The 55,313-nt window shown below is 64.2% G+C and carries 53 protein-coding genes and 2 tRNA genes; 35 read left to right on the plus strand and 20 right to left on the minus strand.

The genetic code is table 11. From position 1 onward, the window contains the following. From AAC645_RS17225 to AAC645_RS17260, 8 genes are all read right to left on the minus strand, one after another. Nucleotides 1-359, minus strand: a 359-nt coding sequence (locus AAC645_RS17225; RefSeq protein WP_459112810.1) for an oxidoreductase, incomplete at its 3' end; no start/stop codon positions are given. A 152-nt stretch (nt 360-511) separates the two neighbouring features. Then, a complete protein-coding gene (locus AAC645_RS17230; RefSeq protein ID WP_340317796.1) occupies nt 512-1,483 on the minus strand; it encodes a cytochrome P450 in 972 nt (323 codons plus the stop codon). Between the two features lie 533 nt (nt 1,484-2,016). Next, a complete protein-coding gene (locus AAC645_RS17235; protein ID WP_340317798.1) occupies nt 2,017-4,290 on the minus strand; it encodes a TonB-dependent receptor in 2,274 nt (757 codons plus the stop codon). Nucleotides 4,291-5,279: 989 nt separating this feature from the next. Then, nucleotides 5,280-5,795: a pyridoxamine 5'-phosphate oxidase family protein gene (locus tag AAC645_RS17240; protein WP_340317799.1), complete on the minus strand. Its 516-nt coding sequence runs from the start codon at nt 5,793-5,795 to the stop codon at nt 5,280-5,282. Nucleotides 5,796-6,005: 210 nt separating this feature from the next. Next, nucleotides 6,006-6,815 carry an SDR family NAD(P)-dependent oxidoreductase gene (locus AAC645_RS17245; protein ID WP_340317800.1) on the minus strand — a complete coding sequence of 270 codons (810 nt, stop codon included), beginning with the start codon at nt 6,813-6,815 and terminating at the stop codon, nt 6,006-6,008. A 107-nt stretch (nt 6,816-6,922) separates the two neighbouring features. Next, nucleotides 6,923-7,675, minus strand: coding sequence for an SDR family NAD(P)-dependent oxidoreductase (locus AAC645_RS17250; RefSeq protein ID WP_340317801.1), 753 nt, complete (start codon nt 7,673-7,675; stop codon nt 6,923-6,925). 307 nt (nt 7,676-7,982) lie between these two features. Next, nucleotides 7,983-8,654: a TetR/AcrR family transcriptional regulator gene (locus AAC645_RS17255; RefSeq protein ID WP_340317803.1), complete on the minus strand. Its 672-nt coding sequence runs from the start codon at nt 8,652-8,654 to the stop codon at nt 7,983-7,985. 434 nt (nt 8,655-9,088) lie between these two features. After that, nucleotides 9,089-9,179, minus strand: a tRNA-Ser gene (locus AAC645_RS17260). 78 nt (nt 9,180-9,257) lie between these two features. Here AAC645_RS17260 and AAC645_RS17265 point away from each other — a divergent pair. Then, nucleotides 9,258-10,145: a peptidylprolyl isomerase gene (locus AAC645_RS17265; RefSeq protein WP_340317805.1), complete on the plus strand. Its 888-nt coding sequence runs from the start codon at nt 9,258-9,260 to the stop codon at nt 10,143-10,145. Between the two features lie 89 nt (nt 10,146-10,234). Here AAC645_RS17265 and groL read toward each other — a convergent pair whose 3' ends face one another. Both groL and groES read right to left on the minus strand, forming a co-directional pair. Beyond that, nucleotides 10,235-11,887: a chaperonin GroEL gene (gene groL / locus AAC645_RS17270; protein WP_340317807.1), complete on the minus strand. Its 1,653-nt coding sequence runs from the start codon at nt 11,885-11,887 to the stop codon at nt 10,235-10,237. Nucleotides 11,888-12,028: 141 nt separating this feature from the next. Beyond that, on the minus strand, nt 12,029-12,316 hold the full coding sequence (groES, locus tag AAC645_RS17275) for a co-chaperone GroES (protein WP_340317808.1): 288 nt from the start codon (nt 12,314-12,316) through the stop codon (nt 12,029-12,031). Nucleotides 12,317-12,554: 238 nt separating this feature from the next. On the opposite strand from groES, the gene lnt reads away from it, so the two are divergent. The 4 genes from lnt (at nt 12,555) to trmB (ending at nt 17,025) form a co-directional block, all read left to right on the plus strand. After that, nucleotides 12,555-14,213, plus strand: a complete 1,659-nt coding sequence (gene lnt, locus AAC645_RS17280; protein WP_340317809.1) for an apolipoprotein N-acyltransferase — start codon at nt 12,555-12,557, stop codon at nt 14,211-14,213. An 84-nt stretch (nt 14,214-14,297) separates the two neighbouring features. After that, nucleotides 14,298-15,512, plus strand: coding sequence for a methionine adenosyltransferase (gene metK, locus AAC645_RS17285; RefSeq protein ID WP_340317811.1), 1,215 nt, complete (start codon nt 14,298-14,300; stop codon nt 15,510-15,512). Nucleotides 15,513-15,782: 270 nt separating this feature from the next. Next, nucleotides 15,783-16,352 carry a class I SAM-dependent methyltransferase gene (locus AAC645_RS17290; RefSeq protein WP_340317813.1) on the plus strand — a complete coding sequence of 190 codons (570 nt, stop codon included), beginning with the start codon at nt 15,783-15,785 and terminating at the stop codon, nt 16,350-16,352. Next, nucleotides 16,345-17,025 carry a tRNA (guanine(46)-N(7))-methyltransferase TrmB gene (gene trmB / locus AAC645_RS17295; RefSeq protein ID WP_340317815.1) on the plus strand — a complete coding sequence of 227 codons (681 nt, stop codon included), beginning with the start codon at nt 16,345-16,347 and terminating at the stop codon, nt 17,023-17,025. Before AAC645_RS17290 ends, trmB begins: the two co-directional genes overlap by 8 nt. Before the next feature lie 29 nt (nt 17,026-17,054). Here the strand turns inward: trmB and AAC645_RS17300 are convergent, their stop codons facing one another. After that, a complete protein-coding gene (locus AAC645_RS17300) occupies nt 17,055-18,032 on the minus strand; it encodes an alpha/beta hydrolase (RefSeq protein WP_340317817.1) in 978 nt (325 codons plus the stop codon). 368 nt (nt 18,033-18,400) lie between these two features. Between AAC645_RS17300 and AAC645_RS17305 the strand changes: the two genes are divergently transcribed. Beyond that, the gene (locus AAC645_RS17305; RefSeq protein ID WP_340317819.1) at nt 18,401-18,592 is read left to right on the plus strand and encodes a hypothetical protein; all 192 of its coding nucleotides are present in this window, start codon (nt 18,401-18,403) and stop codon (nt 18,590-18,592) included. Nucleotides 18,593-18,640: 48 nt separating this feature from the next. Next, nucleotides 18,641-18,714, plus strand: a tRNA-Gly gene (locus AAC645_RS17310). A gap of 489 nt (nt 18,715-19,203) precedes the next feature. On the opposite strand, the gene AAC645_RS17315 is transcribed toward AAC645_RS17310, so the two are convergent. The 3 genes from AAC645_RS17315 to AAC645_RS17325 all read right to left on the minus strand — a co-directional run bounded on the left by AAC645_RS17315 (nt 19,204) and on the right by AAC645_RS17325 (nt 24,041). Further along, nucleotides 19,204-21,072: an acetyl/propionyl/methylcrotonyl-CoA carboxylase subunit alpha gene (locus AAC645_RS17315; RefSeq protein ID WP_340317821.1), complete on the minus strand. Its 1,869-nt coding sequence runs from the start codon at nt 21,070-21,072 to the stop codon at nt 19,204-19,206. A gap of 94 nt (nt 21,073-21,166) precedes the next feature. Then, nucleotides 21,167-22,768, minus strand: a complete 1,602-nt coding sequence (locus AAC645_RS17320) for a carboxyl transferase domain-containing protein (RefSeq protein ID WP_340317823.1) — start codon at nt 22,766-22,768, stop codon at nt 21,167-21,169. Nucleotides 22,769-22,877: 109 nt separating this feature from the next. Then, a complete protein-coding gene (locus AAC645_RS17325; protein WP_340317825.1) occupies nt 22,878-24,041 on the minus strand; it encodes an acyl-CoA dehydrogenase family protein in 1,164 nt (387 codons plus the stop codon). Between the two features lie 90 nt (nt 24,042-24,131). On the opposite strand from AAC645_RS17325, the gene AAC645_RS17330 reads away from it, so the two are divergent. The 5 genes from AAC645_RS17330 to AAC645_RS17350 all read left to right on the plus strand — a co-directional run bounded on the left by AAC645_RS17330 (nt 24,132) and on the right by AAC645_RS17350 (nt 27,148). Continuing rightward, the gene (locus AAC645_RS17330) at nt 24,132-25,028 is read left to right on the plus strand and encodes a LysR family transcriptional regulator (protein ID WP_340317827.1); all 897 of its coding nucleotides are present in this window, start codon (nt 24,132-24,134) and stop codon (nt 25,026-25,028) included. Between the two features lie 72 nt (nt 25,029-25,100). Further along, the gene (locus AAC645_RS17335) at nt 25,101-25,454 is read left to right on the plus strand and encodes a DUF1428 domain-containing protein (protein ID WP_340317829.1); all 354 of its coding nucleotides are present in this window, start codon (nt 25,101-25,103) and stop codon (nt 25,452-25,454) included. A gap of 14 nt (nt 25,455-25,468) precedes the next feature. Then, nucleotides 25,469-25,819, plus strand: coding sequence for a GFA family protein (locus tag AAC645_RS17340; protein ID WP_340317831.1), 351 nt, complete (start codon nt 25,469-25,471; stop codon nt 25,817-25,819). After that, nucleotides 25,819-26,613, plus strand: a complete 795-nt coding sequence (locus AAC645_RS17345) for a DUF72 domain-containing protein (RefSeq protein WP_340317833.1) — start codon at nt 25,819-25,821, stop codon at nt 26,611-26,613. Before AAC645_RS17340 ends, AAC645_RS17345 begins: the two co-directional genes overlap by 1 nt. Nucleotides 26,614-26,812: 199 nt before the next feature. Continuing rightward, nucleotides 26,813-27,148 carry a UrcA family protein gene (locus AAC645_RS17350; protein WP_340317835.1) on the plus strand — a complete coding sequence of 112 codons (336 nt, stop codon included), beginning with the start codon at nt 26,813-26,815 and terminating at the stop codon, nt 27,146-27,148. A gap of 85 nt (nt 27,149-27,233) precedes the next feature. Here the strand turns inward: AAC645_RS17350 and AAC645_RS17355 are convergent, their stop codons facing one another. From AAC645_RS17355 to AAC645_RS17365, 3 genes are all read right to left on the minus strand, one after another. Then, on the minus strand, nt 27,234-28,268 hold the full coding sequence (locus AAC645_RS17355; protein WP_340317837.1) for an LLM class flavin-dependent oxidoreductase: 1,035 nt from the start codon (nt 28,266-28,268) through the stop codon (nt 27,234-27,236). Nucleotides 28,269-28,328: 60 nt separating this feature from the next. Further along, entirely contained in the window at nt 28,329-28,868 is a 540-nt protein-coding gene (locus AAC645_RS17360; RefSeq protein WP_340317839.1) for a peroxiredoxin, read from the minus strand. Between the two features lie 62 nt (nt 28,869-28,930). Continuing rightward, on the minus strand, nt 28,931-29,902 hold the full coding sequence (locus tag AAC645_RS17365; RefSeq protein WP_340317840.1) for a retroviral-like aspartic protease family protein: 972 nt from the start codon (nt 29,900-29,902) through the stop codon (nt 28,931-28,933). Between the two features lie 139 nt (nt 29,903-30,041). On the opposite strand from AAC645_RS17365, the gene AAC645_RS17370 reads away from it, so the two are divergent. The 12 genes from AAC645_RS17370 to AAC645_RS17425 all read left to right on the plus strand — a co-directional run bounded on the left by AAC645_RS17370 (nt 30,042) and on the right by AAC645_RS17425 (nt 43,129). Next, a complete protein-coding gene (locus tag AAC645_RS17370) occupies nt 30,042-30,383 on the plus strand; it encodes a hypothetical protein (protein ID WP_340317841.1) in 342 nt (113 codons plus the stop codon). A gap of 21 nt (nt 30,384-30,404) precedes the next feature. Continuing rightward, the gene (locus tag AAC645_RS17375) at nt 30,405-31,226 is read left to right on the plus strand and encodes an OmpA family protein (RefSeq protein WP_340317842.1); all 822 of its coding nucleotides are present in this window, start codon (nt 30,405-30,407) and stop codon (nt 31,224-31,226) included. A 165-nt stretch (nt 31,227-31,391) separates the two neighbouring features. Then, nucleotides 31,392-32,915 (plus strand): efflux transporter outer membrane subunit, encoded by a 1,524-nt coding sequence (locus AAC645_RS17380; protein ID WP_340317843.1) that lies wholly within the window; start codon nt 31,392-31,394, stop codon nt 32,913-32,915. Then, a complete protein-coding gene (locus AAC645_RS17385; RefSeq protein WP_340317844.1) occupies nt 32,915-34,333 on the plus strand; it encodes an efflux RND transporter periplasmic adaptor subunit in 1,419 nt (472 codons plus the stop codon). The genes AAC645_RS17380 and AAC645_RS17385 overlap by 1 nt, the downstream gene beginning before the upstream one ends. Further along, the gene (locus tag AAC645_RS17390) at nt 34,323-35,051 is read left to right on the plus strand and encodes an ABC transporter ATP-binding protein (protein ID WP_340317845.1); all 729 of its coding nucleotides are present in this window, start codon (nt 34,323-34,325) and stop codon (nt 35,049-35,051) included. The genes AAC645_RS17385 and AAC645_RS17390 overlap by 11 nt, the downstream gene beginning before the upstream one ends. 127 nt (nt 35,052-35,178) lie before the next feature. Beyond that, on the plus strand, nt 35,179-36,387 hold the full coding sequence (locus AAC645_RS17395) for an ABC transporter permease (RefSeq protein WP_340317846.1): 1,209 nt from the start codon (nt 35,179-35,181) through the stop codon (nt 36,385-36,387). Continuing rightward, on the plus strand, nt 36,384-37,061 hold the full coding sequence (locus AAC645_RS17400) for an EF-hand domain-containing protein (RefSeq protein ID WP_340317847.1): 678 nt from the start codon (nt 36,384-36,386) through the stop codon (nt 37,059-37,061). Before AAC645_RS17395 ends, AAC645_RS17400 begins: the two co-directional genes overlap by 4 nt. Next, nucleotides 37,058-37,762, plus strand: a complete 705-nt coding sequence (locus AAC645_RS17405) for a response regulator (protein ID WP_340317848.1) — start codon at nt 37,058-37,060, stop codon at nt 37,760-37,762. The genes AAC645_RS17400 and AAC645_RS17405 overlap by 4 nt, the downstream gene beginning before the upstream one ends. Before the next feature lie 8 nt (nt 37,763-37,770). Beyond that, the gene (locus tag AAC645_RS17410) at nt 37,771-39,204 is read left to right on the plus strand and encodes a HAMP domain-containing sensor histidine kinase (RefSeq protein ID WP_340317849.1); all 1,434 of its coding nucleotides are present in this window, start codon (nt 37,771-37,773) and stop codon (nt 39,202-39,204) included. A 186-nt stretch (nt 39,205-39,390) separates the two neighbouring features. Continuing rightward, a complete protein-coding gene (locus AAC645_RS17415; RefSeq protein ID WP_340317850.1) occupies nt 39,391-40,650 on the plus strand; it encodes a 3-methyl-2-oxobutanoate dehydrogenase (2-methylpropanoyl-transferring) subunit alpha in 1,260 nt (419 codons plus the stop codon). Nucleotides 40,651-40,804: 154 nt separating this feature from the next. Further along, nucleotides 40,805-41,809 carry an alpha-ketoacid dehydrogenase subunit beta gene (locus AAC645_RS17420; protein ID WP_340317865.1) on the plus strand — a complete coding sequence of 335 codons (1,005 nt, stop codon included), beginning with the start codon at nt 40,805-40,807 and terminating at the stop codon, nt 41,807-41,809. Nucleotides 41,810-41,815: 6 nt separating this feature from the next. Continuing rightward, nucleotides 41,816-43,129, plus strand: coding sequence for a dihydrolipoamide acetyltransferase family protein (locus AAC645_RS17425; protein ID WP_340317851.1), 1,314 nt, complete (start codon nt 41,816-41,818; stop codon nt 43,127-43,129). A gap of 39 nt (nt 43,130-43,168) precedes the next feature. On the opposite strand, the gene AAC645_RS17430 is transcribed toward AAC645_RS17425, so the two are convergent. Further along, a complete protein-coding gene (locus AAC645_RS17430) occupies nt 43,169-45,208 on the minus strand; it encodes a transglycosylase domain-containing protein (RefSeq protein ID WP_340317852.1) in 2,040 nt (679 codons plus the stop codon). 266 nt (nt 45,209-45,474) lie between these two features. Here AAC645_RS17430 and AAC645_RS17435 point away from each other — a divergent pair, with 266 nt between their 5' ends. The 11 genes from AAC645_RS17435 (at nt 45,475) to pal (ending at nt 53,461) form a co-directional block, all read left to right on the plus strand. Next, nucleotides 45,475-46,218: a YebC/PmpR family DNA-binding transcriptional regulator gene (locus AAC645_RS17435; RefSeq protein ID WP_340317853.1), complete on the plus strand. Its 744-nt coding sequence runs from the start codon at nt 45,475-45,477 to the stop codon at nt 46,216-46,218. A gap of 48 nt (nt 46,219-46,266) precedes the next feature. After that, nucleotides 46,267-46,665 carry an endonuclease domain-containing protein gene (locus AAC645_RS17440; RefSeq protein WP_340317854.1) on the plus strand — a complete coding sequence of 133 codons (399 nt, stop codon included), beginning with the start codon at nt 46,267-46,269 and terminating at the stop codon, nt 46,663-46,665. After that, complete coding sequence (gene ruvC, locus AAC645_RS17445; protein WP_340317855.1) at nt 46,662-47,159, plus strand: crossover junction endodeoxyribonuclease RuvC; 498 nt, start codon at nt 46,662-46,664, stop codon at nt 47,157-47,159. Before AAC645_RS17440 ends, ruvC begins: the two co-directional genes overlap by 4 nt. Continuing rightward, complete coding sequence (ruvA, locus tag AAC645_RS17450) at nt 47,156-47,758, plus strand: Holliday junction branch migration protein RuvA (RefSeq protein WP_340317856.1); 603 nt, start codon at nt 47,156-47,158, stop codon at nt 47,756-47,758. The genes ruvC and ruvA overlap by 4 nt, the downstream gene beginning before the upstream one ends. Nucleotides 47,759-47,889: 131 nt before the next feature. Next, entirely contained in the window at nt 47,890-48,924 is a 1,035-nt protein-coding gene (gene ruvB / locus AAC645_RS17455) for a Holliday junction branch migration DNA helicase RuvB (protein ID WP_340317857.1), read from the plus strand. Nucleotides 48,925-49,024: 100 nt separating this feature from the next. After that, nucleotides 49,025-49,468 carry a YbgC/FadM family acyl-CoA thioesterase gene (locus AAC645_RS17460; RefSeq protein WP_340317858.1) on the plus strand — a complete coding sequence of 148 codons (444 nt, stop codon included), beginning with the start codon at nt 49,025-49,027 and terminating at the stop codon, nt 49,466-49,468. 4 nt (nt 49,469-49,472) lie between these two features. Beyond that, nucleotides 49,473-50,171: a protein TolQ gene (gene tolQ / locus AAC645_RS17465; protein WP_340317859.1), complete on the plus strand. Its 699-nt coding sequence runs from the start codon at nt 49,473-49,475 to the stop codon at nt 50,169-50,171. Further along, entirely contained in the window at nt 50,171-50,665 is a 495-nt protein-coding gene (tolR, locus tag AAC645_RS17470) for a protein TolR (protein ID WP_340317860.1), read from the plus strand. Before tolQ ends, tolR begins: the two co-directional genes overlap by 1 nt. After that, nucleotides 50,665-51,474: a hypothetical protein gene (locus AAC645_RS17475; RefSeq protein WP_340317861.1), complete on the plus strand. Its 810-nt coding sequence runs from the start codon at nt 50,665-50,667 to the stop codon at nt 51,472-51,474. Before tolR ends, AAC645_RS17475 begins: the two co-directional genes overlap by 1 nt. Nucleotides 51,475-51,540: 66 nt before the next feature. Then, complete coding sequence (gene tolB, locus AAC645_RS17480; protein ID WP_340317862.1) at nt 51,541-52,863, plus strand: Tol-Pal system beta propeller repeat protein TolB; 1,323 nt, start codon at nt 51,541-51,543, stop codon at nt 52,861-52,863. Nucleotides 52,864-52,936: 73 nt separating this feature from the next. Next, entirely contained in the window at nt 52,937-53,461 is a 525-nt protein-coding gene (pal, locus tag AAC645_RS17485; protein ID WP_340317863.1) for a peptidoglycan-associated lipoprotein Pal, read from the plus strand. A 181-nt stretch (nt 53,462-53,642) separates the two neighbouring features. Here the strand turns inward: pal and AAC645_RS17490 are convergent, their stop codons facing one another. Both AAC645_RS17490 and AAC645_RS17495 read right to left on the minus strand, forming a co-directional pair. Then, nucleotides 53,643-54,092: a hypothetical protein gene (locus tag AAC645_RS17490; protein ID WP_340317866.1), complete on the minus strand. Its 450-nt coding sequence runs from the start codon at nt 54,090-54,092 to the stop codon at nt 53,643-53,645. A gap of 115 nt (nt 54,093-54,207) precedes the next feature. After that, entirely contained in the window at nt 54,208-55,164 is a 957-nt protein-coding gene (locus AAC645_RS17495) for an isoaspartyl peptidase/L-asparaginase family protein (RefSeq protein ID WP_340317864.1), read from the minus strand. Nucleotides 55,165-55,313 lie beyond the last annotated feature (149 nt).

Below are 55,313 nucleotides of genomic sequence, written 5' to 3' on the forward strand. Positions count from 1 at the left end.
GGAATGTCGGATGCGCTCCACGGCGGCGAGCCGTCGGGCCGACCAAATGCGGCGCCCGCATGCCAGAGTTGCTGAAACACGCGCGTACCGTGCTGTTTGACGCGATAAGCGAACATCCGCATCCCGTCCTCGATCTCGGGCTTGTAGATGTTCAGGCTATGCGGCGTCGACGGGTGAACCGAGCCAATCTCACTGATGATGAGGCCGACGCCGCCGCGCGCCCGCTCCTCATGATAGGCGACCAGCGCGTCATTCATCTCACCCCAGCCGATGCCTGTGCCATGCGCGGGACGGAACGTGCGGTTCTTGACCTCGATATTGCCAATCCGGATCGGCTTGTCGACATGGGTATAGGCCATCTTCTACTCTCCATTCATTCGCTGATTGGCAGCAAAGTCGCACGTCGATCCTAAGTATCGTGTACCGTTCAGCCTTTGTTGTCGCGTCCAGCAGATAGCTCACGACCTTTTCCGGCTAAGTCACCTTGTCACGCAAGGCTCCAAATTCCGCCCTATCGAGGGTCAAACGACATCCACAGCTGCTTCAGTCCATAGGGCGTATACCCTTCCAGCGGAACACGACTGTCATCGCCACGGTTAAACCGGAAGTTGGTCATGCGCTCGGTAAGCGCCTGGAAAGCCAACCGGAGTTCGCCGCGCGCAAGCTGATTGCCGATACACAGATGGATGCCTGCACCGAACGCCAGATGGCTGTTGGCGTTCGTCCGTCGCAAATCCACGTCGGCGGGGCAGCCGAACTGGGCCGGATCGCGATTGGCCGCTCCAAAACGAACCTCTACGATCGATCCAGCGGGGATCGCGGTATCGCCGATCTGGACATCTTCCAGAACCTTTCGCCACAGGCATTGCAACGGCGTGGCCGTGCGTAGCGCTTCCTCGGCCAGCATCTTCGCCAGGGCTGGCTCGGCCCGGACCGATTCCGCCACGTCGGGACGCTCGATCATGATTCGCATGCCCGACGCCAGCGTCGTCGTCGTCGTCTCATTGCCGGCGACGAGAATCTGGAGGATCAGGCTCTGCAGTTCACGATCATCGAGCTTTCGCCCGTCGGTGTCCAGATTCGCCAGCCGGCTGAGCAGCATGTCGTCGGGCGTGGTGCGAACGCGATCTATTTCGTGCGCCATATATTGTTGCATCTCGACCAGCGACCGCGCCAGGTCCATCTGCCGCTCCGGGGTGACGGGTCCCGTCGTCTCGACCGCCACATCCGACCAGCGCTTGAACTTTGCGCGATCTTCACGACGCACGCCCAGCTGCTCGGCGATAACATACATGGGCAGCGGCACCGCAAAATCTTCAAGGAGGTCGATTTCGTCGCGATGGACGAAACGATCGATTAGTTCGCCGATAATCTCGACAATCCGCGGCTCCAACGCCATGACCTTGGAAGGTGTGAAGACCTTGTCGACCAGCGTGCGATAGGTACGATGTTCGGGCTGGTCGTTGGACACGAGCGTGTCCATGGGCAGCCAGCCCTCTTTCTCGAAAAGATTATTGGCTTCCGGAGTCCAGCGGTCGCCGAGAAACCCCGTGCGATTGCTAAAAATCGCGGGGTTTAGCAACGTCCTTCGGACATCTTCGTAGCGGGTGAGGACGTAATGTCCCGTTTCCGGGTCATGGAAGACCGGCTGATCGTCTCGAAGCTTGTCGTATAGCGGAAACGGACATTTCTGAACTACCGGGTCTGCGAAAGTTGGTGGGGATATCATAACCTCACACCCTCCTTAATTCGTATCGCTAGGGGCTTGACAGATAAACAGGAGAAAAGCCGATGGCATGCTGCGCCAACGCCGAAGATCGGTGAATAAAAATTACGGTTGACCAGATAGTAGGCGGCAATTTTCCACCAGATTTCCGTGATTTCCCAAGTTCTCCCGTCCATTCCAGATTTCCTTCTTGAATGGGCGCGACATCATCAGCTCGCCCTCACGCCGCTGTGGATACCCAGAGCTACAGGTATCCACAGGTTCGGTGGCGAGTGGTCGTAGTGCAGTCTTTAGAACGTATACTCTGCACGCAGGCCATATGTGCGCGGCATTCCAGCATTATAATTTGTGCCAAAAGGCTGGAGGGTCTGCCGGGATGTGACGTATTTCTTGTCGAACAGGTTGTTGACGTAGAAGCCGATGCGGAGGCTTTTCCCGGGAGGGCTAACATAGCCCGACGCATTCGCGAGGAAGCGGCCATTGTCCCGATCGTGCCTCAGAGGCCCGCCCGCGCCGGGGTAGAAGTTGACCGAGGAGCGATACTGTCCAAGGGCTGAAAGCGATGCAGTCCACGATGCGATGGCGAATTCATAACCTGCGCTGAACGAGCCTGACCACTCGGGCGCCATCGGTGGCGTCGTGCCGGTAAGATCGAGCGGCGGGCACGCATATAGCGTCGCGCCTGGCGCAAAAGGATTCGACATGCCCGTGGGATCGAAGCAACTGAGTCCCGCAGCGTTCCTGAACGGCTTGTACCGTGCATGTTGCCAGCCGCCGCTGATCCCGATGTTCAGCCCGTCCAAAGGAACAATCTGCGCCTCAGCCTCAACGCCATAGTTTTCGACAGCACCTGCGTTCGACGTGATGGTCCCGCCCGTTCGAACATCGATGGTCTGACTTTGCTGGTCCCTGTTCTTATAATAAAACGCGGCAACGTTCAGGCGCAGCCGGTTGTCCAGCATCGATTGCTTGATTCCGACCTCGTGACTGGAGATCTTTTCAGGCTTGACCGGGTCAACCGGCCCCGTAAGCGATCCCGGATACCCGCCCGCTTTGAAGCCGCGGGTGAAACTGTAGTAGAGATTGGTCGGCCCGTTATCCCAGGCCAGCACGAAACGCGGCGTGAACGCACGCTGCGCGGTACTCAAACGGAAGGTGAAGCCGGTGGGCCCGAAAGGCGGCACGAAAGGGGCGAATCCATCGTTGACCGTGCCGACGTTCGCGCGCTTCTCATAGGTATAGCGCCCGCCGAGCGTTACCTTGAGTGCGTCGGTGATCTTGTAATAACCTTCCAGATACGCAGCGTAGGACCTTGTTGTCGAGATGTTCTCGAAGCCTGGTGCAGTGTCCGGGTTCAGGTCGCCCCCAAACGCCAGCCCTATAAATGCATTTCTGGAATGGCTCTTGTCGTTCAGGTAGCTCAAACCGAACAGATAGTCAAAAGGCCCGTCCAGCTTCGAGGTGACCTGGAGGTCCTGCGTATATGTCGTGCCCCCGTTGTCCGCTCCGACGTAATCGAACAGGGGCAATGGCGTCCAATCATTGTCGACAGAGCCATTGACTGTCTTCTGATGGCGGAATGTCGTGGTGCTCGACAACTCGAACGTGTCGAAGTCGAAATTCATCTTGAGGTCAGCGCCGTAGGCCTTGGTATGCGTAGGCGGATGATATATCTGAATTTCCTGGTCGTAGAAGCCGACTGAGGGACGAACAATGCCGGGCACGAGGATGCAGGCATAGCAAGTCGAGTGATCGGGCGACAAAGACTGTGTTTCAGGCAAGGTATTTCGGATATCGTAATACTGCCCCCCGAGAACGATGTCGGCGTTTCCGGGATGCCAGCGCAGCTTCGCCCTTACGTTGTAATTTCGTTCCCAACCGTTGTCTTTGCCTGTGGTCAGGTTGTGGATGTAGCCATCATTATGTTTGAAGCCACCGGTGACACGCAAGGCAAGATCCTGGGCCAGCGGCATGTTGATCATCCCGTTTATCTGGCGATGCTCGAGGTTGCCGAACTCTCCCCGAATCCGCCCTTCGAGTTTGTCCGTAGGATTGGCGCTGTTGACAATGATTACGCCGCCCGTCGCATTGCGACCGTACAGCGTGCCCTGGGGGCCGCGCAGCACCTGGATGCTGCTGATGTCGAAATTATCGAGAATTTCGTTCGCAACAAGGGTCCGCGGCAGATACGCGCCGTCTTCATAAACCGCGACCGGCGCCTCGAGGCCCACCGTCACGAAAGGCACACCAAGCCCGCGAATATTGGCTGTAAAGAAGCCGGAATAGACACTGAAACTCGCCCCGGGGGTAATTGCGGCGATGTCGACGGCCTTGGTCAGGCCGAGTCTCTGGGTGGTGGCGGCCGTCACGGCCGTTATCGCGAGCGGCGTGTCCTGCAACTTTTCCGACCTGCGCTGGGCAGTGACGATGATCTCGGTAGTGCTATTGCTGGCCGCGTCCTCCGCGGCTGACGTGCCCGGCGGCGCGCCGGCTGGGGTCTGTGCGTAGCTCGTCGAAGCAAGCAGCCCGCCAAGAGCGAGCGCGACTGGTCCCAACTTCTTCATAAAATCCTCTCCTTTGTTTTCTGATTTATTGGTATGGAATGATTTGCTACTATCGAGCGTGCCGTCGCCGGAGATGGGAAACTCGCCTTGGACAAGACGCGATCTCGGTTCAGCGTGCGCGGACCGGCGTTCTAGTCAGTCTCAATATCTTGATGAGCCAGTTATCATCGCCTTTCTCGTAGGTTTCATGATAGTGGCCCATGCCGTTCACAGGTCTGATCGGCTGACCTTCGGAGCGGTAGCCTCTATGAAGGATCTCGCACTATCTGGTGATCCTCAGAATTCCTCTCCTCGCCTAATGCCCGTATCGCAGGGCGGAAGTGTCTAGGTCTGTTTCCCTCAAGCGCGTCTAGCAGATGGATGTGGGAAACATGTCTTATAACCCTGTTTAAGACAGCCTTCCCAATGAGTCAACTGGGCGTTATTCTGGGATCGAAATATACGTGACGGGGGAGGGGCGAGGATCCATGACTTCGGCATTCGGCCAAAATCATCGGTTCTTCGAAGCGGCGGCTTCATCACGGGCACACCTTGCGGGTTGATTACTGCTGCCGTCCAAGTGAAGGTGGTTATTGGCCGGCGGGAGTTCACGTGGGCAACCGCCGTAGCTGGTGCGGGGCTTCCGCCAGTGGAAGCTTCCCGCATTTGCGAAGCCAGCCCAATCCCGGTGGGGTTCAACCACGATAACCGCGAACTCGGCCGCGCTGCTGACCTATATCGATCGAGGATCTATGAGGAATTGTTACCCTCCGATCATCGCGAAAGTATAGGTCAGGTCAATCTGCTCGGTTGGAGGTATATTGAGTTGCGCGTACCAAGCAGCTCGACAGCTTGCTCCGGCCTCAATGGCAGCCGCCACTTCGGCCGGCGTTCTGATGCTGACGGGCCAGCAGGCTCCGATCCTGTACACTCTAGCGATTTATACTGGGGCGTGCCTGTATGCAAAATCCGGCCTACACTACGGGGCCTCGAAATAGGCGATGCGCGTCTTATTTGTTTTTGAATCCTTCAAACCCGCTAAGTTTCGATTCGGGGTTGGTGATCGTACCATAACGCGTCGACATTAGACCGGTAAGATCATTTCCGCTGATGGCGACCCTCCAGGTCAGCACCGATGGCGATGGATATTCGAACGGGATCGAATACAGCGCATAGGGGATTTTCTCGACTGCTTCGAGATACCGGTCGGCAGCCTCTTCGCTCATCCCCTTGATCTCTACCTGCCGCTTGATGTGGACCCATTCCGTCTCACGGCCCGGCTCGTAGAGCACTTCGGCCTTGACGTTCGAAATATTGAAACGGCGGAACGGGGCGTTGATTTCATCGATGGCAACGCTCACGCGGGGATCGCGCTGTAGATTCTCGTACCAGGCGGATTTCCCGCGGGGCGTCAGCAGGATCGCGGAGCCGGTGTAAAGGAAGCTCGCCGGAACAACATAAGGGGAGCCGTCAGCGGAAAGCGTGGCGACATGTGCGACTTTATATTCCTTGAGGAATTCCTCCATTTCATCGAATGTAAGACTAGGCATTCGGTAAACTCCTAATGTCAGTATGATGATGCCGCGATACCCTAATTCTGGGGGCCAGAGCTGGCGCCGAGCTCGGTCAACGTTTTAAAAGGGCGATCACGGCCAAATGATCGACCGCCTCGCCGCGAGAAAATTCCGAATGATCCCTATGTGACCGGCTGACAGCAAGAGGGCGTGAGCGGCACCTCACTGCGAGGTCAGACCGCCATCAACGAATAGCGAACTGCCATTACAATAAGTAGCGTCCTCGGAAGCCAGAAATGCTATTGCCGCAGCCATTTCGGATGGCTTTCCAAGCCGTCCGGCCGGCACGCCTGCCACCACCTCTGCAAAATTTCCGTCGTCCATCGCGCCGCTCAGCATCTCCGTGGCTGTGTACCCGGGATGCACTGAATTGACCCTGATGCCATATTTTGCCGTTTCGAGAGCAAGCACCTTGGTCAGCATCTGAACCGCAGCTTTGCTTGCACAATATGCTCCAGCAGTTTCGCCGCCCGTGAGGGAGGCGGTCGAGCATACGTTCACAATCGCTCCGCCCTTGCCCGCCGCCTGCATTTCGCGCGCCGCGATCCTGCAACCCAAAAAGGTAATGCTGCTATTGACGTCCATTACGCGGCGCCAATCATTTAACGGCATGTCTACAATGCGGTTGAGCGTAGTTATTGCGGCATTATTCACCACGATGTCCAGCGATCCAAATTCAGCCTTCGTAGCCCGGAGCACTTCTTCCCATGCAGCTTCATCAGTGGCGTCGTGCGCCAGCCCAACAGCCCGATGGCCGGCGCGCTGCAGTTCACTGGCCCTCTCCACTACGCCGGCATGATTGATGTCGGTCAAGACAACGCGTGCGCCTTCCTCAGCAAGTCTGGTCGCCGTGGCAAAGCCCATTCCTATCGGTGAAGCCGCTCCCGTTATGATTGCAACCTTATCGCGTAATCCCCGCATAATAATCCTCTCGCTGTGTGGATAATTCGCCGAAATAGTTTGAGCGAACATAGCATCTAGTCCACGGTCGCATGGTGTCCGCCAGCGCGTGAAGCTGCTCGGTTCCCTAGCCGGGGTCCATGTGTCCCGCTTCTGTCTGGTCGCGGTTGCCCGGCGCGTCAGGCGGAAAAGCCGCCGTCGATCGCCAATGTCGCGCCAGTGATATAAGCCGCGGCGGGGCTGGCGAGGAAATTGATCAGGCCAGTCATTTCATCGAGTTCGCCGAACCGCTGGAGCGGGATGCCCGCCGTGATCCGCACCTTGTCGGCTTCGGGCATGCCATGCGCCATTTCGGTGCTCATCATACCCGATTCGATGATGTTGACCGTGATTTTGCGCGGGGCGAGATCATGCGCCGCTCCACGGGTATAGCCCGCGATCGCCGCCTTGCTGCCGCAATAGTCGGCCGCCGTCGGCATGCCGGAGCGGCTGCCGCTGGCTGAACCGATGGTGATGATGCGCCCCTCGTCCGCCATGACATGCGCGACCGCCCGGATGGTCGCGACCACGCCCAGCGTGTTGACCGCCCAGACGCGATCGAGCGCCGTATAATCATGTCCTTCGCCAAGGCGTCCCAAATGCGCGATGCCGGCATTATTCACCAATATATCGAGCCGACCGAAGGTTTCGATGACCGCATCCACGAGCTGTTGCGCCGCGGCCGGGTCCGCCTGATCCGACTGGATGGCCTTGCCGCGCACGCCCAGCCGTTCCAGCTCGCCGACAACCGCCTTGGCTTCAGCTCGTGACGAATGATAGCTGAATGCCACATCGGCACCGTTCGCGGCCAGCGCAAGCACGATGGCCCTGCCGATGCCGCGCGTTCCGCCAGTTACCAGGGCGCACTTGCCTTCCAACGGTCGCTCGCTCATCTTGATTCTTTTCCTCGCCTAATGCCCGTACCGGAGGACGGAACTATCCAAGTCTGTTTCCCTTGACCGCGTTCTAGCACGCCTTTGTGGGATACATGTCTTAGGACTGTGTCTAAGATGGTTGACCCAATGAGTCAATCGGGGTGACCGAATGTTGAAGGTGGTCAGGCGCATGGCGGCATCCACGAAAATCTCAGCCGAAATTATCGATAGAGGTTGTCCAATTAAATCAAGGACATGGGGCTATCGTCCTAGCCGAGTTATTTGACATTCCTTTGAGGCCGGATTTTGGACTCTCACCTTCACGTCATCCATCTCGCAACAAAAGATGGGCCGACGCGCTCAGCGCATCTTCGAATATCTTGGTCGCGAGGATCGGGTCGGCGCCCGTGTCGGGCTGATACTCCTCCTGAACCGTTATGGCTCCGCAGCAGATCTCGTTGATCAGCCTGTACCGAATGTCGAACAAGCTCTGCGGCAGGCTGCTGGCCTTTTCCCTCAGGATGTTCAGGATAAGAAAGGCGGTGGGCGCGAGCTCCTCGGTCCCCGCTTTGTAGTCCCATTGTGGAAAACGATTGACCGCGCGAAGAAAGGCAGCAAAGCTGTGACGGCCGTGCTGGTCTACTTCGTCGAAGACTGGCTTGAATATCATCCGCAATAAGGTCTGCGGATCGTCAAACTTTCCCTCCGCCTTAGCAGCGTCAATTAGTATCTGACGTCGCTGTTCGAGCGCGGGTAAACGCGCCCTGAAGATTGCGTCAATCAGGCCGTGCTTGTCGCCAAAATGGTAGCCAATGGAAGAATTGTTGGCCGAGCCGGCAGCAATGGTGATTTCGCGTAGGGAAGCACCATTTATGCCTTGCGCACCCCAGAGCCGCTCTGCCGTTGCGATAATCGCCTCCTTTGCAGATACTCGCGCCGTCGGAGGTTGCGGCTCCGCGCCGCGCGGCGTGTTTTCCGGCTGCTGACTCGGGGGCATCAGCTCGCCTCCCGCGCCATAACCGCACAGTTTGAATATAGAGCCACTTACTTTTCTCGCATCGTGGGGGGGCTTCTCTCATACACCGCAAGGCGCCGAAGGCCATGCTCTTCTGCTTGCTGTCGTAATCGTAGTTCCAACGCCGAAGCTTGCCGCCACTGGGGGTAACGAGCCGGGAGAGGCGGTTGGCATCGGTAAGTTTAAAGGGTTTGGCGCGCGGCTTGGCGGCGCTAACCTTCACATCAGGCAGCAATGTCGGTCTCCTGGAAGTACCACGTTTTCCGACCGCGCGTGCCACGTTTTCGTACCTCCGACTCGCCGGATGGGCGCGAACGGGTACGGATGGCCGAGGCCGAGCCGGTCTGCTAAGTGACAGATTTCAGGACGGAAAGTCGATACCGGTGGACTTCTGCGGCTCCCTGCGGAGGGGCCGCTGGCGGAGCGGGAGGGATTCGAACCCTCGATACGCTTTTGGCGTATACTCACTTTCCAGGCGAGCGCCTTCGACCACTCGGCCACCGCTCCGCACCTTCGCTGGAAGGGAGGCTCCCTAGCGGGTGGCACCGGGTTTCGCAAGGCATGCGGGCGTGCCATCATTCTGCTATGAAATCTCACTTGCGAGCCGCCCTGCTGCTGTCTCCTTTGCTGACGATCGGCGCCGCGCCGCCGAGGGCGCCGACTCCGAGCGAGATCGTGGCGCAGGCGCCAGCGGCGGCTTGGGCGGCAGTGCCCGCCGAGGATCTGCTGGTGCTCGATCTCGATAGCGGACAGCGCGTCGTCATCGCGCTCGCGCCAGCCTTTGCGCCGGTGCATATCGCCAATATCAAGGCGCTGACCCGAGCCGGCTGGTTCAATGGGATCACGATCAACCGGGTCCAGGACAATTATGTCACCCAGTGGGGCGACGTGACCGAGAAGAAGGCCATGCCGGCGGGCATCGTCACCAATCCCCCCGCGGAATATGAACGTCCGTCGGCGGGGCTCGCTTTCCGGCCGATGGGCTATCGCGACGCCTATGCGGTGCAGACCGGCCATGCCGGCGGCTGGACGGCCGCGAGCGATGGCCGGCTTGCCTGGCTGACTCATTGCTATGGCATGGTGGGGGTCGGCCGCAATCTTGCGCCCGATACCGGGACCGGCGCCGAGCTCTACGCGGTGATCGGCCACGGGCCGCGCCATCTCGATCGCAACATCGCGCTGGTAGGGCGGGCGCTGTCGGGCATGGACGCGCTCGCTGCGCTACCGCGCGGCACCGAGGCGCTCGGGGTCTATAGGGCGGGGGTGGCGCGGCCCGCGATCAAGGCAGCGCGGCTGGCGGCTGACATGCCCGCCGCCGATCGTCCCAGCTACGAAGTGATGCGCAGCGACGGGCCGAGCTTCGGGCAATGGCTGGCCGCGCGGGCGAATCGCAAGGACGACTTCTTCATCCGCCCTGCGGGAGCAATCGATATCTGCAATGCGATGCCGCCCGCTCGGGCGGTGAAGCGCTGAAGGGGCCGGGGCCACCAGCCAGCATGTAAACAGGAAAGGGCCCGGCGATCGCTCGCCAGGCCCTCCTTGTTCGAACAGGTAGCGGGGACTTAGAAGTCCATGCCGCCCATGCCGCCCATGCCACCCATGCCGCCGCCGGGCATGCCGGCCGGGGACTTGTCCTCGGGCAGCTCCGCGATCGTCGCTTCGGTGGTGATGAGCAGACCGGCGACCGAGGCCGCGTCCTGCAGCGCGGTGCGAACGACCTTGGTCGGGTCGATCACGCCGGCGGCGACGAGGTTCTCGTAGACGTCGGTCGAGGCGTTGAAGCCCTTGGTCTCATCATTCTCGCGCAGCAGGTTGCCTGCGACGACGGCACCGTCGAAGCCTGCATTCTGCGCGATCTGGCGCACCGGAGCCTGGATCGCCTTGCGGATGATGTCGATGCCGCGGGTCTGGTCGTCGTTGATGCCCTTCAGGCCCTCGAGCGCCTTGGTGGCATAGAGCAGAGCCGTGCCGCCGCCGGGCACGATGCCCTCTTCGACAGCCGCGCGGGTCGCGTGCAGCGCATCGTCGACGCGATCCTTGCGCTCCTTGACCTCAACTTCGGTCGAACCGCCGACCTTGATCACGGCGACGCCGCCGGCAAGCTTGGCAAGACGCTCCTGGAGCTTCTCCTTGTCATAGTCGCTGGTGGTGTTCTCGATCTGGCGACGGATCGCTTCGACGCGGCCCTTGATCGCATCGGACGCACCGGCGCCATCGACGATGGTGGTGTTGTCCTTGTCGATGGTGACGCGCTTGGCGGTACCGAGCATGCCGATCGTGACGCTCTCGAGCTTAATGCCGAGATCTTCCGAGATCATCTCGCCGTTGGTCAGGATCGCGATGTCCTCGAGCATCGCCTTGCGACGATCACCGAAGCCAGGCGCCTTGACGGCTGCGACCTTGAGGCCGCCGCGCAGCTTGTTGACGACGAGCGTGGCCAGAGCCTCGCCCTCGATGTCCTCTGCGATGATGAGGAGCGGACGGCCCGACTGCACCACGGCTTCGAGGATCGGCAGCATCGACTGCAGGTTCGACAGCTTCTTCTCGTGGATCAGGATGTACGGATCGTTGAGCTCGACCACCATCTTCTCGGGATTGGTGATGAAGTAAGGCGACAGATAGCCGCGGTCGAACTGCATGCCCTCGACAACGTCGAGCTCGAAATCGAGACCCTTGGCTTCCTCGACGGTGATCACGCCTTCCTTGCCGACGCGCTCCATCGCTTCTGCGATCTTCTGACCGACGACGGTGTCGCCATTGGCCGAGATGATGCCGACCTGGGCGACTTCGTTGGTGCCGGCAACCGGCTTCGAACGGGCCTTGAGGTCCTCGACGACCTTGATGACGGCGAGATCGATGCCGCGCTTCAGGTCCATCGGGTTCATGCCGGCCGCGACCGACTTCATGCCTTCACGCACGATCGCCTGGGCGAGCACGGTGGCGGTGGTGGTGCCGTCGCCGGCGACATCGTTGGTCTTCGAAGCGACTTCGCGGACCATCTGGGCGCCCATGTTCTCGAACTTGTCCTTGAGTTCGATTTCCTTGGCGACGGTGACGCCGTCCTTGGTGATGCGGGGCGCGCCGAACGACTTGTCGATCACGACGTTGCGGCCCTTCGGCCCCAGCGTGACCTTTACCGCGTCGGCGAGGATGTCGACGCCGCGCAGAATGCGCTCACGAGCGTCGCGCGAAAACTTGACGTCTTTCGCTGCCATGATGTGTGTTCCTTCTCTCTATCGCGTCATCCCAGCGAAAGCTGGGACCTCGGTTCCTTCCGTCCCCGAAAAGGGAGTTTCCAGCATGTGCCGGAATGACGGATTATGTGTCGTTCAGCAGAGTCTTCCCGGCGGTCGGCTTCAGCCGACGATGCCCAGAATGTCCGACTCTTTCATGATCAGCAGGTCTTCACCGTCGATCTTGACCTCGGTGCCCGACCATTTGCCGAACAGGATCTTGTCGCCGGCCTTGACGTCGAGCGGAGTGATCTTGCCATCATCGGCCTTGGCGCCACCGCCGACCGCGACGACCTCGCCCTCCTGGGGCTTTTCCTTGGCGCTGTCGGGGATGATGATCCCGCCGGCAGTCTTTTCCTCGGCTTCGACGCGGCGAACGAGCACGCGATCGTGCAGCGGACGGAAACTCATGTGCTTCACCCTTTCCTTACATTTTCCGGCCGCAGCGGGTTTGTGCCCGCGACCGAATCTGTCGGTTGGAAATTTTTAGCACTCACCCGTGTTGAGTGCTAGCGGCCATATGTGGGGCTGCCCGAAAACTGTCAAGCATTCCCCCGCGCGATTTTTATTGCGGATGTGCCACGCGCCGCCTTCCCGCCGGCCCCGCCGACGCGATATGGGGGGCGCACTTCAACGATAAAAGCCGCTGATGCCGAAACTGACCTCGTTCAAAACTCCTGCGATCGCTTTCGGCCTGGGGCTTGCCTCTGCGCTGGGCTTTGCGCCGCTCAACTGGTGGCTAGCGACGCTGCTCTGCTTCGCCGGGCTGATGTGGCAATTGCTCAAAGCACCGCGAATCCGCAGCGCTGCCCTGATCGGCTGGTGTTTCGGCGTGGGTCATTTCACCTTCGGCAACAACTGGATCGCGACCGCCTTCACATTCCAGCAGTCGATGCCCCACTGGCTGGGGTGGGTGGCAGTGTTCCTGCTCGCGCTTTACCTCGCCGTCTTCCCGCTGCTGGCGGCGGTTCTCGCGAGCGCGCTTCACCGGCTGCCTCTCCTCCTCGCATTGCGCCGCCATCGCGCACAGGAAGCTGCCCGCCGCAGGAAGCTCAAGGGGCTCGTCCCCGCGGGGATGGAGAGTCCGTCGGTCGCGCCGCCGGTGCCGGAGCCCAGTCCCTATGCGTTCATTCCGCTGTTCGCCGGTAGCTGGATCGTCTCCGAATATCTGCGCAGCATTGTGTTCACGGGTTTCGCCTGGAATCCACTCGCGGCCATCATGGTCGCACCCGGCAGCGCCGAGCCGGCGTGGATGGGCCTGACCCGGCTCGTCGGCACCTACGGCCTGTCAGGCTTCATGATCCTGCTGTCGGGTATCTGGCTGCTGGCGATTCTGCCGGGCACCAAGCGGCTGCGCTGGCAGCGAGTCGGCTGGGCGTTGCTGGTGGCGATGCTTGCCCAGATCCTGTCGGCGTGGATGCTGCGGCCGTCCCCGCCGCGCGCAGCGCCGCGTATCGTAGTGGTCCAGCCCAACATCAACCAGAACGAGAAATGGGATCCCAGGCTCCAGCAAGCCAATTTCGAGCGGCTGAGCCAGCTGACCGGAAAGGCCGTGCCCGGGGCCCCGCCGCGACTGGTGCTCTGGCCGGAGGCGGCGACCGCCGATTTCCTCGAATTCGAGCCCGAGGCGAGGGCGCGCATCGCCGCGCTGCTGGGGCCCCAGGACGTGATCCTGCTCGGCGGCGACGCACTGATCTTCAACAGGGCGGGCGATATGGCCGGCGCGCGCAACAGCCTGTTCGGCCTGAACGCCAAAGGGGATATCATCGGCCGCTACGACAAGGCCCACCTTGTGCCCTATGGCGAATATCTGCCGGCCCGTCCGATATTGTCGGCGATCGGGCTGTCGCGGCTGGTGCCGGGGGACGTCGATTTCTGGCCGGGGCCGGGGCCGGCGAGCCTGGCCGTGCCTGGCTTCGGTAGCGTCGGCGTCCAGATCTGCTACGAGATCATCTTCTCGGGTCAGGTGGTGGACGCCGCCAATCGGCCGGATTTCCTCTTCAACCCGTCCAACGACGCCTGGTTCGGCCGTTGGGGTCCGCCGCAGCACCTGGCCCAGGCGCGGCTGCGCGCGGCGGAGGAGGGGATGCCGATCATCCGCTCTACGCCGACCGGCATATCGGCGGTGATCGATGCTGATGGGCGGCTTCTCGACAGCCTTCCCTGGCGCAAGGCGGGCGTGATCCGAACGGCCTTGCCGGCGCCGCACGCAGCGACGCCTTTCGCACGGTTCGGCAACCTGCTGCCGATGCTGTTCGCGCTTCTGCTGATCGCAGGCGGAATTGCCATCGCGACGAAGCCGCGCTAAGCAACATATAACGAAGTCTTTATATCCTTATGTCCGTTTCGCCCCTATCGGGTGGCGATCATATCAGAGGGTCGGTCAGCACCAATGCGCAGCAACTATCTCTTCACCTCCGAAAGCGTTTCCGAGGGTCACCCCGACAAGGTCGCCGATCAGATCTCCGACGCGATCGTCGACCTGTTCCTGTCGAAGGATCCCGAGGCGCGGATCGCCTGCGAGACGCTGACGACAACCCAGCTGGTCGTGCTGGCGGGCGAGATCCGCTGTAAGGGCGTTTACGAAGACGGCGCCTGGGCGCCCGGCGCGCAGGACGAGATCGAGCAGGCGGTGCGCCAGACAGTCAAGCGGATCGGCTATGAGCAGGACGGCTTTCACTGGCAGAGCTTCGCCTTCCACAACAACCTCCACGCCCAGTCGGCCCACATCGCGCAGGGCGTCGACGCCAGCGGCAACAAGGACGAGGGTGCGGGCGACCAGGGCATCATGTTCGGCTTCGCCTGCGACGAGACGCCCGACCTGATGCCGGCGACGCTCTATTACAGCCATAAGATCCTCGAGCAGATGGCGGCCGATCGTCATTCGGGCGCGGCCCCCTTCCTCGAACCGGATGCCAAGAGCCAGGTCACCCTGCGCTTCGAGAATGGCAAGCCGGTCGCGGCCACTGCGATCGTGGTGTCGACCCAGCATGGCAAGGGCTATGACGAGGGCGCCAACGAGGCCGAACTCAAGGCATATGTGAAGACGGTGGTCGCCGATATCCTGCCCGCCGAGCTGCTTTCGAGCGAAACCGTCTATCACATCAATCCAACCGGCAGCTTCGAGATCGGCGGCCCCGATGGCGACGCTGGCCTCACCGGCCGCAAGATCATCGTCGACACCTATGGCGGTGCCGCCCCGCATGGCGGCGGCGCCTTCAGCGGCAAGGATCCGACCAAGGTCGATCGCTCGGCCGCCTATATCACCCGCTACCTGGCGAAGAATATCGTCGCCGCCGGCCTTGCGCGGCGCTGCACGATTCAGCTCGCTTATGCGATCGGCGTGTCGGAGCCGCTATCGCTCTATGTCGACACCCACGGAACCTGTGCCGATGGCGTCACCGATGCCGCCATCGAGCGTGCGATCACCGGCATCAAGGAACTGGGCGGCCTCACCCCGCGCGGCATCCGCACTCATCTCGGTCTCAACAAGCCGATCTACGCGAAGACCGCCGCCTATGGCCATTTCGGCCGCAAGGCCGAGGGCGACTTCTTCCCCTGGGAGAAGACCGACCTCGCCGACAAGCTGAAGGCGGCACTGGCCTGATCACTGGAATTCCCCGTCATCCCGGCCCCGGCTTAGGCTGAATTCGTCCTGGGCGTGGCCTGCACAGTCGAAACGCTGAGGTGACGGTGTTGGCCGAGTTGACATACGGCCTCTTGCTCAGCCGTGCGAGTGGCGGTCTTGATCGGCTCCAGATCTAAGCGATCGATCGACACCTCGGTCTGCAGGATCTTCGATGGCCATGCGCAAAGCGCTGGCGTTATGAGCGCCTCTCCGGCTAGGGATCCGCGATGGCCCACGGGGAACAAGCCCATGTCTGATCTGGCAGCGTTCCTGCGCGCTTGGGCGAAGGATCCGCTCGGCATCGCGGCGGTCGCCCCTTCGGGCGCTTCGCTCGCCCGGCTCATCACCGCCGAGATCAAGCCCGGCATGGCGCCGGTGATCGAACTGGGACCCGGCACCGGCGTGTTTACCAAGGCGTTGCTTGCGCGCGGGCTGTGCCAGTCCGACCTCATCCTGATCGAATATGAGGCCGATTTCGCGCGCCTGCTCGCCAGCCGCTTTCCGCAGGCGACGGTGCTGCGGGGCGACGCGGCTAGGGTAAGGCGGCACCGAGCGCTGCTCGACGATGATCTCGCGGGCGCCACGGTGTCGGGCTTGCCGATCCTCAACATGAGCGCGCGGCAGCAGATGATGATCATGCGCGGCTGCTTCGATCTGATGCGCCCGGGCGGCCGCTTCTTCCAGTTCACTTACAGCCCGATCAGTCCGATCCGCCGGCCCGTGCTCGAACGGCTCGGGCTCAAGGCGCGGCGGCTGTCGAGCACGTTGCGCAACCTCCCCCCAGCCGCCGTCTATGAGATCAGCCGCCGCGATGAATGATCCGCTTTCGATCCGCCGCCTCTATGGCCGGCGGCAAGGCCACAAGCTGCGCCCCGGCCAGTCCGAGCTGGTCGAGCGGCTGCTGCCCGAGATATCCGTTCCCGGTACGGGCGATCTTGATGCGGCAGCGCTGTTCGGCGACGGGCGCCCGCTCGAGCTGGAGATCGGCTTCGGCAAGGGCGAGCATATGGCATGGCAGGCGGCGCAGCGGCCGGATCATGGCTTCATCGGCTGCGAACCCTTTCTGGACGGGGTGGTCGGCGCGCTGGTGAAGGTCGACGAGCTGGATCTCGACAATATCCGCCTCCACATGGGCGATGCTATCGACGTGCTCGAACGCCTGCCCGACGCATCCCTCGAGCGGGCGTGGCTGCTGCATCCCGATCCCTGGCCCAAGGGGCGCCACGCCAAGCGCCGCTTCATGAATGCCGGGCCGATCGGCCTGATCGCGCGCAAGATGAAGCCGGGCGGCGAGTTCCGCTTCGGCACGGATCACCCGGTCTATGTCCGCTGGGCGATGATGGTGATGGGCCAGTCGCCAGATTTCGAATGGCTCGGCGAACGCCCCGCCGACTTCCTGATCCGCCCCGACGACTGGCCCGAGACCCGATATGAGGCGAAGGCGCGCAGCAAGGGCCACGAGGTCTGGTATTTCCGTTACAGGCGGCGCTGAGAGCCACCGCCTGCTCGGGTTCTGACGGATTATCGTTGCGTCAGCTGTTCGCTGATGAACGTCGACATCTCGTCTATCGCCTCTCCTGCCACGCCATCGAAGAAGACGTCCATCGTCGCGAAACCGTGGATCATGCCGGCATAGCGACTTGTCCGGACGTCGACGCCCGCTGCGGCCATGCGGCGCCCATAATGCTCCGCCTGCTCGGTCAATATGTCGTGTTCGGCGGTGATGATCAGCGCCGGCGGCAGCCCCGCCAGGCGGGAGGCGAGCAGGGGTGCAAAGTCAGGGTGGTTGCGCGCGGTGCGTCCCGGGTCATATTGGTCGTAGAACCAGGCGATCTCAGCCCGATTCAGGAACGGCGGCACAAAGCGGCGTAGCGAAGCCGCGTCGCTGTCATCGGTGCAGGGGTAGACCAAGATCTGGGCGGCCAGCGGGCAATTCCCGGCCTCGACCATCTTGCGCGTGACCACCGCCGCCAGATTGCCGCCGGCGCTGTCGCCCGCCAGGATCAGCGGCACCTCTGCTCCGGCCATCGCTACCCGGCGATTGGCCAGCCAATGGGTGGCGGTCAGCACATCGTTGACCGGTGTCGGGAATGGATGCTCTGGAGCGAGCCGATAATCGAGCGACACGATCGCGCAGCCGCTCCGGTTGGCAAGGCGCCGGGAAAAGCTGTCGCATCGATCGGAACTGCCCAGCACGAAACCGCCGCCATGGACCCACACGACGAGTCCCCGAGCCGTTGCGAACGGGCGATAGAGCTTCGCGCCGATCTGGCTGTCGCCGACCGACACCACCAGTTCCTCGACATGGTCTACCGGCTCAACCTCGGTCTCCAGCGCCAGCGCCTGCGCGGCTGCCTCGATCGCCGCGCGGGTCTGTGCGGCAGGGCGGGCGGTGAGGCCTTGCCACAGCGGATCCTGGGCGTAAAAGCCTGCGACCCGTTCGGCGATCGGATGGAGCGGGCCGCTCGGCATATGGGGGCCAGGCGCATTGTGGTTCATGTCGGTCTCACCCCGCGTTCGAAACCTCTCCTGTCGCTGCAAGCGAGCGGCTCGCCGGCCGCCTTGGAGCCGCCCCGGCCCGGTCCTCCTTATCCTTTCCGGAGCGGTATTTGGCAACTCACTCCCGAATCCCGTCGAAGGCGCCATTCCGACCGAGGCGATCGTCAGATCCCGCCGAACAGGATGCGGCGATTGAGTTGAGGTCGCCGGATGCAACGCGCGTACAGTCGTTCCAGATTCGCAATATCCGGAATATACAACGGCTGGCCGAAAGCCATGGAACATCCTTTGCCATGTTTCGGCACAGCTGCTTGACCGACTCATCGGCACATGTTTGTTGCGCTGCAGCGTAGTTTTTGGGGGTTCAGGTGTTTGCTTTCTTTGCTCTGGTCTATGGTTTCCTGGTGTCGTTTACGCTGGCATGCCTCGGGCGCAACCGCCGCGAGCAGCGTCCCGACGCCCCAATCCTTGCCTTTGCCGGTCGTGGCCTGATGGCCGCCTCGGCGACCGGAGCCTGCCTGGCGTTGAGCGCCGCGGCCTGGGGTTCGCTCGTCCATTAAAGCAGTTGTCGAGCGGGTCCGCTTTCGGCTATCAGGCCGGCCTCCGGCGCGGGCGTAGCATAGTGGTAATGCTCTAGCCTTCCAAGCTAGCTAGGAGGGTTCGATTCCCTTCGCCCGCTCCAGGCTCCAGTTATGGCATTCACCAGCCCCGCGGTGAGCGCGACGGTATCATCGCCCCAAGCTTGAGGAATCACTCCCCACGTCCAAAGCCTAGACGCCAAGACAACTATAAATGAGATTAGTATCAGTCAGAAAGTCTGCTACCACACAGCACCACCGTGGGGGAGGTCTCGAATGGCAAGCTGCAACCCATCCCATATTGACGCCCATAAGATTGGGAAGCGAGCCCTGCAATCGAAGGTAGGGCGAGTTAAGGGTCGAAAAATCACTGGAGAAGCCTTGGCTGATCCAGTGCATTCTGCTCCCGCCGCGCGGCGGAGCTCCGGCTACGAGGCCGCGCCATCGTTGAGTTCCGAAGATCGCCTTGCAGCGCTGAGCCGGCTGAGGCGAGCAGTCCAGCGGACCCGCACATTGACAGAACAGCTATGCCACTGGTCGGGACGCCATCGGTCCGATTAGCAATGGCCCCTGCACTTGGTGCGCGGTCGTGCTTATTCCTCGGGCTTCTCCACCCGCACCAGCATCATGCCTTCGGACACTTGCCCCCCGACGCTGGCCCTGAGTTCCGCCACGACACCGTCGAAGGGAGCTAGCATCGCCTGCTCCATCTTCATCGCTTCGAGCACCAGCAGCTTCTGACCCTTGGTCACCGTCGCGCCCTGGCTGACTTCGATCGCGATCACCTTGCCGGGCATCGGCGCCAGCAGGCTTCCATCGGAGACGGCACCGCCGCCAACCGCATGATCGGCGCGAGGCGTCTCGAACGGCCAGGCCTCGCCATCAAGGAACAACAGCCGCTCGCCGTCGACCAGACTGTTGCGCGCGCGGAGCGGGCCGTCATCGATATCGACCAGATAGGCGTGGCCGGCGATCTCGACTTCAACCCTCCGGTCGGGCGCGGCATTGGGCCGGAAGCCCGAAAGTGCGCTCCAGACGTCACCGGTTGTCGGCAGTAGCGCGCGCGCTGCGGCCTGCCGGACCGCAGCGGCCGGTCCCGCCGCCGGCACCAGCCGGTCGGCATGGCGTTCGATGAAACCCGTGTCGATGTGGCCTGCGACGAAGTCGGGGTCGGACGCGGCGCGGGCGAGAAAGGCAGCATTGGTGCGAACAGGCCACACCTCCACCTGCCGCGCCGCCGCCGCCAGCTTGGCCGCCGCCGCGGGGCGGCTCGGCGCTGCCACGATCAGCTTGGCGATCATCGGATCGTAGAAAGCCGAAACTTCGCCGCCTTCCTCGACGCCGCTGTCGACGCGGATTCCGCGGGGCAGCTTCAGCCGGTCGAGCTTCCCGGTCGAGGGCAGGAAACCATTTGACGGGTTTTCAGCGTAAAGCCGCGCCTCCATGGCCCAGCCGTCGATCGACAGCTCCTGCTGGCGCTTCGGCAGGGGCTCGCCGCTCGCGACGCGCAGCTGCCATTCGACGAGGTCCTGCCCGGTGATCGCTTCGGTGACGGGGTGCTCGACCTGCAGCCGGGTGTTCATCTCCATGAACCAGATACGATCGGCACGAAGGCCTTCGGAAGCATCGGCGATGAACTCGATCGTGCCCGCGCCGATATAGTCGACAGCCTTCGCCGCCTTCACTGCCGCGTCGCAGACTGCCGCGCGGGTGGCCTCGTCCATGCCCGGGGCAGGGGCTTCCTCGATCACCTTCTGGTGGCGGCGCTGGAGCGAGCAGTCGCGTTCGAACAGATGGACGAGGTTGCCATGGCTGTCGCCGAACACCTGCACCTCGATGTGACGCGGTCCGAGGATATATTTCTCGATCAACACGCGATCGTCGCCGAAAGAGGCGGCGGCTTCGCGCTGGCACGAGAGCAGCGCGTCGGCAAACTGCTGCGCAGCGTCGACCTTGCGCATGCCCTTGCCGCCGCCGCCGGCCACCGCCTTGATGAGCACCGGATACCCGATCATGTCGGCCTGGGCCTGAAGGTGCGCAGGGCTCTGGTCGTCGCCCATATAGCCGGGCGTCACCGGCACGCCCGCGGCGATCATCAGTGCCTTGGCGGCGTCCTTCAATCCCATTGCGCGGATCGACGCCGGAGACGCGCCGACCCACACGAGCCCCGCCGCCTGGACCGCCTCAGCGAACTCGGCGTTCTCCGAGAGGAAGCCATAGCCCGGGTGGATCGCTACGGCGCCGGTGGCCCTAGCGGCTGCAAGAATCTTCTCCTGCACCAGATAGGATTCGCGCGCCGGCGCCGGGCCGATGCAGACCGCTTCGTCCGCTTCCCGCACGAACGGCATGGTCGCATCGACATCCGAGTGCACCGCGATGGTGCGGATGCCCAGCTTGCGCGCGGTGCGGATGATCCGCCGCGCGATCTCGCCGCGATTAGCGATGAGGAGCGAGCGGATCATACGGCAGCCTTGTTCTCTGTGTCGTCATGCCAGCCTTCGCTGGGGTGACGGAATAGGCTGGGAGATTCGAACATCGGGAAGGCTGTAGCCATCATCACATCCTGAACAGGCCGAACGTCGCCCGCTCCGGAATCGGCGCGTTCAGCGTGGCGGCGAAGGCGAGGCCAAGGACGTCGCGTGTCTGGGCCGGATCGATGATCCCATCATCCCATAGCCGCGCCGTGGCATAGTAGGGATTGCCCTCATCCTCATATTTCTGGCGGATCGGCGCCTTGAAGGCCTCGGCCTCCTCGGGGGTCCAGCGCTCCGCATCGCGGTGCACCGTCGCCAACACGGAAGCCGCCTGTTCGCCGCCCATTACGCTGATCCGGCTGTTGGGCCAGCTGAACAGGAAGCGCGGCTGATAGGCGCGCCCGCACATGCCGTAATTGCCCGCGCCGAAGCTGCCGCCGATCAGCACGGTGATCTTGGGAACCGAGGCGGTCGCGACCGCTGTCACCAGCTTCGCGCCGTTCTTGGCGATGCCTTCGGCTTCATATCTGCCGCCGACCATGAAGCCGGAGATATTCTGCAGGAACAACAGCGGCACGCGCCGCTGACAGGCCAGTTCGATGAAATGCGCGCCCTTCAAGGCGCTCTCGGAAAACAGCACCCCGTTATTCGCGAGGATTGCCACCGGCATCCCCCAGATGTGGGCGAAGCCGCAGACCAGCGTCGTGCCGTAGAGCGGCTTGAATTCGTGCAGTTCCGATCCGTCGACGATCCGCGCGATCACCTCATGGACGTCATACGGCGCACGGACGTCGGAGGGCACGATGCCGTAGAGCTCCGCTGGGTCATGGCGGGGCGGCCGCGGCTCGGCGCGGTTGACGACGGCGGGAGAGGGCGGCTGCAGCGTCGCGACGATGTCGCGCACGATCAGCAGCGCGTGCTCGTCATTCTCGGCGACATGATCGACCACGCCGGATTTGCGACCGTGGGTTTCAGCACCGCCGAGTTCCTCGGCCGAGATGATCTCGCCGGTCGCCGCCTTTACCAATGGTGGGCCGGCAAGGAAGATCGTACCCTGGTTGCGCACGATCACGGTTTCGTCCGACATTGCCGGGACATAGGCGCCGCCTGCGGTGCAACTGCCCATGACGCACGCGATCTGGGGGATGCCCTCTGCCGACATCTGCGCCTGATTGAAGAAAATCCGCCCGAAATGATCGCGATCCGGGAACACCTCGGCCTGGTGGGGCAGATTGGCGCCGCCGCTGTCGACCAGATAGATGCAGGGCAGCCGGTTCTCCCGGGCGATCTCCTGGGCGCGAAGATGCTTCTTCACCGTCGTCGGAAAATAGGCACCACCCTTCACCGTCGGGTCGTTGGCGACGATCATGCATTCACGGCCGTGGACGCGGCCAATTCCGGCGATCACGCCCGCGCCTGGTGGTCCGCCCTCTTTGTCATACATGCCGTTGGCGGCAAGCTGGCCGATTTCGAGAAATGGCGAGCCCGGGTCGAGCAGGCGGTGGATGCGGTCGCGCGGCAGCAGCTTGCCACGCGCGACGTGCCGTTCGCGATGCTGCGCGGACCCGCCGAGGGCGGCGGCGGCAACCTTGGCGCGAAGTTCTTCCGCCAGCGCAAGATTATGCGCAGCGTTTGCGGCGAAGGCCTCGGAGGCGGGGTCGACGAGCGTGGTGAGTCTGGTCATTCAAGCAGCCCGTCATGCCAGCGAAGGCTGGTATCTCGTGAAGTAAGAGCGCGTCCTTGCCGACCGAGATCCCAGCCTTCGCTGGGATGACGCTCACATGCCAAAGCAATCACGCGGCACCCCCGATCAGTTCCCGACCGATCAGCATGCGCCGGATTTCATTCGTCCCCGCGCCGATGTCGAGCAGCTTGGCGTCGCGCATATAGCGCTCCACGGGCCAATCCTTCGTATAGCCCGCGCCGCCCAGCGCCTGCACCGCCTCGAGCGCGACCTTCACCGCATTTTCGCTGGCGAGCAGGATCGCGCCGGCCGCATCGAAGCGGCTGGTGCGACCGGCGTCACAGGACTTCGCAACGGCATAGACATAGGCGCGCGCCGAATTGAGCGCGACATACATGTCGGCGATCTTGGCCTGCATCAGTTGGAACGCGCCGATCGGCTGGCCGAACTGCTTGCGTTCGCGGACATAGGGCAGAACCGTGTCCAGGCACGCCTGCATGATGCCAAGCTGGATGCCGGCGAGCACCGTGCGCTCATAATCGAGCCCGGACATCAGCACGCCGACCCCGCCACCCGGCGGACCCATGACATTCTCTTCCGGAACCTCGCAGTCCTCGAACACCAGCTCGGCGGTGGGCGAACCGCGCATGCCGACCTTGTCGATCTTCTGCCCGATGGAGAAGCCCTTCATGCCTTTCTCGATGATGAAGGTGGTGATCGCGCGCGATGGCTTGTCGCCGTCGTTGCCGGTCTTGGCATAGACCACGAGGGTGTCGGCATAGGTCGCGTTGGTGATCCAGAACTTGGTGCCGTTGAGGATGTAGCGATCGCCTTTCTTCTCCGCCTTCAGCTTCATCGAAACGACGTCGGATCCCGCGCCTGCTTCGGACATGGCGAGGCTGCCGACATGTTCGCCCGAAATCAGCCGGGGCAGGTAGCGCGCCTTTTGTTCGGGTGTCGCCCAGCGGCGGATCTGGTTCACGCAAAGATTGGAGTGGGCGCCATAGCTGAGGCCGATCGAGGCCGAGGCGCGGGCGACCTCCTCCTGTGCCACGACATGCTCGAGATAGCCCAGGCCAAGCCCGCCGTCGGCCTGGCCCACAGTGATGCCATGCAGGCCGAGCGCACCCATCTCCGGCCAAAGTTCGACAGGAAACCAGTCTTCCGCGTCGATCTTCGCGGCAAGCGGCGCGATGCGATCGGCCGCAAAGCGCGACGTGGTTTCGCGAATGGTGTCTGCCATCTCGCCCAGCCCAAAATCGAAATCTGCCATGCCTGCTCTCCGAAACTTTGGAGCTGCGATACGCCAGAAGGCACTATAAGAAAAATTGAAAGAGACGTGGTAACATCATAGATGTAAACTATGATCGACCGCTATCTGCTGCGTTACTTCCTGGCGATCGTCGACCAGGGCAATTTCTCCAAGGCCGCTATCTATTGCAACGTTACGCAGCCTAGCCTGTCCGCGGGGATAGCCAAGCTTGAAACGCTGCTGGGCCGGCCACTGTTCATCCGCACCAACCGCAGGGTCGAGCTGACCGACGCCGGCGTCCATCTCGCCGGCCACGCTCGCCGCATCGAAGCCGAGTTCGCTGCCGCCGAGCGCGCAGTGCAGGAGGCGGCAGCGCCGGCGACTACTCGGCTCGGCATCCTGTCCTCAATCCCGGCGTCGTGGATCGAGGCCTATGCTGCGCGGTTGCGCGACAATGGCGGCGGCGAGCGCGTCGAACTGATCGAAGCGCGTGAACGCGATCTCACCGAAAGGCTCGCCCGCGGCAGCCTCGATGCGGCGCTTACGCTGATTCGCGACGACGCGCGCTTCGCGGCCGAACGCCTGTTCAGCGAAGGCTATGCGCTGGCGATGGCGGCGAGCCACCCCCTCGCCCACCGGGACGTGATCGAGGGTGCGGAGCTGGCCGGCGAACCCATGATCGTGCGCCGTCATTGCGAGCTGCTCTCCGACACCAGCCGCTATTTCACTGCCCGCGGGGTGCGGCCTTTCTTTCCGGCCAGGGTCACCAGCGACGATCGGGCGCTCAGGCTTGTGCGTGCGGGGCTAGGCATGACGGTGATGCCCGATTGCTTCACGGCGCCCGGTGTCGTTCGTCCCCGACTGGTCGATTTTCCGTTCAGCCGTGATGTGGGTCTGCTGTTCGGCAGGCATGCCGATCCGACATTGCGCGAACGCCCTGCGATGAAGATCCTCATAGATACGATCGAAGACCGATCACCCGATGGATTCGCGCGGCACCCGGTGTAGGATCGGCAAAGTTTTCCGCGATCCCCGCCGCGGAAGCGGCAGTGTCCGGCAAGCTTTGGAAGGAGTGATGCGATGCCGTATGTTGACGGATTCCTGCTCGCGGTGCCCACGGACAAGCTCGACGCCTACAAGGCCGTTGCCGAGTTGGCCGGGACGGTCTGGAAGGAATATGGCGCGCTCAGCTATGTCGAATGCATAGCCGATGACGTCCCCTATGGGGAACTGACCAGCTTCCCGCGAGCGGTTCAAAAGAAGGACGACGAGACGGTCGTCTTTTCCTGGATTACCTATGAATCGCGCGCAGCCCGCGATGAGATCAACAAGAAGGTGATGGCCGACCCGCGCCTGAAACAGGATGCCGAGCACATGCCGTTCGATGGGAAGCGGATGATCTATGGTGGGTTCACCACGCTGATCGAAATGTAAGGAGAGGCGAAGAAATGCCGTTCGAGGGAAGCTGTCACTGCGGCAAGGCTGCCTTCAAGGTGGACGCGGAACCTCCGGTCGAGGCGATGGCCTGCAATTGTTCGCACTGTCGGCGCAAAGGCTTTCTGCTCGCCTTTTTTCCGGCCGACCTTTTCACGCTTGAGCGCGGGCAGGACGACCTAGAGAGCTACTTTTTCTATAAGCATGTGATCGAGCACCGTTTTTGCACGACGTGCGGTAGTCAACCCTTTGCCATCGGCAAGACCCCCGACGGCAAGGCGATGATCGCCGTCAACCTGCGTTGCGTGCCCAGCATCGACATCGATGCGCTGAAGATCCATGCCGTCGACGGCGCCAGCTTGTGATGGCGGGCGCGATCCACATCGGAGTCGGCGGTTGGACCTACGAACCGTGGCGCGATAATTTCTATCCGAAGGGGCTCCAGCATGCGCGCGAGCTCGAATATGCGAGCAGTCACCTTACCGCGATCGAGATCAACGGCACCTATTACGGAACCCAGAAGCGCGATAGCTGGATCAAATGGGCCGAGACCGTGCCTGACGGCTTCGTCTTCACCGTCAAGGCATCGCGCTTCTGCACCAACCGCAAGATCCTCGCCGAAAGCGCGGACTCGATCGCGAAGTTCGTCGGCCAGGGCATAGCCGAGTTGGGTTCCAAGCTCGGGCCGATCCTGTGGCAGTTCATGGCGACCAAGAAGTTCGATCCACAGGACTTCGCTACCTTTCTGGCCCTGTTGCCGCGCGAGCAGGAGGGTGTCGAGCTTCGCCACGCCCTAGAGGTGCGCCACGACAGTTTCGTCTGTACCCAATTCGTCGATATGGCGCGCGCGCATGGCTGCGCGATCGTCTTCGCCGATCATCCCGAATATCCGGCCATAGCCGACCTCACCGCGCCATTCGTATATGCCCGGCTACAGCAAACCCGCAGCGATGTGCCGGCTGGCTACAGCGAAGCCGAACTGAAGAAATGGGCGAACTGCATTACGGATTGGGCCGCGGGCAAAGCACCGGCCGGGCTGCCATATGTTGGAGCAGGCCAACCGATCGACACGGCTCGAGAAACCTTCATATTCATTATCGGCGGCGCCAAGGAGCGAAATCCTGCTGCGGCCCAGGCGCTGATCGATCATGTGGGCTGAGGCATTGTCACTGCTACAATGCTGCAACCGCGAGGCTGCAGTGCCGCAGAAAAGCGCAGATTTCCGCCATTGTCGGGCATGCCATTAATGCCTATAGAAGTCGGGCGAGCTAAGGGCTGGCTGTAGTCGAACCCGGCTGCATGAAAACAGAACGGGCGTACGAGCCGACACAGGTCCGGCGCCAGCAGGAGAAGAGACAATGATCAAATATGCGCTGATCGCGCTCGCCTGTTCGGCGGGGCTGTCGACGGCCGCGCTCGCCGCGCCGGAAGACATTGCGGTGGCTGCGACGGACGCGCTTACCCGTACGGCCACCGTCAACATCGCCGACCTCGACTTGAACCAGGCACGCGGCAAGGTCGTGCTGCATTCGCGCCTCAAGCAGGCCGTTCGCGCAGTTTGCGAAACCGACGCCGCGTGCAACTATCAGGCGGAGCGCGAAACCGCACGGCTCGCCTCCAACGCGATAGCGGCCGCCAGCGGCGAGATGGCATCGGCGATGCCGACCCGCCTGATGGTCCGCGGCGCGCGCTGATTGGGGCGACGGCGGGCTGCTCTCTTGCGGCCCGCCGGTTGCCGCCGGTCCATCCACAAAAGGCTGGACGCGGGAGCGAGAATGATCAGGCCGCCTTGGCGTTTTGCCGCATCCCGAAGGCTTCGGCAACCAGTTCGTAGGAGCGCCGCCGCTTCCCATGGTCCGGCATGATGTTGACGAGCATCATCTCCTGCGCACCATAGAGCGCGGCGACGCTTTCCAGTTCCGCACGCACCTCGCGGCCATTCCCCAGCAGCATGCGCCGGTCCCGCTGGGCAGCGCCGACATTGTTGCGCGCCCAAACCCGCGCCGTCTCGATCGAGGGGATGCGCATCATCTTGCCCGCAAGCACATGGGCGAACATCATCGCGAACGGCATCGCCAGTTCCTCGGCTTCCGCGCGGTCCGTTGCAGCGATCGCCCATAAACCGACCATCAGATGTGGTTCGCCGCACCATATCGAAGGTCGGAAGGCGCGCCGGTATACGTCCGCCAGCGGCACCGCGTGCGGATTGATGAAGTCGGCGATACAGTAGGGCAAACCCATCTCCCCGGCCCATCTGGCGCTGTCCGGCGAGGTGCCGAGCATCCAGGGCGCCGGTGATCCCTCGGTGCCGTCGGGCAGCGTTTGGGCGAGCGTTGCGAAAAGGTGATCGGCAGGCAGGCTGTCCGAAAGATAAGCGAGCAGTTCGGCGACGTGGTTGGGAAAATCGTCCGACGGAATCCGGCGCGAACGATCGCGCTGCAGCGCATAAGCGGCACGCTGGTCGGACCCCGCTGCGCGACCGAGACCCAGATCGATGCGGCCGGGCGCTATTGCGCCGAGCAGCCGAAACGTCTCGGCAATCTTGAAGGGAGAGAAATGGGGCAGCATGATCCCGCCCGATCCGACCCTGATTCGTTTCGTGGCCAGCGCAACGGGACCGATCAGCGCTTCCGGGGCGACGCCGACGACACCCAGAGAGGCATGATGCTCGGCAAGCCAGTAGCGATCATAGCCCAACGCATCGCAGGTTTGCGCCAGATCGAGGGTGTTGCGCACCGCCTCGGCGGCGGTCATTCCCTCGGCGACAGGAGACTGATCGAGGACGGACAGACGGATGGGGGCGGGGCTGGTCATGCGCCCGATGTAAGGGGTTCGCGCCTGTTGTCCAACCGCATGTACAATTGTCGCTGTCGGTTAATGCGTGGCCTTCCACGCCTTCACCGCATCCATGGTGCCGGTGACATGCCCGACCGGGCTCATCGCGGTGTAGGCGAAGATTACCTTGCCGTCGGGGGCGATTACATAGGATGTGCGATCGGTTCGGCCGGGCACCAGCGCCAGCGCGACATCATAGCCCTTGATCATCGCCGGTGTGGCGACGCCGACCGCGAATTTGTTGCGGCATTCCTCGACCGAGAATCGGCTGAGCTTGTCGATGGGATCCGCGGCCATGCCGATCACGGTCGCGCCCATTTTGTTGAACTCTTCGGTTGCCTCGGCGAACGCATGCGCCTCGACCGTGCAGCCCGAGGTGAAGGCGGCAGGAAAGAAATAGAGCACGACCGGCCCCTTCTTCAGCGCCTTGGACAGCGAGAAGGCGAAGTTCTTGCCGGCCAGCGATGCCTGCGTGTCGAAAGCCGGGGCCTTCGCGCCCACGGGAATGGCGGCTTGGGTCACGCCGAGCGGCAGAGCGAGCATTGCGAGCAGGCTTACGGTTTTCAGCAAGGAACGCATGGCATTCTCCACGGACGGGAAAGCCAGTCTAGCGCGTATCGCCCACGCGTCCAGCAGAAGCATCAACCGCGCTTCGGCAGCATGTTCTCCGCCATTCGCGGCAGCGGCGCCGTTAGCGCGTCGCCGTTCAGCAGGAAGCGGACACTGCGATTGGCGAAGTCGATCGAGACGCGGTCGAACGCGTGCAATGCGTCCATGCCCAGCAGCAGCGCCGGTTTGGAGTCCAGCCCCAGCCGGCGAAAGATCTGCACGTCGGCAAAGGCGATCGGCATATCGTTGATGCTGACGCCGCCGATCCGCACATGCCGGATAGAGCTATAGTCCGCCAGTGTCTGGCCACCGGTGACGCTGGTAATGCTGATCGGTACGAACGGACCGAGACGGTGGCGCTTCGCCAGCTTCGCCCGCAACAGCGGATTGCCGATCGAAACAGCGGATCCGGTGTCGATGATGACGCTGATCTTCTGTCCGTCGGCGTCGGCATCGACCAGAATCAACTGGCCGAGCCGTCGGCGTGCGGTGACGATGATCTCGTCGCTTACCACCGGCGCGGCATGGCTCGCGTCGCTGATCGACATGCGCATCTTGCGGAAATCCATGATCACCCGCTTGGTCTGCAGGCTGTCGATGCCGAGCATGCCGACGGCGCCGAGATGCTCCTGCGACAATATGGGCGCTTCGAGATCGGAGACATAGCTGCGGCTAGAGGTCAGGCGCAGTTCCGCCACTATCGCCGTCTGCACCTCGTCCATGCCGGCGATGCTGAGCAGCGTGACCGGTCTCGCCGGCGCCAGCGTAAGCCGGTCCGCCAGTTCTCGCGAGATGACCGTGCGTTCTGCCCCGGTATCCACCACGAAATGATAGGGTCCGCCGCCATTGATCGTCACGGGAACCGTCAGCCGCGAACTCAGGTCGCGGCCGCCCTGGACGTTCTCGCTGGGCGCGATCTCCGGCGTCGCTGCAGGCAGGGAGCAGGCCAGCAGCCCCAGCGCGGCAAAACCGGCGACTTCCCGGTAGGTAGGCAGGATCCTCATCGTCGGTTCCTATCCAGCTATTGCACCAGGATAGGCCTTTACCGCCGCGCCGACAATCGCGCGTACCGATTCGGAAACGGAACCAGAGCAGCGACCACCGGTTTTACCGACCGTGCAGCAGCATGCGGAGAGTTGGATCATGAAAATACTGTTTTATGTCGGCCTCGCCGCCGCGAGTCTGTCGGCGCTTGCCGTGTCGGGCGCGGCGATCGCCGGGGATGAGGATGACGCGCGCGTCGCCATAGCGGCGGCGAAGGCCAAGCTGGATGCCGCCGAAAAGGCGGGCGCCGGCGGCAACGCTGGCGACGTGCTCAACCGCAGCCGCAGCGTGCTCGATGAAGCCAACGCCCAGTTCCGCAAGGACGAGGATCGCCACGCACTGGTCCTCGCGCAGGAGGCGGATGCACTCGCGGATCTCGCGGTCGCGACCGCCGAACTGCGGGCGCTCGAAACCGAGCGTTCGAAGATCGCCGTCAACTGATCGGCTGGAGAGGATATCATAATGAACAAGCTCATGATCAGCCTCGCCGCCGCCACGGCGGTCGCAGGCGCCGCCGTCCCGGCCTTCGCCGACAAGACCGACAAGCTCGTCACTGACGAATATCGCGAGAAGATCGCGGTCGCGCGGGCCGAGCCCGGGGTCGCGGAATATGGCGCGGTCTATCTCGATCGCGCATCGGACCGGATCGCCAAGCTCGACAAGAAACTCGACAACGACAAGTCCGGCCAAGCCGAGGCGGTCGCCGGCGAGATCAATGCGCTGATCGAAACCGCGCGGACCCGGGCCCGCATCGCCATGCTCAAGGAAGACGTCGAGCGGGCCAAGTCGCAGGCGGCGGCCCAGACCAGCGACAAGGTCGCCAGCGCGCAGGCCGATGCTGCCGCCGCCCGGGCCGAGGCTGATCGGCTGAAGGCGCAGATGCGCGAGTACCAGCTCAAGCAGACCCAGCTGGGTGCGACACTGGTTCTCCAGGATGTCGTGTTCGAAACCGGCAAGGCCGATCTCAAGGCGGGCTCGGCCCAGCGGCTCCAGCCGCTCGCCCAATATCTCCAGGCCAATCCCACAGTGAAGGTGCGGATCGACGGCCACACCGATTCCCAGGGCGCGGATGCCTACAACCAGCAGCTGTCGCAGGCGCGTGCCGAAGCGGTGCGCACCGCCCTGGCCGGCATGGGGGTGGCGCCGGAACGGATCACCGCGGTCGGCCATGGCGAAGCCCAACCGGTTGCAGACAACAAGATAGCCGCAGGCCGCCAGCAGAACCGCCGCGTCGAAGTGACGCTGGTCGGCCAGCAGGCGGACGCTTTTGCCGCGGTAAACTGACGGCAGGCGCCGATCAGCGCGTCAGGCGCCCGTCCGCCATCTCGGCGGGCGGGCGTTTTGCCGTCCGCCTTGTTGCGGGCGGGCAACGAAGCGGATTATGTGCCCCGGAAACCGGCATTTCATTGATGACATCGCGCGACATGAAAGGACTCTAAGAGCAGCGGCATGAAGACGGACGATTGCCTTGCATACGCATCACGCCCTGGCCTGGCGCTGGTGGTGCTGCTGCTGTCCGCATGCAATGCGGGGCCCGACTATCGACCTCCGGCCGCGTCCGCGCTGAAGATACCCGATCAGTTCCAGGCATCCTCCACGATCACGCCCGAGCAGGACATGGTCGATCTCGCCCGCTGGTGGGAAAGCTTCGAGGATCCGGTGCTGACCCAACTGGTCGATCGCGCCTTCGCCGGCAATCTCGATGTCGCCGCCGCTGGGGCGAGGCTGCGGCAGGGGCGCGCCAGCTTGCGCGGTGCGCAGGGGCAGGCGCTGCCCTCGGTCGACGCCAGTGCCTCGGTATCGCGCAGCATAGGCAACAACGGCTCATCCATCATCGATCCCGCCACGGGGCAGACGATAAGCCGCGGCGGCGACACGACCGTGTATCGCGGCGGCTTCGATGTGGCGTGGGAGGCCGATCTGTTCGGCGGCATCCGCCGTTCGATCGAAGCGGCTAGGGCATCCGCAGAGGCTGGCGAAGCCGATCTGCGCTTCACCCAGGCGAGCATCGCCTCGGAGGTCGGGCTCAACTATGTCGATGCCCGGCTCGCCCAGATCCGATTGCGCATCGCGCGCGAAAACCTGTCGTCGCAGGACGATACGTTGGAGATCGTCGGGTGGCGACGCCAGGCCGGGCTGGTCTCAAGCCTGGACTATGAACAGGCGCGCCAGCTCCGCGCCCAGACCGCGGCATCGATCCCGACGATCGAGAACGACTATAGCACCGCAGTGAACCACATCGCCGTGCTGCTGGGAGAAGCGCCCGGCGCCGTCACCGCGCTGATCGATCCGCCGGCATCGATACCGCTTGCTCCCGGCGTCGGTGCGCCCATCCCCGCGCAGGTCATCGAGCGTCGGCCCGACGTCGCGAGCGCCGAACGCGCATTGGCCGCCGAAAGCGCGCGGATCGGTGTCGAGACCGCGCAGCTCTATCCCGCGCTCAGGCTGTCGGGCACCTTCGCCGGTTCGGCGACATCCGTGGGCAATGTCGTCAGCAACGGCATCGGCAATCTGATCGCCGGCATCACCGCGCCGATCTTCGAAGGTGGCCAGATCCGCGCTGCTATCCTCGGCCAGCGCGCTGCCGCCGACGCGGCCTATAACGCGTATCGCAAGGCCGTGCTAACCGCGCTGGAGGAGGCGGAGAATGCGCTCAAGAGCCGGGAGGTGGCCGAGCGGCGCGAGGGCGATCTGGTCGTGAGCTACGAAGCCGCCAACAACGCGGCGATATATGCCCGCCTGCAATATCGCTCCGGTCTGATCGATTTCCAGTCGCTGCTCGATGCGCAGCGCAGCCTGTTGTCAACCCAGGACGCGACGGCGACCGCGCGCGCCGCCCGCGCCAGTGCTACCATCCAGCTCTACAAGGCGTTGGGCGGCGGCTGGCAGGCGGCGCCGATCCCGGCGCCAGGCCCGTTCGAAGGCGGCGGCAAGGCAGCCGAGCTACCAATGCAGTCCGAAAAGAGACCTTGATGGACGATACCGACAAGCAACCGCCGTCGCCGGTGTCTTCGCAGCAGGATCTGGACGAATTTCTCGGCATCGAGCCGGTTTCGCCGCGCGCGGCGCTGTTCCGGCGGATCGGCATAGGGCTTGCCATCCTGGTCGTGCTGGTGATCCTCTGGCGGCTGATCTTCGGCGGCGACGACAAGGCTGCCTATGCGACGCGCCCGGTTGAGCGGGGGGACCTCACTGTCGTCGTGTCCGCGACCGGCAACCTCGCACCGACGAACCAGGTCGAGGTCGGTTCGGAGCAGTCGGGTACGGTGGTCGAGGTCTATGTCGACAACAATGATCGTGTTCGCAAAGGCCAGCTCCTCGCCAAGCTCGATCCGTCGCGGCTCGAGGACACGGTGAACCAGGCGCAGGCCGGGCTCGCGTCTGCCGAGGCCGGCGTCCAGCAGGCCGAGGCAACCGAGCAGCAGGCGCGCGCGACATTGCGACGACAGGAAAGCGTGTGGCGATTATCGGGCGGCAAGGTGCCATCCGCCACCGAACTGGACGTCGCGCGGGCCGATGCCGCCCGTGCGGCGGCCGGCGTTGCGACGGCGCGCGCCGCGGTCGAGCAGGCGCGTGCAACGCTGTCCTCTGCGCAGACGGCGCTGTCGAAAGCCTTCATCAAGTCTCCGGTCAACGGCCAGGTGCTCTCGCGATCGATCGAGCCGGGCCAGACCGTCGCCGCTTCGCTTAATGCTCCGGTGCTCTTCACCATCGCCGAGGACCTCCGCCAGATGCGGCTCGAGGTGAAGGTCGACGAAGCCGATGTCGGGCAGGTTCGCAAAGGCCAGCGCGCGACCTTCACCGTCGACGCCTTCCCCGGCCGGACCTTCCCCGCGACGATCGAGCGGGTCGATGTCGGCGCCAACGCCACAACCAGCGGCACATCCAGCACGACCACGACGAGCAGCGCGGCTACCAGCGGCGTCGTCGCCTACACGGCGCGATTGACCGTTTCGAACGGCGACGGGCTGCTTCGGCCCGGCATGACCGCGACTGCCGACATCGTCACCACCGAGAAGAAGGATGTCCTGCTGGTGCCGACCGCGGCGCTGCGTTTCTCGCCCGATCGCCAGCGAGCGGGCAGCGACAGCGGCGGGCTCGCCAGCGTGCTTGCTCCCCGGCCGATGCGGCGTAGTGGCAGCGGTACCAAGGAGGCTTCGATCGGACGCGGCAGCAAGCAGACCGTCTATGTCGTGGCGGAGGGTGGTGACACGCCCCAGCCTGTCCAGATCACCGTCGGGGAGAGCAATGGCAGCCAGGCGCAGGTGACCGGCGGCAAGCTGACCGAAGGCACCCAGGTCGTCATCGGCCAGTTTGCCGCCGACGGCCAGGGCGGTGGCGGTGCGGGCGCTGGCGGCGCCGGAGGCGGACAGCGGCGCAATGGCCAATGATATCGCCATCGGCGAGACGCTGATATCGCTGCGCGGCGTGACCAAGGTCTTCGGTGAGGGCGCGACCGCTTTCGCCGCGCTCAAGGGGGTCGACATCGATGTGGCACGCGGCGATTTCGTCGCCGTGATGGGCCCCTCGGGATCCGGCAAATCGACGACGATGAACATCCTCGGCTGCCTCGACGTGCCCACCGCCGGTGAGTTTCTATTCCGTTGTCACCATGTCGAACGGCTAGAGCGCGATCAGCGCGCGCTCCTGCGCCGCCGGTATCTCGGCTTCGTCTTTCAAGGCTTCAACCTGCTGGCGCGCACCACCGCGCTCGAGAATGTCGAGTTGCCGCTGGTCTATCGCGGCGAGGACAAGACCACCCGTCGCACCATGGCCATGGCCGCGCTCGACAAGGTCGGCCTCGCCGATTGGTGGGACCACACACCCGCGGAATTGTCGGGCGGCCAGCAGCAGCGGGTTGCGATCGCCCGGGCGATCGTCACCCACCCCGACGTGCTGCTGGCGGACGAGCCGACCGGCAACCTCGACAGCGAACGCTCGGTGGAGATCATGGAACTGCTGACCGACCTCAACCGCAACAGCGGCATCACCGTGCTGATGGTCACCCACGAGGCGGACATGGCCGCCTATGCTCATACGATCATCCACTTCCGCGATGGCCTCGTAGAGCGGACCGAGGTTACGAAGGGGCCGGGGGTGACGGGGTGAGCGCGACTCCATTTCCGTTCACCGTCATTCCAGCGGAGGCTGGAATCTCGTGCGGCAAAGGCGCGACCGAGCCTCCTGAGATTCCAGCCTTCGCTGGAATGACGGCTTGGGGCGAGGTGCTTGCCTGATGTACGCCACGACCTTCCTCCTTGCGGTCCGCGAAATCCGACGGCACCTGCTGCGCTCGTTCCTGACGATCCTCGGCATCGTGATCGGCGTGTGGGCGGTGGTCACTATGGTCACGCTCGGCAACGGCGCCACCGCCGCGGTCAAACAGCAGATTTCCAGCCTCGGCTCGAACGTGCTCCAGGTTCGCCCCGGCCAGGGCTTCGGGCGCGGCGGCGGCGGGCCGCAGCCGCCCGACTTCAAGATCGAGGACCTCGACGCGATCCGCAGCCAGATCGTCGGGGTGACCGCGGTCGCGCCGCTGGTCCAGTCGACCGGCACCGCGGTCTACAACGCCGCCAACTGGTCGACGACGATCAACGGCACCAATCGGGAGTATTTCATCGCGCAGCCGTGGACGTTCAGCAGCGGGCGATCCTTCAGCCCGGCCGAGGAGCAGTCCGGCAAGGCGGTGTGCATCATCGGCAACACCGTTCGCACCCGGCTGTTTCGCGGTACCGATGCGGTCGGCAAGCGCTTCCGCATCAAGAATATCTCCTGCGAGATCATCGGCACGCTCGCGGCCAAGGGGCAGGGCGGCTTCGGCAATGACCAGGACGATGTCGTGCTGATGCCGTACAAGGCGGTGCAGCGGCGAATGACCGGCAATCGTGATGTGCGGACGATCATGGTGTCGGTCGACGCCGAATATGACAGCCAGCAGATCCAGGCATCGCTGCGCAAATTGCTGCGCGAGCGCCGCCACCTGAACGCGGACGCTGAGGACGACTTCAACATCTTCGATACCAAGCAGATTTCAGATACGCTGCAGGGCACCACCCAGATCCTTACTTCGCTGCTCGGCGCGGTGGCCGCAGTCAGCCTGCTGGTGGGCGGCATCGGGATCATGAACATCATGCTGGTGTCGGTCACCGAGCGGACCCGCGAAATCGGCATCCGCCTCGCCATCGGCGCGGTCGCGCGCGAGGTGCTGCTGCAATTTCTGGTGGAGGCGGTAACGCTGGCCTGTCTCGGCGGTCTGCTCGGGCTGTTCCTCGCGCTGGTCTCGACGATCCTTCTCGCGCCGGTGCTCCAGGTGCCTTTCATCTTCGATCCCAAGATCAACCTGCTCGCCTTTTTCTTCTCGGCGGTCATCGGTGTGGTATTTGGCTATTTCCCGGCGCGCCGCGCGGCGTCGCTCAACCCGATCGAGGCTTTGCGGCACGAATGAAACGCGCGTTCCTCCTGCTGGCGGTGATGGCGGCGCCTGCCGTTGCACGGCCGGCAGCGCCGCCGGCGATCTGCTCCGAGCCGATCAAGCCGCAGCTGTTCATATCGCCGATGGGTGAGCCGTTTCGGCCGAAGGGGGATGACGACAATCCACCCAGACGCTGGTTCGATCAGGCCGATCGCGATCATGACGGCAAGCTGACGATCGGCGAGATGATGCTCGATGGCGACCGCTTCTTCGCGACGCTCGACAAGGATCATAACGGCGAGCTGCTGCCCGACGAAGTCTATGCCTATGAGCAGGATGTCGCCCCCGAGATTCGCCTCTACCAGCGCAGGCCAGGCGGCGAGCGCGGCGCGCCGAGAGCGGAGCGCGACGACGAACGGCAGCGTTCGCAGCGATACAAGGGCGGTCCGCCCGGTTTCGATGGCGCGACGGGTGCGGGCCGGTACGGTTTCCTCAATATCCCCAATCCGGTCGCCTCGGCCGATGACGACATCAACCGCGCCGTGTCTGCCAAGGAGTTCCGCGCCGCCGCGGCCGAGCGCTTCCGCGACCTCGATCCAAATCAGAGCAAGGCGCTGACCTTGGCCCAGCTGCCGAGCACGCCAGCCCAAATCGCCGCCAATGCCGCCTGTCTCGCCCGCGTCAAGGAAGCGAAGGCGCGCCGATGAGCAGCGCCAATCCCGCGATCCTGGTGGTCGACGATGACGCGGATCTGCGCACGCTGATAACCGATTTCCTCCGTGCCAACGGCCTGCGCGTCGAGAGCGCCGCCGACGGTGCCGAGATGGACGCTCGCATCGCGGCCGAGCGGCCCGACCTCATCGTGCTCGATCTGATGATGCCGGGCGAGGATGGGCTGTCGATCCTGCGCCGGCTGCGCAAGCCGGGTGGACCGGCGGTGATCATGCTCTCTGCGATGGGCGAGGATACCGACCGTATCATCGGGCTGGAGGTCGGCGCCGACGACTATCTCGCCAAGCCGTGCAATCCCCGCGAACTGCTCGCCCGCATCCGGGCTGTGCTGCGCCGTCGCGGCGACGAGGCGGCTGGGGCGGCCGGCGGCGCGGTGCGGCGCTTCGGCCCCTGGTCGCTCGACATCGTCCAGCGCGAAGTGCGGCGGCTTGACGCTGCGCCGGCGCCGCTCACCGATGCCGAGTTTCGGGTTCTGGCCGCCTTTCTGGACCGTCCCCAGCGTGTGCTCAGCCGTGACCAGCTGATCGAGGCGGGCAAGGGCATAGACAGCGACGTGTTCGACCGCGCCATCGACGTGACGATCAGCCGGCTGCGCAAGAAGCTGGGGCCCGACGATCCGATCCGCACCATCCGCAACGAGGGCTATATGTTCACGTTGCGGGTGGAGGGCGAATAGAGCCGCGGATGAAGCGCGCGCGCGGCCCAGCCCTGTCGATCTTCTGGCAGACGCTGCTGCTGCTGCTTGCCAGCGTTGCCGCGGTGTTCGTCGTCACCGTCAGTCTGTTCCTGTCGTCACCACCGCCACGTCCGGACTTCAATAGCCTTTCCGATATCGCCGAGGCTCTGTCAGGTCGTCGTGTCGCGCGCAGCCCGTCCTGGCAGACCATGGTCATTCCGCGCGATTATCGTGGTCGGCTGGCGGAGCCGCTGGAGCCGCCGCGTTCCGATTATGAAGAGCGCCAGCGTGAGCGGCGGCTGAGCATGGTGCAGGCGGCATCGGTGCCGCAGCCCGACCATGAGATGATCGCCGTGCCCTATTTCACGGCCCGCCTCGCGGCCCAGATCGGCGTACCGATCGATCGCGTCCGCCTCTACTTCGACCCCGATCAGCGCGGCCATATGCCGTTCCGTGCGAACGGAGACCGGCGGGTTATCATGCGCGGCGGCGAACCGATCTTCTTCGATACGGTCGTGGCGGGGTTGCAGACGGACAATGGCTGGCGGGTGGTACGCACTCCGCCCCGGGCCTGGCTGGCCCCCTGGCAAACCCGCATCGTCATGCTGTTCGGCCTCAGCATTCTCGCCGTAATCCCCTTCGCCTGGATCTTCGCCCGCGCGCTCGCCAAGCCAATCCGCCGTATCGCCGAAGCCGCCGACCGCATGGGCGCCAATCCGCAGGCGCCGCTCATCATCGAGGAGGGCCCGGCCGAACTGCGCGTCACGGCCCATGCGCTTAACCGGATGCAGCAACGACTCTCGGCCTATCTGACCGAGCGCACCAACATGATCGGTGCGATCGCGCATGACCTGCGTACGCCGCTGGCGCGGATCGCCTTTCGGATCGAGGGCGCCCCCGACGAGATGCGCGAGAAGATCCAGGGCGATATCGAGCAGATGCGGGCGATGATCGCTGCTACCATTTCCTTCGTGCGCGACACCGCTCGGATCAGCACCGTCGAACCGGTGCAACTGCACCTGTTGCTCGCCGATCTTGCAGCGGGCGAGCGTGAGGTCGGCCGCCCAGTGGGTTTGGGCGAGATCAAGCCGGTCGCGGTTTCGGGCGACCCCATGGCGCTCAGGCGCCTGTTCCAGAACCTGATAGACAATGGCGTCAGCTATGGCGGCGGGACCCAAATCACACTGGAGCGGGAAAATGGAGAGGCCGTGATCCGCGTGGCGGACCGCGGCGCCGGGGTTCCGGCAAAGGCGCTGGAGACAATGTTCCGGCCGTTCGAGCGTGGCGAACCCTCGCGCAATCGTTCAACGGGCGGGATCGGCCTGGGCCTGAGCATTGCCCGCGCCATCGCGCAGGAACATGGCGGCGGCTTGACCCTGGCGAATCGCGAGGGCGGGGGGTTGGAAGCGATTTGCCGGCTGCCGATCCTCCTCACGGAGTGAGCGCGCAACCTTTTGTTTCGCCGTCCCTGCTTGAGGTCACAGGAAATTTCTTAGCGGATGTCACGCCCGAAAGGATCGAGCGTTCCGCAGCCACAAGCTTGAACGTCTTTGTAATTTTATATCGCAGTGTTATTATTTCCTGACTAAGCCGCTCCACTAGGCGGCGGCCTTGAGAGGATCCTGCCGATGACCGGCCGCAACCTGCCGCCCCTGTCGCTCCACGTGCCGGAGCCGCCGTTCCGACCAGGCGATCACGCCGATTATAGCGACTTCGAAGTGCCGGTAGCCGGTGCGGTGGCGCGGCCGGCGATCGATGCCAGGCCCGCCGATATCCGCGAACTGAGCTACACGATGGTGCGCGTGCTCGACGACGAGGGGCGGGCGCAAGGGCCATGGGATCCGCGGCTCAGCCCCGAAACGCTGCTGAAGATGCTTCGCAGCATGGCGCTGACGCGGGCGTTCGACGAGCGGCTCTACCGCGCTCAGCGCCAGGGCAAAACCAGCTTCTACATGAAATGCACCGGCGAAGAGGCGACCTCGGTCGCGGCGGCGCACGCGCTTGACTATGATGACATGTGCTTCCCCAGCTATCGCCAGCAAGGGCTGCTGATCGCGCGCGACTGGTCGATCGTCGACATGATCAACCAGATCTATTCGAACCGTGCGGATCGGCTGAAGGGCCGGCAGCTGCCGATCATGTATTCGGTGCGTGCGGCCAATTTCTTTTCGATCTCCGGCAACCTCACCACCCAATATCCGCAGGCGGTGGGCTGGGCGATGGCCAGCGCGGCGCGCGGCGACACGCGGATCGCGGCGGTATGGTGCGGCGAGGGATCGACCGCCGAGGGCGACTTCCACTCGGCGATGACCTTCGCCTCGGTCTATCGGGCGCCAGTCATCCTCAACATCATCAATAACCAGTGGGCGATCTCCTCCTATTCCGGCTTCGCCGGAGCCGAAGCTACGACCTTCGCGGCGCGCGCGATCGGCTATGGCATCGCGGGGCTGCGCGTCGACGGCAACGATGCGCTGGCGGTCTATGCCGCCACCTCATGGGCGGCCGATCGCGCTCGCGGCAATCATGGCCCTACGTTGATCGAGCATTTCACCTATCGCGCCGAGGGCCATTCCACTTCGGACGATCCGAGCAAATATCGCTCGGCCGAGGAGGGGGGCAAATGGCCGCTGGGCGATCCGATCGCGCGGCTGAAGCAGCATGTCATCGCGCTCGGCATCTGGGACGAGGAGCGCCACGCGGCGATGGACCGGGAACTCGCCGAGATGGTGCGGGCGGCGCAGAAGGAGGCCGAGAAGAACGGCGTCCTCCAGGATGGCCTTAAACAGCCGTTCGACAGCATGTTCGAGGATGTGTTCGAGGAAATGCCCTGGCATCTGCGCGAGCAGTCGGCCGAGATGCAGGCCGAACGCAAGGCGGCGGGGATATAATGCTCAAGGACCAACCCTGTTTCGTCATTCCAGCGGAAGCTGGAATCTCGGTCGGTTCCTGCGGTGACACCGTCTTCTTGTCTCCTGAGATCCCGGCCTTCGCTGGGATGACGACAGTGAGGGGAGCCGCGACATGACCGGTGAAACCCGCACCATGAACATGATCCAGGCGATCAACTCGGCGCTCGACGTCGCTATGGCGCGCGACGACAAGATCGTCGTGCTCGGCGAGGATGTCGGCTATTTCGGAGGCGTCTTCAAGGCGACCGAGGGCTTGCAGAAAAAGTACGGCAAGACCCGCGTGTTCGACACGCCGATCAGCGAGAACGGCATCATCGGCGTCGCGGTCGGCATGGCGACCTATGGGTTGCGGCCGGTGCCGGAAATCCAGTTCGCCGACTATATCTATCCCGGGCTCGACCAGCTCGTCTCGGAGGCGGCGCGGCTGCGTTATCGCTCGGCGGGCGAATTCACCGCGCCGATCACGCTACGCACTCCGTTCGGCGGCGGCATCTTCGGCGGGCAGACCCATAGCCAGAGTCCCGAGGGTATCTTCACCCATGTCGCGGGTCTGAAGACGGTAATCCCGTCCAATCCCTACGACGCCAAGGGCCTGCTGATCGCCGCGATCGAGGACAATGACCCCGTCATCTTCTTCGAGCCCAAGCGCATCTATAACGGTCCTTTCGACGGTCATTATGATCGCCCGGTTTCGCCCTGGGCGAAGTTCGCCGGGAGCGCCGTGCCCGAAGGCCACTATACCGTGCCGCTAGGCAAGGCGAAGATCGTGCGGCCCGGCGAGGACGTCACCATCCTGAGCTACGGCACAATGGTCCATGTCGCGCTCGGAGCGGTCGTGGAAGGTGGGATCGATGCCGAGCTGATCGACCTGCGCACTCTGCTGCCACTCGACATGGAGACGATCGCCGCCTCGGTGAAGAAGACCGGGCGTTGCGTCGTGGTGCATGAGGCCACCAAGACCAGCGGCTTCGGCGCCGAATTATCGGCGCTGGTCCAGGAACATTGCTTCCACTCGCTGGAAGCGCCGATTCAACGCGTCACCGGCTGGGACACGCCGTATCCCCACAGCCTCGAATGGGCTTATTTCCCCGGTCCGGTGCGGCTGACCGAAGCGCTCAAGCGCGTCATGCAGGATTGATCCGAGATGGGAAGCTATAGTTTCAAGCTGCCGGATATCGGCGAGGGCATCGCCGAAGCGGAGATTGTTGCCTGGCACGTCGCAGTCGGCGATGTCGTCGAGGAGGACGCGCCGCTCGCCGACCTGATGACCGACAAGGCCACGATCGAGATGACGGCGCCGGTGGCGGGCAGGATCGTCAAGTTGGCGGGCGAGGTGGGGGAGCAGGTCGCGATCGGTTCGATCCTGGCGATATTCGAGACGGAGGACGAGGCTTCCGAGCCGACGATAGAGGTGGCACCGAACGAAGCGGCGCAGGTGGTGAAGGCGGAGCCTAATATCCTCCCCGGCACGGGGAGGGGGACCGGCGAAGCCGGTGGAGGGGGCGAGACACCAGCGCAGCCTGCTGCCGTTGCGAGTGCCGAGGCCCCCCTCCACCATGCTGCGCATGGTCCCCCTCCCCGTGTCGGGGAGGATCGGCATAGCCGCGTCCTCGCCTCCCCCGCCGTGCGGCAGCGCGCGAAGGATCTCGGCATCGATCTCGCCGATGTGAAGACTGTCGAACCGGGGCGCGTCCGCCATGCCGATCTCGACGCCTTCCTCAGCTATAACGCGGCGGGGGGATACCGCGCCGCAGGTGCAGCTCGTGCCGACGAGCAGATCAAGGTCATCGGCCTGCGCCGCCGCATTGCCGAAAATATGGCAGCCTCAAAGCGCACTATTCCGCACTTCACCTATGTCGAGGAAATCGACGTCACCAAGCTGGAGGAGCTGCGCGCCGACCTCAACGCGACGCGCGGCGCCAAGCCGAAGCTCACCCTGCTACCGCTGCTGATCACGGCGATCTGCAAGGCGCTGCCGGACTATCCGATGATCAACGCGCGCTATGACGACGAGGCGGGGATCGTCACCCGCTCGGGCGCAGTCCATCTCGGCATGGCGACGCAGACCGATGCAGGTCTCATGGTGCCGGTGATCCGCAACGCCGAAGGCCGCAACGTCTGGCAGCTGGCGAGCGAGATCCTCCGCCTTGCCGACGCTGCCCGCACCAACAAGGCGAAGTCCGAGGAGCTGTCTGGTTCGACGCTCACCATCACCTCGCTTGGTCCGCTCGGTGGAATCGCCACCACACCTGTCATCAACCGCCCGGAGGTCGCGATCATCGGCCCGAACAAAGTGGTCGAGCGCCCCATATTCCGCGAAGGCGTCGTCGTCGCAGCCAAGCTGATGAACCTGTCGATCTCGTGCGACCACAGGGTCGTCGACGGCTGGGACGCGGCAAGCTTCGTCCAGGCGATCAAGCGGCTGATCGAGACACCGGCGTTGCTGTTCGTGGATTAGGGCGCCTCGCCGAAAATTGCTGTGGCAGGCGGGCTTACGCTATTGCCGGCGCTGTGGGCGGTTGTCGACGCCGCTCAGGAAATCCGAACCCAGCGATGTCCGCGGCGCCGGTGGCGGGGGGGCTCGCACTGGCGGCGGCGGCGGGGTGACGCGTACCGGCGCCGCCTGCGGCTCGAAACCGTCCTCCGGCTCCGCGGCCGGCTCCGTCCCATCCTGCGGTGGCATCCCATCGGCATCGACTAGGCCGTCGTCGGGTGCGCCCATGTAGGTTTCATCATCCGGCTCGAGCTGGAACTCGGGCAGGGTGATTTCGGTCTCGAACTGCTCTATCGGCCGCTTGGCGACAGCGACCTTCATGAAATCGGCAAAAGCCCGGGCCGGAGCGCGGCCGCCCTGCAGCCCGGCAACGGTGCGGGCATCGTCGCGGCCCATCCAGACGCCGGTCGTGATGCCGGAGGAGAAGCCGAGGAACCAGCCATCCTTGTTCGAGGAGGTGGTGCCGGTCTTGCCAGCCACTGGCCGGCCGATCTGGGCGGCGCGGGCGGTGCCGGTGTTGACGGCGGTCTGCAGCAGGTCGGTCATCTCGGCCGCGACCCATGGCGCCACCAGCACGCGATTGTCATCGATCGGGTGCTGGTACAGCAGGTCGCCCTTCGCGGTGGTTACCTTGACGATGCCATAGGGGACCACCGCCACCCCCTTGCGCGCCACCGCGGCGAAGGCGCGGGTCATGTCGATCAGGCGCACGTCGGAGGTGCCGAGCACCATTGAAGGATGGGTGTTGAGCTTGTTGCTGATGCCGAACCGGTGCGCCATGTCGGCGACGGTGTCGAAGCCAACCTGCGAGCCCACTTTCGCCGCGACGGTGTTGATCGAAAAGGCGAAGGCGGTACGGATGTCGATCGCGCCGGCATATTCGCGGTTGCTGTTGCGCGGGCTCCAGCCCTCGATCTCGACCGGCTCGTCGGTGACGGGGGTGTCCGGCTTCATGCCGGCTTCCATCGCCGCCAGATAGACGAACAGCTTGAAGGCGGAGCCGGGCTGACGCTCGGCCTGGGTGGCGCGGTTGTAGATGGAGGAGACATAGTCCCGGCCGCCCACCATGGCGCGCACGGCACCATCGCGGTCGAGCGCCACCAGCGCGCCCTGCGTGCCTGGCGGAGCATTGGCGCGGATCGCCGTATCAGCCGCGCGCTGCATCGCCGGATCGATCGTCGTCCACACATCGATCGGCTGGACCTGCTCGTCGACGAGCTGATCGAGCTGAGCGAGCGCCCAGTCGGTGAAATAGCGCACCGCATTCTGGTCGCGCCCGGCGGCGAGGCTGATCTTGGAGAGGTCGACCGCCTCGGCCTCGGACGGGGTGATCGCGCCGGCATCCTGCATCACGTCGAGCACCACCTTGGCGCGCCCGATCGCCGCGTCGCGGTCTGCGGTCGGCGAATAATGCGACGGTGCCTTGACCAGGCCAGCGATGATCGCGCTCTCGCCGAGGTTCAGCGTGTTGGCCGAATGGTCGAAGAATTTGCGCGAGGCGGCATCGATGCCATATGCGCCGCCACCGAAATAGACGCGGTTGAGATACAGTTCGAGGATCTGTTCCTTGGAGAATTTGCGTTCCATCGCCAGCGCCAGTATCACTTCCCTGAACTTGCGGCCGAAGCTGTAGGCGTTGGTGAGGAAGATGTTGCGCGCGAGCTGCTGGGTGATCGTCGAGGCGCCCTGCAGCCGCCGGCCTTCGCCCTTGCGCTGCCAGGCCAGCCATCCTGCCCGGGCCATGCCGATCGGATCGATGCCCGGATGCATGTAGAAGCGCCGGTCCTCGACCGCGACCATCGCCTTCTTCATCGTCGAGGGAATGCGGTTCGACGGCAGCCAGTCGCCATAGCTCGGCCCTAGCGAGACGATCACCGAGCCGTCGGCGGCGCGCACGCGTACCATCTGGCCGTTCGGACTCGACTTCAGTTCCTCGAAACCGGGCAGCGAAGCCATCGCGATCAGCACTGCGATCACCAGCGCGCCGAGCCCGGCCAGCGCGGCGAACAGCGTGAATTTGAACAGGGTCCTCAGCCAGTTCATGCGGCTAGTCCTGTCGCTGGATTTTTGCGGGGGTTTTGGAGCGGTGGGCATCGGCGATTGCCGACTTATCGCCTATCCCTGTCGCTGCCAAGCGCGTCACCCTCATATTCGGCCAATCCGCGGCCGCTATCGGTCAAGGACCCTTGCGGGTGGATGAATGGACATCGCCCCTTGACCGGGGGACGGGCGGGGGGGACGGCTTGCCTAGAGCCCACCGCCGGCGCTAGAGAGCGCGCCAATCAACGACAGATCAGGATGGGGCGGCAATGGCCGGTCATAGCAAGTTCAAGAACATCATGCACCGCAAGGGTGCGCAGGATAAGAAGCGCTCGTCGCTATTTTCCAAGCTGAGCCGGGAGATCACCGTCGCGGCGCGGATGGGCCTGCCCGATCCGGCGATGAACGCCCGGCTGCGCTCGGCGGTCATCACCGCCCGCAAGGAAGGCCTGCCCAAGGACAATATCGAGCGCTCGATCAACAAGGCGTCGGGCGGCGATGCGGCCAATTACGAAGAGATCCGCTATGAGGGCTTCGGACCCGGCGGCGTATCGCTGATCATCGAGAGCCTCACCGACAACCGCAACCGCACCGCGACCAACGTCCGGACGATCGTGTCGAAGAATGGTGGCAATCTCGGCGCAGGCGGCTCGGTCAGCCATGCCTTCGATCGGCTCGGCCTGATCAGCTACGGCCCGTCGGCGGGCGATGCCGAGAAGGTGTTCGAGGCCGCGCTCGAGGCCGGTGCCGAGGATGTCAGCTCGAACGAGGACGGCCATGAGATCTGGACCGCGATCGATGCGCTCCACGAAGTCTCCAAGGCGCTCGAGCCTGTGCTCGGCGAACCCGAGGGCGCTAAGCTCGCCTGGCGCCCACAGACCATGGTAACGGTCGGCGAAGAGGATGCCGCCAAGCTCCTCAAGCTGATCGACCAGCTCGACGACGATGACGATGTCCAGACGGTGTGGGGCAATTACGACGTGCCCGAGGATGTGATGGAGCGGCTGGGGTAGAATAAAGCTCCCCCTCCCTTTCAAGGGAGGGGGTCGGGGGGTGGGTGAGTGGCGCTAAGGATCGACTACCGCCTAGGCGAACGCGCCCGCTCGATGCGATCCGAGCCGACGCCGTTCGAGTACAAACTCTGGGAGCGGCTCAAATCCTCCCAGCTCGGTGGCTTCAAGTTCCGCCGCCAGATTGCCCTCGCACCCTATATCGTCGACTTCTTCTGCCCCGCCATCGGCCTCATCGTTGAAGTTGACGGGAACACGCACGACGCTGCCGCCGACGCGCGGCGTGACGCTGATTTTGTCGGACGCGGTTTTTCGGTCCTGCGCTTCACCAATGCCCAAGTCGCGGGTAACATCGATGGCGTGCTCGAAGCCATCCTCAATCAAGCGCGTGCCTCGCCGCCGCGTTTCACCCACCCCCAACCCCCTCCCTTGAAAGGGAGGGGGCTTTGATCCTCATCGGCTTCGACCCGGGGCTCGGCACCACCGGCTGGGGCGTCATCGCCGCCGATGGCAACCGGCTGTCGCATATCGCCAACGGGCAGATAAAGACCGAGGCGGCGATGGAGCTGGCGGAGCGGCTGATGGTGCTGCACGACAGCCTCACCGATCTGCTGCTCGAATATAAGCCGACCGGTGCTGCGGTCGAAGAGGTGTTCGTCAACGTCAATCCGCAATCGACCCTGAAGCTGGGTCAGGCGCGCGGCGTCGTGCTGCTCGCCGCAGCGCGCAGCGGGATGGCGGTCGGCGAATATTCGGCGAAGCATGTCAAGAAGGCGGTGGTCGGCACCGGCGGGGCGGAGAAGCAACAGGTGCATGCGATGGTCAGCCGGATGATGCCTGGCATCAAGATCACTGGCCCGGATGCGGCCGACGCGCTGGCGGTGGCGATCACCCACGCGCATCATCTCGCGAGCGCGCGCGCCCTGTCGCGGATCATCGCATGATCGCGCGGCTGCGCGGCACGCTGGCCGAAAGCACCGCCGATCATGCCGTGCTCGACGTTAGCGGCGTCGGCTATCTGGTCTACGCTTCGGCGCGGACCCTGTCGGCGATCGGCGAAGTCGGCGGCGACGTGCTGCTGTTCACCGAAATGCAGGTACGCGAGGATGCGATCACGCTCTACGGCTTCGGCTCGGCGGCAGAGCGCGACGCCTTCCGGTTGCTGACCAGCGTGCAGGGCGTCGGCGGCCGGGTCGCGCTGGCGATCCTGTCGGTGCTCGACGCGGGCGAGCTCGCCAAGGCCATTGCGAGCGGCGACAAGGCGATGGTCGCCCGTGCCAACGGCGTCGGGCCGAAGCTGGCGATGCGGATCGTCAACGAACTTAAGGACAAGATGGGCGGCCTGCCGGTCGGCGCCGGCTTGGCACCGGCGGTGGCGGCGAAGGGCGGCACCGCGAGCGACGCGCTGTCCGCGCTCGCCAATCTCGGTTTCCGGCCGGCGGAGGCGAGTGCCGCGGTCGGCGCTGCGGTCGAGGAACTGGGCGACGGCGCGACGCTCGACGCGGTCGTGCGGTTGGCGTTGCGAAAGGCCGCGAAGAAATAATGGCCCTCTTCCGTCATCCCGGCGGGGGCCGGGATCTCGGGAGACTCACGCGCACCCTCATCTCCCGAGATCCCGGCCTCCGCCGGGATGACGTTTGGGAACTTTGATACGAACGGATATAGAACGCACCGATGACCGACACCGATCGCCTTATTGCCGGCGCGCGCCGCCCCGAAGACCTCGACGCCGCGCTGCGCCCGAAGTCGCTCGAGGAGTTCGTCGGGCAGCAGGCGGCGCGCGAGAATCTGCGGGTGTTCATCGAGGCGGCGCGCAAACGCGGCGAACCGCTCGATCATGTGCTTTTCTTCGGCCCGCCCGGGCTCGGCAAGACCACGTTGGCCCAGATCATTGCGCGCGAGATGGGGTCCGGCTTCCGCGCCACCTCCGGCCCGGTGATCGCCAAGTCGGGCGACCTGGCGGCGCTGCTGACCAATCTCGAGGATGGCGACGTGCTGTTCATCGACGAGATCCACAGGCTTCAGCCGGCGGTCGAGGAGGTGCTCTATCCGGCGATGGAGGATAGGGCGCTCGATCTGATGATCGGCGAAGGCCCGTCGGCACGCAGCGTGCGGATCGACCTGCCGCGCTTCACGCTGGTGGGGGCGACGACCCGGCAGGGGCTGATCACGACGCCGCTGCGCGACCGCTTCGGCATTCCGATCCGCCTGCAATTCTATACCGTCGATGAGTTGGAACGCGTGGTGAGCCGCGCCGCTCGACTGCTCGACCTCCCGATCTCGCCCGATGGTGCGCTGGAGATCGCCAGGCGCGCGCGCGGAACGCCGCGCATCGCCGGCCGGCTGCTCCGGCGAGTGCGCGATTTCGCGCATGTGCTGGGCGCCGACGTGGTCGACGCCAAGGTGGCGGACCAGTCGCTCAACCGGCTCGAAGTCGACGCGCTCGGCCTCGACGCGATGGATCGGCGCTATCTCCACATGATCGCCGACATCTATCGCGGCGGGCCGGTGGGCGTCGAGACGCTCGCCGCCGGCCTCTCCGAACCGCGCGATACGATCGAGGATGTGATCGAACCCTATCTGATCCAGCTCGGCCTGATCGCGCGGACGGCGCGGGGCCGCTGCCTGAACGGGCGGGGCTGGAAACACCTCGGGCTAAATCCGCCGCCCGAAGGGGGGCAGGATGGATTGTTCGACGGCATAGCTTAGACCGTCGGTCGCCGGGACGACATGTGCATAGGACAAGCCGTCCGCGCCTATCCAAGAAAATGGATTCAATTCGGCCGCCGATCGCCTAAACAGCGTGGGAATGCATGAACCGCCCTATTCCGGCCGCTTCGAAGCGGGTGAGCACCTGTTCGCGCTGCGCGTCTATTTCGAGGATACCGATGCCGGTGGCGTCGTCTACCACGCCAATTACCTGCGCTTCATGGAACGAGCCCGCAGTGACATGATGCGCGTCGCCGGGATCGACCAGCGGCAGGCGATGGAAAGCGGCATGGGAACCTATGTCGTGGTCGATGTCGGCATGCGCTACAAGGTGCCCGCACGGCTCGACGACGATCTTCTGGTTGTCAGCCGGGTGGTAAATATGCGCGGGGCCTTGTGCGCCGTTCATCAGAGAGTCATGCGCGGGCAGGAAACGGTGGTGGAGGCCGATATATCGGTCGCGCTGATCGGCCCGACTGGCCGGCCGACGCGTCAGCCCCGCCACTGGCTCGAGACGTTTGAACGATTGAAAGGGACGGAATAAGTTGATGATGCAGGATCTGGCGGTCGCCGCATCGACATCGGCCTTGTCGCCGATCGCGCTCTTCCTCCAGGCGGATGTCGTCGTGAAAACGGTGATGATCGGGCTGTTGCTTGCCAGCATCTGGACCTGGACGATCATCGTTTCTGGCAGCATGGCGCTAGGAAAGGCGCTGAAGGACAGCCACGCGGTCGAGGCGGAGTTCTGGAAATCCGAGGATATCGATAAATTCTACGAAGGCCCCGGACGGAAGGACGTGCCGGCAGCGAAAGTGTTCACCGCGGGAGTCGCGGAATGGCGGCGCTCGGTCCGCACCGGCAAACCGGTCGATCGTGACGGGACGCGCAGTCGGCTTTCCAGCGCGATGGCATCGGCCTCTGCCAACGAGATCGACCGGCTGTCGGATCGGCTGAACATCCTCGCGACGGTAGGCTCGGTCGCGCCGTTCGTCGGGCTGTTCGGCACCGTATGGGGCATCATGCGCAGCTTCACCGACATCGCCGCCTCGCAGAACACCTCGCTCGGGGTCGTCGCTCCCGGCATCGCCGAGGCGCTGTTCGCGACTGCGCTCGGCCTGTTCGCCGCGATCCCGGCCGTCATCGCCTATAACCGGCTGCTGCATAAGGTTTCGAAGATCGAAGGCCAGCTCAATCGCTTCGGCGACGCCATCCATATGACCCTCAGCCGCGAGCTGGAACGCGCCTGATGGGCATGGGTCCTGTCTCAGGCCGCGGCGGACGGCGTGCGCCGATGGCGGAGATCAACGTCACACCGCTGGTCGACGTGATGCTGGTGCTGCTGATCATCTTCATGATCACCGCACCGCTGCTACTGGCGGGCGTGCCTGTCGATCTGCCTGAAAGCGCCGCCGGCGCGCTCGACCAGGACCAGAAACCGGTCCAGCTGTCGATCGACAAGGCGGGCGCGGTGTTCATCGATGACCGTGAGGTGCAGATGTCGGCGCTGCCCGACCAGCTCGCCGCCATCGCCGCGAAGTCGGGCAAAGGCAAGGATAGCCCGCAGGTCTTCCTGCGCGCCGACAAGGCGCTCGACTATGGCAGGGTGATGGCGGTGATGGGTGCGCTCAATCATGCCGGCCTGAACCGCGTTGCGCTGGTGACGATGGGGGAGAGCGAAGGCGGCGGCGAGAGCGGCGGCCGGGTCGATGGCGATTCGGTTCCCGAGCCTGCAGTGCCGTGATGGAACGTTCGGAGCGCGCGGGACTGGGGTTGTCGGTCGTCGGCCATGTCGGCCTGCTTGTGATCCTGTCGCTCAACCTGATGAGTGTCCGCAAGATGCCCAAGCTCAGCGAGCCGATGGACGTGATGCTGGTCGACAAGGCGGGCCTGGTCTCGGCCGCGCCCGAAATGTCGAAGGAGGCACCGCAGGCGGCCGAAGCCCCCGATGTCGCACCTACCGTCGAGGAAGCGCCTCCGCCAGAGCCCACGCCCACGCCGCCAAAGCCGGCTCCCACCCCGCCCAAACCCGCGCCTTCGCCCAAGGCGGCCGAAAAGTCGTTGCCCAAGGCGCCGGCCAAGGAACCGCCCGCCAAAGCTGCGCCGCCGGCACCCGCCAAGGCGGCGCCGGCAAAGCCGAAGGCCACCTCGCTCGGCACCGATTTCCTCAAGGGCATTCCGGTCGAGAAGTCGACCGGCAAGGGCGCCGCCCCGCGCGTTGCGGCGATCAGCCCGATCGCGATGAACGGCCTGGTGGCGCTGATCGCGTCGCAGGTGAAGCCCTGCTACACCATTCCGGCGGGCGGCACCGACACCGCCAGCATCATCAGCCGGGTACGGCTGCGACTGAAAAAGGACGGCTCGATCGCCGTCGCGCCCGAAATCATCGGCAATGTCGGCGTCAATTCCGCCAACCAGCCCTATGTTCGGCAAATGAACGAGGCTGCTTCGCGGGCGCTCCAACGCTGCGCACCTTACAAGCTGCCGGCCGATCTCTACGAAGGCGGCTGGGAAGATCTGATCTTCACCTTCAGACCCAGCCAGATGGATTAACCCGCCTGAATTGACTTACACCCCCGCTTTCGGGTCTAACACCGAAGCGGGGCAGAGGAGACGAGAATGCGCCTTCCCCTTGCCCTGACGTTGCTGAGCGCGGCGCTTGCGCTGGCTTCGCCTGCCGCGGCGCAGCTCGAGGTCGACATCACCGGCGGCATCGCCCAGCCGATGCCGATCGCGATCCCGGGCATGCCGACGCCGTCGGTTGCGAACACGCCGGCCGGCGACACCGCCTCGCTCGGTCAGCGCGTCGCCGATGTCGTCACCAACGATCTCAAGAATAGCGGCCTGTTCAACCCTCTGCCCAGGAGCGCGCTGGAGACGGTCAGCCATCCCCAGGTCACCGCACCCGACTATATGTTCTGGACGCAGAGCGGCGCGCAGGCGCTGGTGCAGGGCTTCGTGCAGGCCAATGGCGACGGCTCGCTGACGGTCGGCTGTTACCTGTATGATGTCCTCGCCAAGACCGAGCTGACCCGCCAGGGCTTCGTGGTGCAGCCCGGCCAGTGGCGGCGCGCGGCGCACAAATGCGCGGACACCGTCTATACCCGCCTGACCGGCGAAGGCCCCTATTTCGACAGCCGCGTCGTCTATGTCTCCGAGACCGGACCGAAGACCAGTCGCACCAAGCGGCTGGCGATCATGGATCAGGACGGCGCCAACCACCGCTTCCTGACCAACGGTCAGTCGATCGTGCTGACCCCGCGCTTCGCGCCCGGCCAGCAGACGATTACCTATATGTCCTATGCCGGCAATCGCGCGCGGGTCTATGTCTACGACATCGGCTCGGGCAGCCAGCGGCTGGTGGTCGACCAGCCGAACATGACCTTCTCGCCGCGTTTCTCGCCCGATGGTCGTTCCATCGTGTTTTCGATGGCGGTCGGCGGCAACACCGACATCTATCGGGTGCCGGTGGGCGGCGGCCGGCCCGAACGGCTGACCACCTCGCCCGGCATCGACACCGGCGCGAGCTATTCGCCCGACGGGTCGAAGATCGTGTTCGAGAGCGATCGGTCGGGCACTCAGCAGCTCTATGTGATGGGCGCCGACGGATCGAACCAGAACCGGATCAGCTTCGGCTCGGGCCGCTATGGCAGCGCCGCATGGAGCCCGCGCGGCGACCTGATCGCCTTCACCAAGATCGGCGGCGGCTTTGCCGTCGGCGTCATGGGCGTCGACGGTTCGGGCGAGAAGATCCTGACCAATGGCTGGCAGGACGAGGGGCCGAGCTGGTCGCCCAATGGCCGCGTGATCATGTTCTTCCGTACCGGCCAGGGTTCGGGCAAGGCGGACCTGTGGTCTGTCGACCTGACCGGCGTGAACGAACGGCCGGTGCCGACGCCGCTCGACGGATCGGACCCTGCCTGGGGGCCGCTCTTGCCATGAGGCAGGATTTTCCGCGCATTTCCGCGCAAAATACGTTAACCAACCGTAACTATTCTAACGAAGGAGGAACATCATGGCGCGTTTGACGATGAAAATCGCCCTTGTATCCGCGCTGGCGCTGAGCATCGCTGGCTGCACCAAGAAGAAGCCCGAGGAACTGCCGCCGGCGCCCGCCGCGACCGCTCCGGCCCCCGAGGCCGAAGCGCCGCCGCCTGCTACGCAGACCGGCCCGATCCCCGGCTCGCGCGCGGACTTCCTCCAGCAGGCCGGCACCGACACGATCCATTTCGGCACCGACCTGTACGACATCGATGCCGAGAGCCAGGCGATCCTGAGCCGCCAGGCACAGTGGCTCGCCAAGAACCCGAACGTCGCGGTGACGATCGAGGGCCATTGCGACGAGCGCGGCACCCGCGAATATAACCTCGCGCTCGGCGACCGCCGCGCCAACGCCGCCAAGAACTATCTGGTGAACGCCGGCGTCGCTGCTTCCCGCCTGTCGGTGATCAGCTATGGCAAGGAACGCCCGGTCGCCACTGGCTCCGACGAAGGCAGCTGGGCCCAGAACCGCCGCGCCGTCACGGTGGTGCCGCAGTAGGACCTCTCCCCCCTCCCCTCGAGGGGAGGGGGAATGGTTCGGTTTTAGACGTTCAACTTTTCGTCATCCCGGACTGATCCGGGATCTCGCTTCTTCTTCCGTCCGCCGTTTACTCGCCGGGCAAAGGCAGCGGGATCCCGGATCAAGTCCGGGATGACGGCGTTTGGGAAGAGAGCGCCCTTCAGTCGATCTCCGCCAGATGATCGCGTAGCGCGCGCGCATCGTGGAGCGCGTTGTGGGGTACTTTGCTGTTGCGCGCGGTCGAGAAGCCGGGTGTGCGGCGGAACTCGAAGCGCATCTGCTTGAGGTCGACGATCTCGGTCTCGCTGACCAGCAGCAGCCGGCAGAACAGTGCGATATCCTCGGGCCAGTCGGCGATGATGACCGCATCGCGATCATTGGCCAGATAAGCCGCGACATCGTGGGCCGCCGCGACCCGGTCCAGCCGATTGTACAGCATCGGCGGCACGCTTTCGAGGTAGGGCACGACATGCTTCTCGACCCAGGGGTGGTAGGCATCCTCGATCGGGATTACGACATAATAGTCCTGGTCACCATATTCGGGCACCAGCGCGAGGCTCATCAGCTCGCCGCCGAAGCCGTTGAACTCGGTATCGAGAAAGTAGCGCATCAAGTTCCTAACCGTCATGCCAGCGCAGGCTGGCATCTCGGGAGAGTCGCGGTGCGCCGGCGGCACGAGATGCCAGCCTTCGCTGGCATGACGCAAGCTTAACCGCCGTCGCTATTCATTCGTCGCCGTACAGCGCCACGATCCGCGGCTGATCGGCGCGCGCCAGCCCGCGGTACATGCCCTGGCTGTTGAAGCACCAGCCGCCCCGGCCGTCGCCATCGACGCTGATCAGGCCGCCGGTCCCGCCCAGCGCGCCGATTTCGCCGATCACGCCTTCGCCTGCCTGGCCCAGCGGCTGGCGCGCGAGCCGCACCCGTGCCGACACCTCATGCGCGGCGCCAACCCGGATGAAGTGCTCGCCCGATCCGGTGCAGGAGGTCGCGGCGCCGCGGTCATCCGCCCAGGTGCCTGCGCCGATCACTGGCGAATCGCCAATCCGGTTCCAGCGTTTGCCGGTCAGGCCCCCGGTCGACGTTGCGGCGGCGAGGTGGCCGGCAGCGTCGCGTGCTACTGCGCCGACCGTGCCATATTTCAGGTCGGCATCGAATGTCCCGCCCGCGCGCAGCTCCTCATATTGGCGCCAGCGTTCGTCGGTGTGGAACCAGGCGGGAGCGGCCTGCTCCAGCCCATGTTCGGCACCGAAGCGATCGGCGCCAGCGCCGGTCAGCATGACATGTGGGCTCTGCTCCATCACGGCCCGCGCGAGCGCCACCGGATGCTTGGTCTTGGTCACCGCGCTGATCGCGCCGGCGTCGCGGTTGCTGCCGTTCATGATGGCTGCGTCGAGTTCGTTGACGCCCTCGGCGCTGAACACCGCGCCGCGCCCGGCGTTGAAATGGGGATCGTCCTCCAGCACCCGCACCGCCGCCTCGACCGCATCGATCGCGGCGCCGCCCGCGGCCAGGATCGCGCTGCCAGCATCGAGCGCAGCCGTAATCGCCGCGCGAGCCTGTGCATCGGCTTCCTCGCTCAGCAACAGCCTCTTGAGTTGCCCGGCGCCGCCATGGACGACAAGCGTCCAGCCATCCGCGTGAGGAGTCCAATGCGATCGGATAGGGCGGGAGTCAGCCACATTTCACCTGAAGTTGGCGAGCGTCTTCATATCGACGCCCTAAGCGCCTATACGGGCCCGGACAGTTATCAAAGAACGGAAAACCATGTCCATCCGTCCGTGGCGCGATATCCAGCGCCGGCAATCGCGCCAGATCATGGTCGGCAACG

This window comes from Rhizorhabdus argentea (assembly GCF_037861105.1).
GTDB lineage: Bacteria > Pseudomonadota > Alphaproteobacteria > Sphingomonadales > Sphingomonadaceae > Rhizorhabdus > Rhizorhabdus argentea.

Excerpts from the sequence above, each read along its gene's own strand:
- AAC645_RS17245 (WP_340317800.1), bottom strand. The coding sequence starts at position 6,815 with ATGTTCGCTCAAACTATTTCGGCGAATTATCCACACAGCGAGAGGATT.
- AAC645_RS17330 (WP_340317827.1), top strand. The coding sequence starts at position 24,132 with ATGATCGACCGCTATCTGCTGCGTTACTTCCTGGCGATCGTCGACCAG.
- AAC645_RS17320 (WP_340317823.1), bottom strand. The coding sequence starts at position 22,768 with ATGACCAGACTCACCACGCTCGTCGACCCCGCCTCCGAGGCCTTCGCC.
- metK (WP_340317811.1), top strand. The coding sequence starts at position 14,298 with ATGCGCAGCAACTATCTCTTCACCTCCGAAAGCGTTTCCGAGGGTCAC.
- tolR (WP_340317860.1), top strand. The coding sequence starts at position 50,171 with ATGGGCATGGGTCCTGTCTCAGGCCGCGGCGGACGGCGTGCGCCGATG.
- AAC645_RS17385 (WP_340317844.1), top strand. The coding sequence starts at position 32,915 with ATGGACGATACCGACAAGCAACCGCCGTCGCCGGTGTCTTCGCAGCAG.
- AAC645_RS17375 (WP_340317842.1), top strand. The coding sequence starts at position 30,405 with ATGAACAAGCTCATGATCAGCCTCGCCGCCGCCACGGCGGTCGCAGGC.
- AAC645_RS17235 (WP_340317798.1), bottom strand. The coding sequence starts at position 4,290 with ATGAAGAAGTTGGGACCAGTCGCGCTCGCTCTTGGCGGGCTGCTTGCT.
- AAC645_RS17410 (WP_340317849.1), top strand. The coding sequence starts at position 37,771 with ATGAAGCGCGCGCGCGGCCCAGCCCTGTCGATCTTCTGGCAGACGCTG.
- ruvB (WP_340317857.1), top strand. The coding sequence starts at position 47,890 with ATGACCGACACCGATCGCCTTATTGCCGGCGCGCGCCGCCCCGAAGAC.
- AAC645_RS17290 (WP_340317813.1), top strand. The coding sequence starts at position 15,783 with ATGTCTGATCTGGCAGCGTTCCTGCGCGCTTGGGCGAAGGATCCGCTC.
- AAC645_RS17380 (WP_340317843.1), top strand. The coding sequence starts at position 31,392 with ATGAAGACGGACGATTGCCTTGCATACGCATCACGCCCTGGCCTGGCG.
- ruvA (WP_340317856.1), top strand. The coding sequence starts at position 47,156 with ATGATCGCGCGGCTGCGCGGCACGCTGGCCGAAAGCACCGCCGATCAT.
- tolQ (WP_340317859.1), top strand. The coding sequence starts at position 49,473 with ATGATGCAGGATCTGGCGGTCGCCGCATCGACATCGGCCTTGTCGCCG.
- AAC645_RS17490 (WP_340317866.1), bottom strand. The coding sequence starts at position 54,092 with ATGCGCTACTTTCTCGATACCGAGTTCAACGGCTTCGGCGGCGAGCTG.
- AAC645_RS17355 (WP_340317837.1), bottom strand. The coding sequence starts at position 28,268 with ATGACCAGCCCCGCCCCCATCCGTCTGTCCGTCCTCGATCAGTCTCCT.
- AAC645_RS17250 (WP_340317801.1), bottom strand. The coding sequence starts at position 7,675 with ATGAGCGAGCGACCGTTGGAAGGCAAGTGCGCCCTGGTAACTGGCGGA.
- AAC645_RS17415 (WP_340317850.1), top strand. The coding sequence starts at position 39,391 with ATGACCGGCCGCAACCTGCCGCCCCTGTCGCTCCACGTGCCGGAGCCG.
- AAC645_RS17340 (WP_340317831.1), top strand. The coding sequence starts at position 25,469 with ATGCCGTTCGAGGGAAGCTGTCACTGCGGCAAGGCTGCCTTCAAGGTG.
- AAC645_RS17255 (WP_340317803.1), bottom strand. The coding sequence starts at position 8,654 with ATGCCCCCGAGTCAGCAGCCGGAAAACACGCCGCGCGGCGCGGAGCCG.
- AAC645_RS17400 (WP_340317847.1), top strand. The coding sequence starts at position 36,384 with ATGAAACGCGCGTTCCTCCTGCTGGCGGTGATGGCGGCGCCTGCCGTT.
- tolB (WP_340317862.1), top strand. The coding sequence starts at position 51,541 with ATGCGCCTTCCCCTTGCCCTGACGTTGCTGAGCGCGGCGCTTGCGCTG.
- AAC645_RS17435 (WP_340317853.1), top strand. The coding sequence starts at position 45,475 with ATGGCCGGTCATAGCAAGTTCAAGAACATCATGCACCGCAAGGGTGCG.
- AAC645_RS17265 (WP_340317805.1), top strand. The coding sequence starts at position 9,258 with ATGAAATCTCACTTGCGAGCCGCCCTGCTGCTGTCTCCTTTGCTGACG.
- AAC645_RS17430 (WP_340317852.1), bottom strand. The coding sequence starts at position 45,208 with ATGAACTGGCTGAGGACCCTGTTCAAATTCACGCTGTTCGCCGCGCTG.
- AAC645_RS17315 (WP_340317821.1), bottom strand. The coding sequence starts at position 21,072 with ATGATCCGCTCGCTCCTCATCGCTAATCGCGGCGAGATCGCGCGGCGG.
- AAC645_RS17230 (WP_340317796.1), bottom strand. The coding sequence starts at position 1,483 with ATGGACACGCTCGTGTCCAACGACCAGCCCGAACATCGTACCTATCGC.
- AAC645_RS17370 (WP_340317841.1), top strand. The coding sequence starts at position 30,042 with ATGAAAATACTGTTTTATGTCGGCCTCGCCGCCGCGAGTCTGTCGGCG.
- AAC645_RS17365 (WP_340317840.1), bottom strand. The coding sequence starts at position 29,902 with ATGAGGATCCTGCCTACCTACCGGGAAGTCGCCGGTTTTGCCGCGCTG.
- pal (WP_340317863.1), top strand. The coding sequence starts at position 52,937 with ATGGCGCGTTTGACGATGAAAATCGCCCTTGTATCCGCGCTGGCGCTG.
- AAC645_RS17420 (WP_340317865.1), top strand. The coding sequence starts at position 40,805 with ATGAACATGATCCAGGCGATCAACTCGGCGCTCGACGTCGCTATGGCG.
- AAC645_RS17350 (WP_340317835.1), top strand. The coding sequence starts at position 26,813 with ATGATCAAATATGCGCTGATCGCGCTCGCCTGTTCGGCGGGGCTGTCG.
- AAC645_RS17425 (WP_340317851.1), top strand. The coding sequence starts at position 41,816 with ATGGGAAGCTATAGTTTCAAGCTGCCGGATATCGGCGAGGGCATCGCC.
- AAC645_RS17460 (WP_340317858.1), top strand. The coding sequence starts at position 49,025 with ATGCATGAACCGCCCTATTCCGGCCGCTTCGAAGCGGGTGAGCACCTG.
- AAC645_RS17395 (WP_340317846.1), top strand. The coding sequence starts at position 35,179 with ATGTACGCCACGACCTTCCTCCTTGCGGTCCGCGAAATCCGACGGCAC.
- AAC645_RS17475 (WP_340317861.1), top strand. The coding sequence starts at position 50,665 with ATGGAACGTTCGGAGCGCGCGGGACTGGGGTTGTCGGTCGTCGGCCAT.
- trmB (WP_340317815.1), top strand. The coding sequence starts at position 16,345 with ATGAATGATCCGCTTTCGATCCGCCGCCTCTATGGCCGGCGGCAAGGC.
- AAC645_RS17325 (WP_340317825.1), bottom strand. The coding sequence starts at position 24,041 with ATGGCAGATTTCGATTTTGGGCTGGGCGAGATGGCAGACACCATTCGC.
- AAC645_RS17345 (WP_340317833.1), top strand. The coding sequence starts at position 25,819 with ATGGCGGGCGCGATCCACATCGGAGTCGGCGGTTGGACCTACGAACCG.
- AAC645_RS17390 (WP_340317845.1), top strand. The coding sequence starts at position 34,323 with ATGGCCAATGATATCGCCATCGGCGAGACGCTGATATCGCTGCGCGGC.
- AAC645_RS17300 (WP_340317817.1), bottom strand. The coding sequence starts at position 18,032 with ATGAACCACAATGCGCCTGGCCCCCATATGCCGAGCGGCCCGCTCCAT.
- AAC645_RS17240 (WP_340317799.1), bottom strand. The coding sequence starts at position 5,795 with ATGGAGGAATTCCTCAAGGAATATAAAGTCGCACATGTCGCCACGCTT.
- AAC645_RS17405 (WP_340317848.1), top strand. The coding sequence starts at position 37,058 with ATGAGCAGCGCCAATCCCGCGATCCTGGTGGTCGACGATGACGCGGAT.
- AAC645_RS17335 (WP_340317829.1), top strand. The coding sequence starts at position 25,101 with ATGCCGTATGTTGACGGATTCCTGCTCGCGGTGCCCACGGACAAGCTC.
- groES (WP_340317808.1), bottom strand. The coding sequence starts at position 12,316 with ATGAGTTTCCGTCCGCTGCACGATCGCGTGCTCGTTCGCCGCGTCGAA.
- AAC645_RS17360 (WP_340317839.1), bottom strand. The coding sequence starts at position 28,868 with ATGCGTTCCTTGCTGAAAACCGTAAGCCTGCTCGCAATGCTCGCTCTG.
- groL (WP_340317807.1), bottom strand. The coding sequence starts at position 11,887 with ATGGCAGCGAAAGACGTCAAGTTTTCGCGCGACGCTCGTGAGCGCATT.
- lnt (WP_340317809.1), top strand. The coding sequence starts at position 12,555 with ATGCCGAAACTGACCTCGTTCAAAACTCCTGCGATCGCTTTCGGCCTG.